Annotated in this window: 59 protein-coding genes, 1 tRNA gene and 1 pseudogene (2 of these 61 only partly in view); 24 read left to right on the forward strand and 37 right to left on the reverse strand. The window is 68.5% G+C overall.

What is annotated here, in order from left to right:
• The 8 genes from ABS361_04025 to ABS361_04060 all read right to left on the reverse strand — a co-directional run.
• Positions 1 to 91: the beginning of a DUF1203 domain-containing protein gene (locus tag ABS361_04025; GenBank protein ID XBY45462.1), read on the reverse strand. 215 nt of this gene lie to the left of the window's left edge; the window shows 91 of its 306 coding nt (coding positions 1-91); it begins with the start codon at positions 89 to 91; its stop codon lies off the left edge, out of view.
• The gene (locus ABS361_04030; GenBank protein ID XBY45463.1) at positions 88 to 288 is read right to left on the reverse strand and encodes a hypothetical protein; all 201 of its coding nucleotides are present in this window, start codon (positions 286 to 288) and stop codon (positions 88 to 90) included. Before ABS361_04030 ends, ABS361_04025 begins: the two co-directional genes overlap by 4 nt.
• A 344-nt stretch (positions 289 to 632) precedes the next feature.
• Positions 633 to 1,238, reverse strand: a complete 606-nt coding sequence (locus tag ABS361_04035) for a CVNH domain-containing protein (protein ID XBY45464.1) — start codon at positions 1,236 to 1,238, stop codon at positions 633 to 635.
• 165 nt (positions 1,239 to 1,403) lie between these two features.
• Entirely contained in the window at positions 1,404 to 1,697 is a 294-nt protein-coding gene (locus tag ABS361_04040) for a hypothetical protein (protein XBY45465.1), read from the reverse strand.
• A gap of 336 nt (positions 1,698 to 2,033) precedes the next feature.
• Complete coding sequence (locus tag ABS361_04045; protein XBY45466.1) at positions 2,034 to 2,774, reverse strand: peptidase; 741 nt, start codon at positions 2,772 to 2,774, stop codon at positions 2,034 to 2,036.
• Between the two features lie 267 nt (positions 2,775 to 3,041).
• Positions 3,042 to 3,860, reverse strand: coding sequence for a transglutaminase family protein (locus tag ABS361_04050; protein ID XBY45467.1), 819 nt, complete (start codon positions 3,858 to 3,860; stop codon positions 3,042 to 3,044).
• A 12-nt stretch (positions 3,861 to 3,872) separates the two neighbouring features.
• Entirely contained in the window at positions 3,873 to 4,811 is a 939-nt protein-coding gene (locus tag ABS361_04055) for an alpha-E domain-containing protein (protein ID XBY45468.1), read from the reverse strand.
• A gap of 58 nt (positions 4,812 to 4,869) precedes the next feature.
• Entirely contained in the window at positions 4,870 to 6,390 is a 1,521-nt protein-coding gene (locus ABS361_04060; protein XBY45469.1) for a circularly permuted type 2 ATP-grasp protein, read from the reverse strand.
• 434 nt (positions 6,391 to 6,824) lie between these two features.
• Here ABS361_04060 and ABS361_04065 point away from each other — a divergent pair, with 434 nt between their 5' ends.
• Positions 6,825 to 7,970: a GGDEF domain-containing protein gene (locus ABS361_04065; protein ID XBY45470.1), complete on the forward strand. Its 1,146-nt coding sequence runs from the start codon at positions 6,825 to 6,827 to the stop codon at positions 7,968 to 7,970.
• Positions 7,971 to 8,034: 64 nt separating this feature from the next.
• On the opposite strand, the gene ABS361_04070 is transcribed toward ABS361_04065, so the two are convergent.
• Positions 8,035 to 8,937, reverse strand: a complete 903-nt coding sequence (locus ABS361_04070; protein ID XBY45471.1) for an alpha/beta hydrolase — start codon at positions 8,935 to 8,937, stop codon at positions 8,035 to 8,037.
• 179 nt (positions 8,938 to 9,116) lie between these two features.
• Here ABS361_04070 and ABS361_04075 point away from each other — a divergent pair, with 179 nt between their 5' ends.
• The gene (locus ABS361_04075; GenBank protein ID XBY45472.1) at positions 9,117 to 10,064 is read left to right on the forward strand and encodes a helix-turn-helix domain-containing protein; all 948 of its coding nucleotides are present in this window, start codon (positions 9,117 to 9,119) and stop codon (positions 10,062 to 10,064) included.
• Positions 10,065 to 10,112: 48 nt separating this feature from the next.
• Here the strand turns inward: ABS361_04075 and radC are convergent, their stop codons facing one another.
• The 7 genes and pseudogenes from radC to ABS361_04110 form a co-directional block, all read right to left on the reverse strand.
• A complete protein-coding gene (gene radC / locus ABS361_04080) occupies positions 10,113 to 10,808 on the reverse strand; it encodes a DNA repair protein RadC (GenBank protein XBY45473.1) in 696 nt (231 codons plus the stop codon).
• A gap of 166 nt (positions 10,809 to 10,974) precedes the next feature.
• On the reverse strand, positions 10,975 to 11,802 hold the full coding sequence (gene map, locus ABS361_04085; protein XBY45474.1) for a type I methionyl aminopeptidase: 828 nt from the start codon (positions 11,800 to 11,802) through the stop codon (positions 10,975 to 10,977).
• Positions 11,803 to 11,939: 137 nt separating this feature from the next.
• Positions 11,940 to 12,638, reverse strand: coding sequence for a DNA/RNA nuclease SfsA (sfsA, locus tag ABS361_04090; GenBank protein XBY45475.1), 699 nt, complete (start codon positions 12,636 to 12,638; stop codon positions 11,940 to 11,942).
• A gap of 10 nt (positions 12,639 to 12,648) precedes the next feature.
• The gene (locus ABS361_04095) at positions 12,649 to 13,116 is read right to left on the reverse strand and encodes a hypothetical protein (GenBank protein XBY47005.1); all 468 of its coding nucleotides are present in this window, start codon (positions 13,114 to 13,116) and stop codon (positions 12,649 to 12,651) included.
• A complete protein-coding gene (locus ABS361_04100; protein XBY45476.1) occupies positions 13,110 to 13,772 on the reverse strand; it encodes a glycosyltransferase family 39 protein in 663 nt (220 codons plus the stop codon). The genes ABS361_04095 and ABS361_04100 overlap by 7 nt, the downstream gene beginning before the upstream one ends.
• A gap of 4 nt (positions 13,773 to 13,776) precedes the next feature.
• Positions 13,777 to 13,992, reverse strand: a pseudogene (locus tag ABS361_04105) (glycosyltransferase family 39 protein).
• A 227-nt stretch (positions 13,993 to 14,219) separates the two neighbouring features.
• The gene (locus ABS361_04110) at positions 14,220 to 14,552 is read right to left on the reverse strand and encodes a rhodanese-like domain-containing protein (protein XBY45477.1); all 333 of its coding nucleotides are present in this window, start codon (positions 14,550 to 14,552) and stop codon (positions 14,220 to 14,222) included.
• 433 nt (positions 14,553 to 14,985) lie between these two features.
• Here ABS361_04110 and ABS361_04115 point away from each other — a divergent pair, with 433 nt between their 5' ends.
• Together ABS361_04115 and ABS361_04120 are read left to right on the forward strand one after the other, a co-directional pair.
• Positions 14,986 to 15,198 carry a cold-shock protein gene (locus tag ABS361_04115; protein XBY45478.1) on the forward strand — a complete coding sequence of 71 codons (213 nt, stop codon included), beginning with the start codon at positions 14,986 to 14,988 and terminating at the stop codon, positions 15,196 to 15,198.
• 804 nt (positions 15,199 to 16,002) lie between these two features.
• On the forward strand, positions 16,003 to 18,021 hold the full coding sequence (locus tag ABS361_04120; GenBank protein XBY45479.1) for a bifunctional diguanylate cyclase/phosphodiesterase: 2,019 nt from the start codon (positions 16,003 to 16,005) through the stop codon (positions 18,019 to 18,021).
• Positions 18,022 to 18,100: 79 nt separating this feature from the next.
• Here ABS361_04120 and ABS361_04125 read toward each other — a convergent pair.
• Positions 18,101 to 18,186 (reverse strand) — tRNA-Leu (locus ABS361_04125).
• Positions 18,187 to 18,300: 114 nt separating this feature from the next.
• A complete protein-coding gene (locus ABS361_04130) occupies positions 18,301 to 18,822 on the reverse strand; it encodes a GGDEF domain-containing protein (protein ID XBY45480.1) in 522 nt (173 codons plus the stop codon).
• Between the two features lie 374 nt (positions 18,823 to 19,196).
• On the opposite strand from ABS361_04130, the gene ABS361_04135 reads away from it, so the two are divergent.
• On the forward strand, positions 19,197 to 20,360 hold the full coding sequence (locus ABS361_04135; GenBank protein XBY45481.1) for a vWA domain-containing protein: 1,164 nt from the start codon (positions 19,197 to 19,199) through the stop codon (positions 20,358 to 20,360).
• 142 nt (positions 20,361 to 20,502) lie between these two features.
• On the opposite strand, the gene ABS361_04140 is transcribed toward ABS361_04135, so the two are convergent.
• From ABS361_04140 to ABS361_04160, 5 genes are all read right to left on the reverse strand, one after another.
• A complete protein-coding gene (locus tag ABS361_04140; protein ID XBY45482.1) occupies positions 20,503 to 20,844 on the reverse strand; it encodes a hypothetical protein in 342 nt (113 codons plus the stop codon).
• A gap of 55 nt (positions 20,845 to 20,899) precedes the next feature.
• A complete protein-coding gene (gene gpt / locus ABS361_04145; GenBank protein ID XBY45483.1) occupies positions 20,900 to 21,406 on the reverse strand; it encodes a xanthine phosphoribosyltransferase in 507 nt (168 codons plus the stop codon).
• A 55-nt stretch (positions 21,407 to 21,461) separates the two neighbouring features.
• Entirely contained in the window at positions 21,462 to 22,250 is a 789-nt protein-coding gene (locus ABS361_04150) for a molybdopterin-binding protein (protein ID XBY45484.1), read from the reverse strand.
• Between the two features lie 228 nt (positions 22,251 to 22,478).
• A complete protein-coding gene (locus ABS361_04155; protein ID XBY45485.1) occupies positions 22,479 to 23,723 on the reverse strand; it encodes an FAD-dependent monooxygenase in 1,245 nt (414 codons plus the stop codon).
• Between the two features lie 243 nt (positions 23,724 to 23,966).
• The gene (locus ABS361_04160; GenBank protein XBY45486.1) at positions 23,967 to 24,218 is read right to left on the reverse strand and encodes a zinc-finger domain-containing protein; all 252 of its coding nucleotides are present in this window, start codon (positions 24,216 to 24,218) and stop codon (positions 23,967 to 23,969) included.
• A 173-nt stretch (positions 24,219 to 24,391) separates the two neighbouring features.
• Between ABS361_04160 and ABS361_04165 the strand changes: the two genes are divergently transcribed.
• From ABS361_04165 to ABS361_04180, 4 genes are all read left to right on the forward strand, one after another.
• On the forward strand, positions 24,392 to 24,889 hold the full coding sequence (locus tag ABS361_04165) for a GNAT family N-acetyltransferase (GenBank protein XBY45487.1): 498 nt from the start codon (positions 24,392 to 24,394) through the stop codon (positions 24,887 to 24,889).
• A 183-nt stretch (positions 24,890 to 25,072) separates the two neighbouring features.
• Positions 25,073 to 25,618: a GNAT family N-acetyltransferase gene (locus ABS361_04170; protein ID XBY45488.1), complete on the forward strand. Its 546-nt coding sequence runs from the start codon at positions 25,073 to 25,075 to the stop codon at positions 25,616 to 25,618.
• A gap of 50 nt (positions 25,619 to 25,668) precedes the next feature.
• Positions 25,669 to 26,430 (forward strand): alpha/beta hydrolase, encoded by a 762-nt coding sequence (locus ABS361_04175; GenBank protein ID XBY45489.1) that lies wholly within the window; start codon positions 25,669 to 25,671, stop codon positions 26,428 to 26,430.
• The gene (locus ABS361_04180; protein XBY45490.1) at positions 26,427 to 27,323 is read left to right on the forward strand and encodes an alpha/beta hydrolase; all 897 of its coding nucleotides are present in this window, start codon (positions 26,427 to 26,429) and stop codon (positions 27,321 to 27,323) included. The genes ABS361_04175 and ABS361_04180 overlap by 4 nt, the downstream gene beginning before the upstream one ends.
• 236 nt (positions 27,324 to 27,559) lie before the next feature.
• Here ABS361_04180 and ABS361_04185 read toward each other — a convergent pair whose 3' ends face one another.
• Positions 27,560 to 28,375, reverse strand: a complete 816-nt coding sequence (locus ABS361_04185; protein ID XBY45491.1) for an enoyl-CoA hydratase — start codon at positions 28,373 to 28,375, stop codon at positions 27,560 to 27,562.
• Between the two features lie 189 nt (positions 28,376 to 28,564).
• Here ABS361_04185 and cysE point away from each other — a divergent pair, with 189 nt between their 5' ends.
• Complete coding sequence (gene cysE, locus ABS361_04190) at positions 28,565 to 29,395, forward strand: serine O-acetyltransferase (GenBank protein ID XBY45492.1); 831 nt, start codon at positions 28,565 to 28,567, stop codon at positions 29,393 to 29,395.
• 342 nt (positions 29,396 to 29,737) lie between these two features.
• Positions 29,738 to 29,950 carry a DUF3126 family protein gene (locus ABS361_04195; protein ID XBY45493.1) on the forward strand — a complete coding sequence of 71 codons (213 nt, stop codon included), beginning with the start codon at positions 29,738 to 29,740 and terminating at the stop codon, positions 29,948 to 29,950.
• 105 nt (positions 29,951 to 30,055) lie between these two features.
• Here the strand turns inward: ABS361_04195 and ABS361_04200 are convergent, their stop codons facing one another.
• A complete protein-coding gene (locus tag ABS361_04200) occupies positions 30,056 to 30,769 on the reverse strand; it encodes a hypothetical protein (GenBank protein XBY45494.1) in 714 nt (237 codons plus the stop codon).
• Between the two features lie 161 nt (positions 30,770 to 30,930).
• On the opposite strand from ABS361_04200, the gene ABS361_04205 reads away from it, so the two are divergent.
• Both ABS361_04205 and ABS361_04210 read left to right on the forward strand, forming a co-directional pair.
• A complete protein-coding gene (locus tag ABS361_04205; protein ID XBY45495.1) occupies positions 30,931 to 31,260 on the forward strand; it encodes a hypothetical protein in 330 nt (109 codons plus the stop codon).
• A gap of 194 nt (positions 31,261 to 31,454) precedes the next feature.
• On the forward strand, positions 31,455 to 31,985 hold the full coding sequence (locus ABS361_04210; GenBank protein ID XBY45496.1) for a gamma carbonic anhydrase family protein: 531 nt from the start codon (positions 31,455 to 31,457) through the stop codon (positions 31,983 to 31,985).
• A 613-nt stretch (positions 31,986 to 32,598) separates the two neighbouring features.
• On the opposite strand, the gene ABS361_04215 is transcribed toward ABS361_04210, so the two are convergent.
• Positions 32,599 to 33,222 (reverse strand): PilZ domain-containing protein, encoded by a 624-nt coding sequence (locus tag ABS361_04215; protein XBY45497.1) that lies wholly within the window; start codon positions 33,220 to 33,222, stop codon positions 32,599 to 32,601.
• Between the two features lie 138 nt (positions 33,223 to 33,360).
• On the reverse strand, positions 33,361 to 34,002 hold the full coding sequence (locus ABS361_04220) for a PAS domain-containing protein (protein ID XBY45498.1): 642 nt from the start codon (positions 34,000 to 34,002) through the stop codon (positions 33,361 to 33,363).
• A gap of 547 nt (positions 34,003 to 34,549) precedes the next feature.
• Between ABS361_04220 and ABS361_04225 the strand changes: the two genes are divergently transcribed.
• Both ABS361_04225 and ABS361_04230 read left to right on the forward strand, forming a co-directional pair.
• Positions 34,550 to 35,386, forward strand: coding sequence for a rhomboid family intramembrane serine protease (locus tag ABS361_04225; protein ID XBY45499.1), 837 nt, complete (start codon positions 34,550 to 34,552; stop codon positions 35,384 to 35,386).
• A 286-nt stretch (positions 35,387 to 35,672) separates the two neighbouring features.
• Entirely contained in the window at positions 35,673 to 36,104 is a 432-nt protein-coding gene (locus ABS361_04230; GenBank protein XBY45500.1) for a CBS domain-containing protein, read from the forward strand.
• Positions 36,105 to 36,202: 98 nt separating this feature from the next.
• On the opposite strand, the gene hisI is transcribed toward ABS361_04230, so the two are convergent.
• Complete coding sequence (gene hisI, locus ABS361_04235) at positions 36,203 to 36,733, reverse strand: phosphoribosyl-AMP cyclohydrolase (GenBank protein ID XBY46803.1); 531 nt, start codon at positions 36,731 to 36,733, stop codon at positions 36,203 to 36,205.
• Between the two features lie 245 nt (positions 36,734 to 36,978).
• Positions 36,979 to 37,614 (reverse strand): GTP cyclohydrolase I FolE, encoded by a 636-nt coding sequence (gene folE / locus ABS361_04240; GenBank protein ID XBY45501.1) that lies wholly within the window; start codon positions 37,612 to 37,614, stop codon positions 36,979 to 36,981.
• A gap of 172 nt (positions 37,615 to 37,786) precedes the next feature.
• Here folE and ABS361_04245 point away from each other — a divergent pair, with 172 nt between their 5' ends.
• The gene (locus ABS361_04245; GenBank protein ID XBY45502.1) at positions 37,787 to 38,230 is read left to right on the forward strand and encodes an iron-sulfur cluster assembly scaffold protein; all 444 of its coding nucleotides are present in this window, start codon (positions 37,787 to 37,789) and stop codon (positions 38,228 to 38,230) included.
• A gap of 311 nt (positions 38,231 to 38,541) precedes the next feature.
• Here ABS361_04245 and ABS361_04250 read toward each other — a convergent pair whose 3' ends face one another.
• Positions 38,542 to 39,132 carry an HD domain-containing protein gene (locus tag ABS361_04250; protein XBY45503.1) on the reverse strand — a complete coding sequence of 197 codons (591 nt, stop codon included), beginning with the start codon at positions 39,130 to 39,132 and terminating at the stop codon, positions 38,542 to 38,544.
• 296 nt (positions 39,133 to 39,428) lie between these two features.
• Here ABS361_04250 and yidD point away from each other — a divergent pair, with 296 nt between their 5' ends.
• From yidD to ABS361_04265, 3 genes are all read left to right on the forward strand, one after another.
• The gene (gene yidD / locus ABS361_04255; GenBank protein XBY46804.1) at positions 39,429 to 39,707 is read left to right on the forward strand and encodes a membrane protein insertion efficiency factor YidD; all 279 of its coding nucleotides are present in this window, start codon (positions 39,429 to 39,431) and stop codon (positions 39,705 to 39,707) included.
• A gap of 79 nt (positions 39,708 to 39,786) precedes the next feature.
• Positions 39,787 to 41,757, forward strand: a complete 1,971-nt coding sequence (gene thrS, locus ABS361_04260) for a threonine--tRNA ligase (protein XBY45504.1) — start codon at positions 39,787 to 39,789, stop codon at positions 41,755 to 41,757.
• Between the two features lie 197 nt (positions 41,758 to 41,954).
• On the forward strand, positions 41,955 to 42,689 hold the full coding sequence (locus tag ABS361_04265; GenBank protein ID XBY45505.1) for an alpha/beta hydrolase: 735 nt from the start codon (positions 41,955 to 41,957) through the stop codon (positions 42,687 to 42,689).
• Between the two features lie 33 nt (positions 42,690 to 42,722).
• Here ABS361_04265 and cutA read toward each other — a convergent pair whose 3' ends face one another.
• Complete coding sequence (gene cutA / locus ABS361_04270; protein ID XBY45506.1) at positions 42,723 to 43,091, reverse strand: divalent-cation tolerance protein CutA; 369 nt, start codon at positions 43,089 to 43,091, stop codon at positions 42,723 to 42,725.
• Positions 43,092 to 43,193: 102 nt separating this feature from the next.
• On the opposite strand from cutA, the gene ABS361_04275 reads away from it, so the two are divergent.
• Together ABS361_04275 and ABS361_04280 are read left to right on the forward strand one after the other, a co-directional pair.
• Positions 43,194 to 43,976, forward strand: coding sequence for an NAD kinase (locus ABS361_04275; protein XBY45507.1), 783 nt, complete (start codon positions 43,194 to 43,196; stop codon positions 43,974 to 43,976).
• A gap of 243 nt (positions 43,977 to 44,219) precedes the next feature.
• Entirely contained in the window at positions 44,220 to 44,777 is a 558-nt protein-coding gene (locus ABS361_04280; GenBank protein ID XBY45508.1) for an Hpt domain-containing protein, read from the forward strand.
• Positions 44,778 to 45,027: 250 nt separating this feature from the next.
• Here the strand turns inward: ABS361_04280 and ABS361_04285 are convergent, their stop codons facing one another.
• The 3 genes from ABS361_04285 to ABS361_04295 are packed head-to-tail and all read right to left on the reverse strand — an operon-like array spanning position 45,028 to position 48,696.
• Positions 45,028 to 46,740 (reverse strand): DUF2336 domain-containing protein, encoded by a 1,713-nt coding sequence (locus ABS361_04285; protein XBY45509.1) that lies wholly within the window; start codon positions 46,738 to 46,740, stop codon positions 45,028 to 45,030.
• The gene (locus tag ABS361_04290) at positions 46,733 to 47,434 is read right to left on the reverse strand and encodes a hypothetical protein (protein XBY45510.1); all 702 of its coding nucleotides are present in this window, start codon (positions 47,432 to 47,434) and stop codon (positions 46,733 to 46,735) included. Before ABS361_04290 ends, ABS361_04285 begins: the two co-directional genes overlap by 8 nt.
• The gene (locus tag ABS361_04295) at positions 47,350 to 48,696 is read right to left on the reverse strand and encodes a hypothetical protein (protein ID XBY45511.1); all 1,347 of its coding nucleotides are present in this window, start codon (positions 48,694 to 48,696) and stop codon (positions 47,350 to 47,352) included. Before ABS361_04295 ends, ABS361_04290 begins: the two co-directional genes overlap by 85 nt.
• Before the next feature lie 117 nt (positions 48,697 to 48,813).
• Between ABS361_04295 and ABS361_04300 the strand changes: the two genes are divergently transcribed.
• On the forward strand, positions 48,814 to 49,281 hold the full coding sequence (locus tag ABS361_04300; protein ID XBY45512.1) for a MaoC family dehydratase: 468 nt from the start codon (positions 48,814 to 48,816) through the stop codon (positions 49,279 to 49,281).
• Positions 49,282 to 49,316: 35 nt separating this feature from the next.
• A complete protein-coding gene (locus ABS361_04305) occupies positions 49,317 to 50,198 on the forward strand; it encodes a CoA ester lyase (protein XBY45513.1) in 882 nt (293 codons plus the stop codon).
• Positions 50,199 to 50,238: 40 nt separating this feature from the next.
• On the opposite strand, the gene ABS361_04310 is transcribed toward ABS361_04305, so the two are convergent.
• Together ABS361_04310 and ABS361_04315 are read right to left on the reverse strand one after the other, a co-directional pair.
• Positions 50,239 to 50,838 (reverse strand): flavin reductase family protein, encoded by a 600-nt coding sequence (locus ABS361_04310; protein XBY45514.1) that lies wholly within the window; start codon positions 50,836 to 50,838, stop codon positions 50,239 to 50,241.
• A gap of 11 nt (positions 50,839 to 50,849) precedes the next feature.
• Positions 50,850 to 51,428 carry a nitroreductase gene (locus ABS361_04315; GenBank protein ID XBY45515.1) on the reverse strand — a complete coding sequence of 193 codons (579 nt, stop codon included), beginning with the start codon at positions 51,426 to 51,428 and terminating at the stop codon, positions 50,850 to 50,852.
• Positions 51,429 to 51,883: 455 nt separating this feature from the next.
• Here ABS361_04315 and ABS361_04320 point away from each other — a divergent pair, with 455 nt between their 5' ends.
• A complete protein-coding gene (locus ABS361_04320; GenBank protein XBY45516.1) occupies positions 51,884 to 52,972 on the forward strand; it encodes a hypothetical protein in 1,089 nt (362 codons plus the stop codon).
• A 143-nt stretch (positions 52,973 to 53,115) separates the two neighbouring features.
• On the opposite strand, the gene ABS361_04325 is transcribed toward ABS361_04320, so the two are convergent.
• A protein-coding gene (locus ABS361_04325) for an MFS transporter (protein ID XBY45517.1) crosses the window boundary here: on the reverse strand, positions 53,116 to 53,813 show its 3' portion. Its footprint extends 634 nt past the window's final position; 698 of the gene's 1,332 nt are visible here — the last part of the coding sequence; its start codon lies beyond the right edge, outside the window; it ends in the stop codon at positions 53,116 to 53,118.

The raw sequence follows: 53,813 nt of genomic DNA on the forward strand, positions 1-53,813 counted from the left end.
TGGCCTGCCGGTCGAGCGCGGCGCGGCGGACGAAGACCGGTCCCGAGGCTGCATAGGGCGATGCGACGGCGTGATGGGCGAAGGTCGTCAAACGAGCTCCTCGCCCGGCTCGGCGTCTTCCAGGCTGACACGGCAGGGGAAGGCGTGCGGCGCGTCGGCGGTCCGGCGCACCGCTCCACGCGCGGCGAGCGCGGCATCATCCAGCGCGAACAGCGGCCGGAACGGGGCGGGCGCGAGGGCTTCGATGCGGAAGGTCTCGATTTGAGAGGCGATGGTGCTGAAGGTCATGGGGCGGGCTCCGGTGTCGGTCTCGCCGCGGCCCCGCTGATGCGGGTGGCGGCGCGGACGAGACCGTGCCCGCGACCGGCCGTCGGCGGCCACCCGATTTCGGACAGGTCCGGTTCGCCGATCTGATCGGGGCTGGAGCGGCATCCGATCAGATTGGATCGGATGCCGCCCCAGCCTACTTGTAAACGCAAGCCTTTTCCGATCGGAGTGAATCACTCCGATCGGGCCTTGCTCTACACGGTTTCGGAGCAGGCGGCGCTGGAGCCGGCCCTTGCAGGTATCCAGACAAGAAGACGGCCCGGAGCGGGGCTCCGGGCCGTCTTTGCGTTGGGGGAGCGCCTCGCTCAGCGCGAGCAGTTCAGGCGGCCGTCCTGGTTGCCGATATCGCCGCGGCACTGGCGGACGTCGATCCGCGACCGCGCCATCTCGCCGTCGGTGTCGCGGCAGCGCGCGGTCAGGATCACGCCGTCGAAGGACTCGACGCGGCAGGTGCGCAGGTAGGAGCCGCCGGGCGCCTGCGGGCCGCCCCAGTTGTGCTCGCGAACCGGCGGCTGGCGGCGCTGCTGGCCGCCCCAGTCGTCCTCGTAGCCATTGTTGCGGCGCGGGCGATCGCCCTGCCAGCCATTGTCGGACCGGCCGTTGTCCCAGCCGTTGCCGCGCGGCGGCTGCCGCATCTCGCGGCCGGCGACCGTGCCGCCGCCACGGCCGGCGCAGACCAGCCGGCCGTAGTCGTTGTTGACCTCGGCACGCGGCGCGCAGGCGCGCGTGTCGAGCACGGTCGTGACGGCATTGCCATTCGGGGCACGGCAGGTCGCCATCAGGTTGGCGCCATCGAAGCTGATGTCACGGCAGGTGCGCAGATAGCTGCCGCCGGGCTGATACTGCGCGGAGGCGGTGCCGGTCGAGGCAACGAAGGCGACGAGAAGCGTCGCGAGACCGAATCTAATCATTGAAGTCAAATTCCTTTCTCCCGGCCGCGTCCGTTCCGCGCGGTTCGGCGGAACTATGGTCGTAAGCCACATGAAATGTGTAGAGGGATTTTTGAGGCGAACCGATGGCCGAACCGGCCTTGTCGGGCTGGTTCGGCTTCGCGCCTTCGCAGAAGACGGTCCCTCTCACTTGCAGGCCCAGACCTCGACGGTCTGCTGGCCGCAGGCGTAGAAGCCGTTCACCTCGCAATTGGGGCCCGAGGCGCCCGAACCGCCGGCGCGGCAGGCGCTCTTCGCCCGATCGAGGGCGTCGCCTTCATTCGTGCTGGTCCCCGAATAGGACTTGCCGAACTTGTTGTACTTGCACGTCCAGTTCGACCCCTTCACCTGCTGGGTCACGATGGTCGGGCGCTTGCCGCCGGTGCAGACCGGGCGCGGCCCGGTCGGGGCCGCCGATGCCGGCGTGGCGCAGACGGACACGGAAAACGAAAGGACAGCGAACAATGCAATGAAAGAGTGTTTCATAAGATCAAGTCCTCCGGAAATAGAAGTGTCTGCATCGTGTTGCCGACAGATGTCGTTCGGCAAAATATTCCAGCCGCCGCAAGTCTGATCATATCTGCGACTGACTGTGGGAATTCATCATGGGCATCGCGTCAGGGGGTGTCAAACGCTCGGTCGCGGCCACCGCCGTGCGGCGGGGGGGCGGCGCGAGTGTCACCGTGCCGCAGCGCGGCCAGTTGACGTTCAGCAGCGCTGAACCATCGCAGCCCGCGCTCGTCGAGGCGCTTGCGACCGGGGAGAGGACGGCCGCGCTCAGATCCCGTAGGGCGGTCGCGGGATGTTTTGATGCGCCTGCCGCAGCGCCGCCGACCAGCGTTCGCGCAGATCGTGAAAGTAGGGCTCGCCCGGCTCGATGCGGTGGACGAGTTCGGCATCGATCTTGTCCCGCGGGATGACCGCGAGATCGATCGGCATGCCGACGCCGAGGTTCGAGCGCATGGTCGAATCCATCGAGATCAGGCCGATCTTCAGCGCGTCCTGCAGGTCGGTGTCGAACTTGATCGCTCGGTCGAGGATCGGCTTGCCGTACTTGTGCTCGCCGATCTGCAGATAGGGCGTATCGGCGGTCGCCTCGATGAAGTTGCCGGCGGAGTAGATCATGAACAGCCGGAGCCGACCGCCCTTGATCTGGCCTGCGAGCAGCATGGTGCAGTCGAAGGCGAGGTTCTTCTGCTCGAGCATGCGGCCGTCGAGCCGGTAGACCTCGCGCACCGCCCGGCCGAGCAACTGGGCGGCCTTGAACATCGACGGTGTGTTCTCGAAGGTCTCGATCTCGCCGGTCTCGGGATTTTCGAGGCCCTCGGTCACCTGCGATACGATGCTCTGGCTGATCGCCAGATTGCCGGCGGTGGCGACCGCGATGACGCGCTCGCCGGGGCGATTGATGACGTTGAGCTTGCGGAAGGTCGCGATATTGTCGAGACCGGCGTTCGTGCGCGTGTCCGCGATCATGACGAGGCCCTCGCGGACCAGGATCCCGACGCAATAGGTCATCTCGTTCCCCTCGAGGCGCCGCCGCCCGCGCTCGCGAGCCGGCGGCGTCTGCCTGTTCCATCCATCCGCCGACCGGCCGCGACGGCTACGGTCGCGGTTCTCGTATACGTGCAGGTCCCGCCGAGGCAAGCCCGCGCCGCGTCGCAGGGCTCGATCTTTCGTCGTGCCTGTTCATTGGGCGCCGAACCCGCGGCGCCGCCCTCGGGGGCGGCGAGCATGAGATCGATCGGAGCCGGGCTCGCAGCGATCCCGGCCCCGCACGGACCGTCAGGGCCGATCGAGCCGGGTGATCGCCACCTTCACCTTCATCGATTCGCCGGTCCCGCCATAGCGGGTTCCGCGAATCGGCGCCGCGTCGAGATAGTCGAGCCCGCTTGCGATTCGCACATGGCGGTCGGTCGGGCAGACCTCGTGGGTCGGGTCGAAGCCGATCCAGCCGATGCCGGCGACGAAGCCCTCGACCCAGGCATGGCCGGCCTCGTGAGTCTCTGTCGTGCCGGGATCGAACACGTAGCCGCCGACGTAGCGGGCCGGGATATCGAGCGCGCGGGCGGCGGCGATGAACAGATGCGCGAAGTCCTGGCAGACGCCGTGGCGCTGCTCGAACACCTTCGCAGCGCTCGTGCTCGGGTCGGTCGCCTCCTTGTCGTAGGTCCACTCGGCGTGGATCCGGCGCATCAGGGCGTGCAGGGTGGCGAGCGGGTCGCCGCCCTCGCCGCAGGAGATCGAGCGGGCGAATTCGCGGATGTCCGGGTCGGGCCGGGTCAGCTCGGTGTCGCGCAGGAACAGGGACAGCGGAAACCGTTCCTTGGTGCCGCGCACGATGCCTTCCGAATACTCGGTCAGCACCTCGCCGGTCGCGGTGATCACCAACTCCTCGATCGGGCCATCGATCGAGAAGGAGTGGGTCAGGTTGCCGAACGGGTCTTCGACCGGCGACAGGCGGCAGTCCTGAGAGACGTCGATGCGCCACTCCTGCACGAACTGCTGGGCGGAATTGCGCGGGGTCAGCCTCAGCGTCTGGATCGCGTAGGAGGCCGGCGTCTCATAGGAATAGGTCGTCTCGTGGGTGATCGACAGGCGCATGGGGAGGGGGCCTCAGACCAGATACTGATCGGTGATCAGGGCGCCGAGCTTGTTGTTGTCGGCGATGAACTCGCTCAGGAACTCGTGCAAGCCGGACTGGAAGACCTCGTCGATGTTGGCGTTGGAGAGCCGCGAGAAGGTCGCGCGGGCGAGCCGCTGGCTCGGGCCCTGGCGGCCGTGGGCGCGGGCGAGCAGGTCGAGGTAGCGGGCGATGTTCTCGTAGCAGCTGGCGACCGAGCGCGGCATCTGGGCGTTGAGGATCATCAGGTCGGCGACCAGCCAGGGCTTCAGGTTCTGCCGGTAGACCCAATGATAGGAGGTCAGCGCCGAGACCGAGCGCAGGATCGACGACCACTGGAAATAGTCGAGGCTGCCGCCGACCGGGGCACCGGGCGGCAGGAGCACATGGTACTTCACGTCGAGGATGCGGGCGGTCGCGTCGGCGCGCTCGAGGTAGACGCCGAGGCGCGTGAAGAAATAGGCCTCGCTCCTCAGCATGGTGCGGTACGCCGAGCCGTCGTAGGCGAGCGAGGTCTGCTTCACGAAGCGCAGGAAGTCGGAGATCCGGCCCGGATCGACGTCGGTCGGGTTGAACTGCCGCAGCTCCAGCCAGGCCGAGTTGATCGTCTCCCACATCTCGGCCGTCAGCGCGGTGCGGACCGCGCGGGCGTTCTGGCGGGCGATCTCCAGGCAGTTGCGGATGCTCGACGGGTTCGAGGCCGAGAAGGCGAGATACTCGATCACCTTCTCCTCGGTCGCCTCGCCGTGGCGCTCCGTGAAGGCGGTCAGAGAACCGGTCGCCAGCAGGGCGGATTCCCATTCGTTGGTCGAGCCGTAGCCCTGGGGCAGGGCGGCGAGGCGGGCGGCGGCATCGATGATGCGCGCGGTGTTCTCGGCGCGTTCGATATAGCGCGAGAGCCAGTAGAGACTGTCGGCGGTCCGGCTGAGCATGGGGCGGGTCTCGTCGGCGTGCGCGGAAGCCCGGCCGGCCTCCGCGCGGGAAGAAGGATCAGGGCGCGCGGGCGGCCGTGGGGCGGGACTGGGTCTGCGATTGGCTCTGACTGCCTCCCGCGCCCGATTGCGTCTGGCTCTGCGCCTGGCCGGCGCGCGGCGGATCGACCACCCAGGTGTCCTTGGTGCCGCCGCCCTGGCTGGAGTTGACCACCAGCGAGCCCTCCTTGAGCGCGACGCGGGTCAAGCCGCCCGGCACGCAGCGGATGCCGTCGGCGCCGGTCAGCACGTAGGGACGCAGGTCGACGTGGCGGGGCGCCACGCCTTCGCCGACGAAGGTCGGACAGGTCGACAAGGCCAGCGTCGGCTGGGCGATGAACTTGGCCGGGTCGTGCTTCAGCTTCTGCCGGAACGCCTCGATCGTGGCCTTGTCGGCCTTCGGGCCGACCAGCATGCCGTAGCCGCCGGAGCCGTCGACCTCCTTGACGACCAGGTCGCCGAGGTTGTCGAGCACGTATTTGAGCGCCTCGGGTTCGCGGCAGCGCCAGGTCGGCACGTTGTTGAGGATCGGCTCCTCGCCGGTGAAGAACTTGATGATCTCCGGCATGTAGCTGTAGACGGCCTTGTCGTCGGCGACGCCGGTGCCGACCGCGTTCGCCAGCGTGATGTTGCCGGCCCGGTAGGCCGCCATCAGGCCGGGCACGCCGAGCACCGAATCGGGCCGGAAGGCGAGGGGATCGAGGAAGTCGTCGTCGAGGCGGCGATAGATCACGTCGACCCGCTTCGGCCCCTCGGTCGTGCGCATGAACACGGTGTTCTCGCGCACATAGAGATCGCGGCCCTCGACCAGTTCGACGCCGAGCTTGTCGGCCAGGAACGAGTGCTCGTAGTAGGCCGAGTTGAACGGGCCCGGCGTCAGGATCGCGACCGTCGGGTCGCCGGGCGCGGAGAGCGGCGCGACCGACTTCAGCGTCGCCAGCAACTCGTCGGTATAGTTGTCGACCGGCTGGATGCGGTGCCGGGCGCACAGGTCCGGGAACAGCCGCATCATCACCTCGCGGTTCTCCAGCATGTAGGAGACGCCGGAGGGGGTGCGCGCGTTGTCTTCCAGGACGTAGAACGTGTCCGCGTCGACGCGGACGATGTCGATGCCACCGATCATCACGTAGATGTCGTGCGGCAGCTGCATGCCCTGCATCTCGGGCCGGTAATAGGGATTGCGGTAGACCAGTTCCTCCGGCACCACGCCGGCGCGGATCGCCTCGCCGCGGCCGTAGACGTCCTTGAGGAACATGTTCAGCGCGGTCACGCGCTGGCGAAGGCCCTTGGCCAGCTTGTCCCATTCGGTGGTGGTGAGAATGCGCGGCACGATGTCGAACGGGATCAGCCGTTCCTCGCCGGCGGCGTCGCCGTAGACCGCGAAGGTGATGCCGATCCGTCGGAACAGCAATTCGGCTTCGCGTTGCCGCTGTCTGAGCATTTCGGGGGGCGTGCTGGCGAGCCAGCTCTTCACGATCTCATACCCGGCTCGGCAATCGTCGCCGAGGGCTGTCATCTCGTCGTAGGCTGGTTTGGCCATCGCCTCTCTCTTCGCCCTTGAAACGTCTTCGCCCTTGAACGCGTCCCGCCGGCGCATCGTTGCGCCGTCGACCGGCTTCGGAGGCTGGAACCGCCGTTCGTCCGTCCTCCCGACGGCCGGACGCTCGCCTCGGCTCCCGCGTCTCCACTGTGAACCCGATCGCGCGGGAATGCGATCCTCTTTCCGTAGGATCTTCCGCAAAGGCCGTGCCACAGGGCAAGAGGGCCGAAAAGGCAGATTGCCCGCAAAAGCGGCGATCGGATCTGCATCGAATCCGATCAACTGCACATTGTGTAGCCGGAATCGCGCCGATGCAGCAGGCCGTCTGACGCCGTTACGGAAGCTTGGCGTATGGTCGAGCTCAAGCTTCGTTGTTTCCCTGTTAACCGAAATGGAATATCAGCGGCGCGTCGCACCTCGGAGCACCGCCGCTCATGGTCCTCGGCATGGATCTGCCGCTCGATTTCGCCACCGTCTTGTCCCTGTACAAGACATCGCTGATCGTGGGCACGGTCTGCTTTCTCTACCTGAGGGCGACCAGCACCGGGCCGGACGGCTCGGGCTTCCTCGCGGCCGCCTTCTTCTGCCATGTGATCGGCTCGAGCCTCGCGAGCCTCGGCCTGTTCCGGCGCATCTCGCCGGAGGCGTCGCAACTGCCGAGCCTGCTGCTCGGCATCCTGGGCCTGTCGCTGTTCTGGATCGGCATCTGCGAGCTCAGCACGCGGCGGATCGAACGCCGGCAATACCTGATCCTCATGGCACCGGTGATCGCCCTGGTCGCCAGCGACCTCACGGGGCTTCATCGCGATCAGGACATGTCGATGGCGACGCTCGACGGCTTCATGGTCGTGGTGCTGACCGGCTCGGTGATCCGGTTGCTGCTGGACCGCGCGGCGGAGCCGCTGCTCGCGCGCTCGCTGCTCGCCGCCGTCATCACATTCCAGGCGATCGCCCTGTGGTTCGCCACGCTCAGTCATCTCGGCCGGTCGACCTTCTTCTTCGCGCCGGAAAAGATCTATTACGCCTCGATCGTCGGCAATTTCGGCGTCGCGCTCTACGCGGTGCTGATCGTGCGCGAGCGCGCGGAGAAGGCGCTGCAGCGCATCGCGCATGTCGATGCGTTGACGGGCGTGTCCAATCGCCGGCACTTCTTCGAAGTCGTGCCGGCGCGGCTCAGGGCTGGCGATGCGGTGATCCTGCTCGACGTCGATCACTTCAAGACCATCAACGACCGGTTCGGCCATGCCACCGGCGACCGGGTGCTGACCGTGATCGCCGGGCGGATGCAGGCGGTGCTCGACGACGGGCAGGTGCTGGCGCGATTCGGGGGCGAGGAATTCGCCGTGTTCGCGCCGGGCCTCGGTGATCGGGCGACCGCGCTGGCGGAGCGGCTGCGCTCCGCGATCTGCGCAACGGCCGTGCCGGTCGACGACGAGCGTGAGGTGAATGCGACGATCAGCATCGGCGTCGCGGTCGCGGCCGTCGAGGGTGCCCTGCTCGAGCTGCTGCTCGGCCATGCCGACCGCGCGCTCTATCAGGCCAAGGATCAGGGCCGCGACCAGGTCAGGCTCGCGGCCTGAAACGTTGCGGGACCGACCGCGGATGGGCGCGATGCGGCTGCGCCCACCCGCGACCATCGACAGGTCAGTCCAGGCCCAGATGGCGCTTGAACCAGGCCGTCGCCGGGCCGGCGGAGGCTTCGAAGTCCTTCACATAGGCATCGAAGTGGCCGCCCGGGAGCGTGACGAGATGCTTGGGTTCGAGCGCGCGCTCGTAGGCTTCGAGGGCGAGGTCGGCGACGGTCAGCACGTCGCCGAGCGCCACGATCATCATCAGCGGGGTCGGGCTGACGAAGCTCACGTAGCTGCCGGGCTCGTATTCGGTGAACATCTCGACCGAGCGCAGCGTGACCTCGTTCTTCCAGGACGGGGCGCGGGTGCGGCCCGTCTCGGTGAACCAGGCCCAGCTGTCCGGCGTCGGCAGCGCCGACGGTGCCGCCGGGTCTTCAGCGACGACCGGGATCATCGCGGGCGGAGCGCCGGCGAGCCGGGCACGGCGGTCGTCATCGAAGGCCTTCTGGACCCCCGCCAGATAATCGGCGCGGATCAGGCGGCGGGCGTTGCGGTGGCCGCTGGCGAGCGGCACCTGCGAGACGACGCATTTGATCCGGCGATCGATGGCGCCGAGCACGAGCACATGGCCGCCGCTGTAGCTCGAACCCCAGACCCCGATCCGGTCGGCGTCGACTTCGGGCAGGCTCTGGGCATGGGTGATGGCATCGCGATAGTCGCGGACCTGTTGCCAGGGATCGATCTCCTGGCGCAGATCGCCATCGCTGGCGCCGAAGTTGCGGTTGTCGAACACGATCGCGCCGAGGCCGGCGGCCGCGAAGGCCTCGGCGAAACGGTCGAGATACATTTCCTTCACGGCCGAGAAGCCGTGCGCCATGACGATGGTCGGCACGCTGCCGCTGCGCCGCTCGGGCAGGTAGTGCCAGCCGCGCAGCGTCACCCCGTCTTCGGTCTTGAACTCGATGTCCTTGCGCATGCGCCGATGATCCTCCCATAGTCTCGTTGTTGGGCGGTCCGAGCGACCGAACCGCGCAACGATCCTGGGATGCCGGGCCGGAGCCGTCTTGTTCGCCACTGCGCGGCGACTTGACCATCCGTGCATGAAGCCGCCCGCAGAGGCGGTTCCCGCAGCATTCCGATCTCGGGGAGGGCACCATGTCGGTCCGGCATTGGGCGACCAGCGCGCATCCCGCCTCCGGGCGGTTCGAAGCGTGGCGGCAGGCGCTCGACGACAGTCACCTGGAATGGGAACTCGATGCGGTGTCGGACGCGGATTTTCAGGCGCGCATCCGGGAGCGGCGGGTCGACGATCTACGGCTCGTCGAATGCCGCTGCGATCCGTGCCAGGGCCAGCGCGGTCGCGCGGAGATCGGCCGCAGCGACGAGGCCTATTTCGGCATCCTGTTCGAGCTGAGCGGTCGCGAGACGACCCGGCAGGGCGACACCGAAGCGCTGCTCGGTCCGGGCGACTTCGTCATGTGGGACAGCGAGCGGGCGATGGAGTTCCGCGTCCATGACCGGCTGCACAAGTTCACGCTGCTGGTGCCGAAGCCGCGCATGGACGCCGTGCTCCACGGCGCGCATGGCTATGCCGGCACCGTCGTGCGCGGCGCCGACCGCAATGGCGCGATCGCCTCGAGCGCGCTCGCCCGGCTCGCGCGCGATTTCCATGGTCTCGGCGAGACGGAGCTGTCGGCGCTGACCGATCCGATCCTCGGGCTGGTCGCCGCCGCCATGACGGCGAACCGCCCGAGCGACCGCATCGGCGCGCATGAGGGCGATTTCCGGCGCTTCTGCCGGTATGCCGAGCGCCATCTCGGCGATGGATCCCTCGATCCGGCGCGCATCGCCGCGGCGCATGCGGTGTCAGTGCGCTATCTGCATCTGGTCTTCGCCGAGCAGGGGACGACGGTCGGGCGCTGGATCCGCGAGCGGCGCCTGGCCAATTGTCGACGCGATCTCGTCCGCGCGGGGGCCGGCGTCACGATCACCGAGATCGCGTTTCGGTGGGGCTTCAACGACATGGCGCACTTCAGCCGGCTGTTCAAAGCCCGCTTCGGCGTTTCGGCGCGCGCGGTGGTGCGGTCCGGCAGGTTGCTGTGAGTGGCGCCGGCCCCATGAAACCGCCCGCGGCGGTCCCCGTCGCCCCGGTCACATCAGGCGCAGGCCCTTCAGGCTGACGTGGCCGTCGCGGCCGATGATGATGTGGTCGTGCACGACGATGCCGAGCGGCTTGGCGACATCGGCGATCTGCTTGGTCATGGCGATGTCGGCCTGACTCGGCGTCGGATCACCCGACGGGTGATTGTGCACCAGGATCACGGCGCTCGCGGAGAGTTTCAGTGCCCGCGCGACCACCTCGCGCGGGTAGACCGGCGTGTGATCGACCGTGCCGACCTGCTGCACCTCGTCGGCGATCAGCGCGTTCTTCTTGTCGAGGAACAGGATGCGAAACTGCTCGCGCCGCTCGTAGGCCATGGCGGTGCGGCAGTAGTCGATCACCTCCGACCACGAGCCAAGCGCGATCTTCTTGCGCAGCGCCGCCTTGGCGATGCGCTGGGCGCTCGCATGGATCAGCTTGAAGTCGGTGACGACGGCCGGGCCGACGCCGTCGATCTCGAGCAGCCGGTCCTCCGGCGCGCCGAGCACGTCGCCGAACGAGCCGAACTTGGCGATCAGCTCCTTGGCGAGCGCCTTGACGTCCCGGCGGGGGATGGTCCGGAACAGGACCAGCTCCAGGAGCTCGTAGTCCGGCAGCGCGTCCGCGCCGCCGTCGCGGAACCGCGCCTTCAGCCGTTCGCGGTGGCCGTGCCAGTGGGGGGCGGACGCATCTTCGAAGCCGGACATCGGTTTTCTCTGGGGTTTTCCCTTAAACCTCGATCCGAGCCGCACGAATCGCCCGTCGCCGCTCGTCCCGGTTCGCGCGAGCCTACACCGTCCACAACCTCGTCCGGAACCCGGCGTTACACAGGGTCAAGGCGTTCGCCCGGCCGCAAGGCCGGGCAGACGTCGATCAGACCGCGTAGGGCGGCTTGTCGAGACCAGCCGGCGACAGCGTGAACACCTCGCAGCCGGTGTCCGTGACGCCGACGGCGTGTTCGAACTGCGCCGAGAGCGACCGGTCGCGCGTGACCGCGGTCCAGCCGTCGGAGAGCACCTTCACATGCGGCCGGCCGAGGTTCACCATCGGCTCGATGGTGAAGATCATGCCGGGCTTCAGCTCGACGCCTTCGCCGCGGCGGCCGTAGTGCAGGATGTTCGGCGCGTCGTGGAACAGGAGCCCGAGGCCGTGGCCGCAGAAGTCGCGGACGACCGAGCAGCGCTCGGCCTCGACATAGGTCTGTATCGCGTAGCCGATGTCGCCGGTGGTCGCGCCGGGACGCACCGCCGCGATGCCGCGCATCAGCGATTCGTAGGTGACATCGAGCAGGCGCTCGGCCGCGCGCTTCAGCTCGCCGACCGCATACATGCGCGAGGAATCGCCATGCCAGCCGTCGAGGATCACGGTCACGTCGATATTGACGATGTCGCCGTCGCGCAGCGGCTTGTCATTCGGAATGCCGTGGCAGACGACGTGGTTGATCGAGGTGCAGACGCTCTTCGTATAGCCGCGATAGTTCAGCGTCGCCGGCAGGGCGCCGTGATCGAGCGCAAAACGGTAGACGAAGGCGTCGATTTCGTCGGTGGTGACGCCCGGCTTCACGACGGCGCAGAGCGCGTCGAGACACTCGGCGACGAGCCGGCCGGCCTTGCGCATGCCGGTGAAGCCTTCTTCGCCGTAGAGCCGGATGGCGCCGGTGTTCTTCAGCGGCGCCGTCGCCGCGTCGACGTAGGTGATCATGGTGCGTGCTTTCAGCGGGCCGGTCCGGACTCGCGCTTCGTTGCGTTTGAGGCGTCTTTCGCTGTCCGACAGCATATAGGACTTTCGTGCGTCGATTTCAGCCGAAACATCGTCGCGTGCGCAAGTCGTCGTCGGGCTCAGCCGACCAGCGGGATGCGCCGATCGACGACGATTTCTTGCGGGTTGATGCGGCAGGCGTAGGCGACGGCTTCGACGCCGGCGCGAAGCGCCTTGTCGAAGGCATGCCCGTAGGCCGGATCGATATCGCGGGCGAGCGTCATCTCGGTCGCGTCGGTGCGCTGGACCAGGAACACCATCATCGCCCGATGGCCGCGTTCGACCTCGGCGGCGAGCTCGCCGAGGTGTTTCGTCCCGCGCGCGGTCACCGAGTCCGGGAACTCGGCCAACCCCTGCCGACGCGACAGGTGGACGTTCTTGACCTCGACGAACAGGCGTCCGCGCGCATCGTCCTCGAGCAGGATGTCGACGCGCGAATTCACGCCGTATTTCACCTCGCGCCGTAGGCTCGCGTAGCCGGCCGCCTCGGCGATCGTGCCGTCGCGGATCGCCTCGGCGACGAGCGCGTTCGGGTGGCCGGTGTCGATGCCGACCAGGGCCGTGCCGATCTCCACGATCAGCCAGGAGTGGGCGAGCTTGCGTTTGGGATCGTCGGAGCGCGACAGCCAGACGCGCGCGCCGGGCGGCGCGACGCCGAGCATCGAACCGGAATTGGCGCAATGCGCGGTGACGATCTCGCCGGTATCGAGTTCGACGTCGGCGAGGAAGCGCTTGTAGCGCTGGATCAGGCGGCCGGTGACGAGCGGTGGCAGGCGCATCGCGCGGGCCTCACGGGTAGGGAGACGGGTAGGGCGCCTTCAGGCCGCGGGCGAGCGCGACGTCGAGCTCGAACAGCGGCGCGCCGAGCACGACGATCGGGACCCGGTCCTGCGGTTCGATGCTCGCGAACAGCGGCGCGGCGGCGGCGAGCGTCTTCGCGGTCGCGTGCGGTCTGGTCACGATCAACGCGTCGCGGCCGACGAGCGCGGTCTGATCGGTCAGGAAGGCGAAGCCGCGCGGATCGGGATCGAAGACCGCAACCGGCACGCCGCCGAGCGCCTCGGCGATGCGGCCGGCGTCGATCCAGCGCGACGAGACGACGAAGCGGCCGGGCTCGAGGAGACCGCGTGCGGCGAGGCCCGGCTTCAGGCCGCGCCAGGCGAAGCTCTCTTCCGCGAAACCAGCGATGCCGAGCCAGGAGACCGCCCCTTGCGGCAGGCCGATCAGCATCAGCGCGCCAGCGGCTCCAATCACCATCGCCCAGAGCGCGACGGTGCCGGTGGCGACCCGTGTCGGCCAGCGCCGGCCGGCGGCGGTCGCCCTGTCGAGGAGAACGCCGAGCAGGGGAAGGCGAACAGCCAGCCGGGCATCTGCCAGTGCGGCAGGCCGCGGCCGGCCCAGAGCGGCAGGATCGTGAAGAGCACGATCGGCGGCAGCGCCAGCGCGGCGAGGAAGCGCGTCCGCTCGCTCGCGCGATGGCCGACACAGGCGAGGGCGAGCGCGACGGCGAGACCGACCATGGTCCAGGGCAGCAGATAGCCGGCCTGACCGCCGAGCGCCTGCAAGACCGGCACGATCGCGATGTGGGTCCCGGCCGAACCGCGGCCGGCCTGGAACAGGAACGACACGAAGCCGTGCTCGGCGTTCCAGACGAAAACGGGCGCGGCGACGAGGCCGGCGACGACGACCGCGAACCAGGGCCAGGGCGTCAGCAGGTGCCGGCGGTGGCGGGTCGCGAGCACGAAGCCGAAGGCGCCGAGCGCAAAGAAGGCGGCGTGATACTTCGACAGGCCGGCGAGGCCGAGCCAGAGCCCGGCCGTGAGCCAGGCGCGCGCGCGCGTTGCCGCCGGCCTCGAACAGGGCGATGGCGAGCGAGCGGGCGGCGAGCGCCAGGAACAGCACCAGCGGCCCATCCGGCACCAGCCAGGATCCGGCCGACAGCAGAAAGAACGGCGACAGCGTCAGGGCGACCGCGGCCCAGAGCCCGGCGCGCGCGTCGAACAAACGGCGGGTCAGGTCGTAGAGCGCCCAGGTCGTCGCTGTGAAGGCGAGGACGAACGGCAGCCGCAACACGATGTTCGGCGCATCGGCGCCGAACAGCCAGCGCATCGCGCCGACGATCCAGAACGCCATCGGCGGATGGTCGAAATAGGACAGGTCGAAGCGGGCGCCGATCGCCCGCGCGTAAGCCTCATCGACGCCGAGGTCGAGCAATGCCGCGAGGCCGAGCCGCACCAGCGTGCTCGCCAGCAGCAGGACGGCAATGCTCCGCGCCGCCTCGCGGTCCGGAGAGGGGTGCTCCCGGTGACCGCAGCGGTGGTCGGCCGCACGAAGGTGGCCGTCACGAGTGGGCGCCTTGGTCACCGCTCGATCGGCAGGCCGGCCTGCGCCCAGGCCGTGATGCCGCCGCCGACATGGGTGTCGACCGCGATGCCGAGCGACTGGACCAACGCGACCGCCTTGGCCGACCGGCCGCCGGCCATGCAGTAGAACACTACCGGCTTGTCGGTCGGGAGGTTGGCGGCGTCGGCGGCGAGCGTCGAGAGCGGGCTCAGCACCGCGCCGGGAATGCGCGCCTGCGCCCATTCGTTCGCCTCGCGGACATCGACGAGCGCGATCTCGCCGGCGTCGAATTTCGCGGCCGCCTCGGCGGGCGTCAGCGTCACGAGCGGCAGGTTCACAGGATTGGCCATGCGAGATCTCCGGGGGTGAACAGAGTGCCGAGCCGATAGGGTGGCTCGGACGGCCGGGCCCTATCGTCGGCGAGCCGCATCGATGTCGGCTCGGGCTCCGATGGTCAAGTCCATATGATGTCGGCGGCCGAGCGTTCACGGCGGGACGGCCCGATCGCAGGGGTCGACGGCTACCGTAACGGGCACTGATTTCGGGACACTGTTTTTCACCGAAACGGGGGTTGCCGTCGTCCGGGGCTGTTCCTAACTCAGGAAAATCGAGTTTCGGCCGGACGACTTGGCCTGCATCCCGATCCCGTCGGCATGGTCGCGACCGTGGCGCGGATCGCTCGCGATGCCCGCCGACTACCCCTCTCCTGAAAATCGATCGAAATAGCGCTCGCGGGCCGCCCGCGGGCCGAGTGTCTACCCGAGACCAGGAAAGGGTCGTCGCATGACTACGGGCACCGTCAAGTGGTTCAACGCGCAGAAGGGCTTCGGCTTCATCCAGCCGGACGACGGCGGCAAGGACGTGTTCGTCCACATCAGCGCCGTCGAGCGGGCCGGCCTCGCCTCGCTCTTCGAAGGCCAGAAGGTCGCCTTCGAGATCGTCGCCGACCGTCGGACCGGCCGATCGGCCGCCGGCAATCTCCAGGCGGCCGAGTGATAGCGGGCGGCGGGATCTTTTTCGAAAAAGATCGTTCGCTGCCTCGATCTCGCCGCAATGGGCGTCCATATAAACAACCGAGGCGCAAGAGATTGTGCTTCGATCGGCGAACGGAAGCGCGATGATATCCGCGCATCCGTCCTTCCCGATCCGGACTTCGACAGTGGCCTTGCGCCGTCGCCACCGACCACGGATGTACTGGCGGGGTGATCGAGATCCGGGGAACGGGAGATCATGAGGGGTCGGGCCTGAGAGGGCTTCGGCCCCTTCGTCGTTTCTGGAGCTCCGTCGTTTCCAGGGCGCCGTCGTTCGTGGGGCGCCGTCGTTTGCGGGGCGCCGATCCTGCGACGCGAAATGCGAACGCCGGTCGCGCGCGGTGCCCGAAGACTGTTTTTCTGTCGACCGCGATGGACGCTGCCCTCACGCGAAGGTCAGGCTGGCCAGTACAAGTCTTTTTTCTGTCTGGTCAAAATCGTCTTGCGCCCGACGCGCTCTCCGTCGCGAGCGCCACGATGCTCGACCTCGGCGCCAACTTCAAACAGGGCAATCGAGATCGGAATTTCTTGGTGAATTTTACTAAAATTTTTGATAAAATCTATATATCTCGTTCGGTCACAGCGTCATTCGGAAGAGGATTGGATGAATAGGGTGTGCGTCTTTGGCGGGCTACTGAGTGTCAGCTCTGTCTCTATTTTGTAATCATCACGATTGGACTCGTGAAATTTCGAGGCTACTCGTCGCGGATAGGGATTTCTTAATCCGCGCATGGCTCAAGTGGCCAGCGAACACGAGCAGAGTGACGCCATGACGGCAGCCTACCTCAACGGCGCCATCGTTCTCGACCAGCTGCGCGCGGTCCGAAAGACCGTGGCGATCTCGCTTCCGGTCAACATGGCCCTGGGCCTGGCCGCGCTGCTCGTTGCCTGGAATTCGGGCCGGGGCGGGGACGGCGCCGTCTGGTTCGGCGTCTCGGCCATCGTCAACGGGCTGCGTCTGCTGCTCTGCCGGTTTCCGATCCGCGAGGCCGGCGAAGCGCTGCCGCGCACATCCTTCGCGCTCGGCACCGAGCAGCATCTGCGCGCCCACTGGGTTCTCGCGCTCGCCTCCGGTCTGGTCTGGGCGGCGGTGCCGCTGCTGTGCGACGGCTATACCTCGCCGCAGACGCTGTTCTACCTCACCGTCGTGTGCGGCATCACCGCCGGAGCCGTCACCCACGGCTTCGCCTACGCGATCATCCCGCTGTGCTTCATCACGCCACCGCTCCTGTCGGTGGTCGGTTGTCTGGTCTGGGCGGGCGGCTTCGATCGCTACTGTCTGGCCGCGACGGTGCTGCTCTATCTGACCGCGCTCGCGCGCGCGTCGCGCGTCGGCGATGCGCTGGTGCGCAACGAGAGCCAGCTGAAGCACGAGGCGACCGCGCTGTCGCGCTCGCTCGAACTGGCCAACGATCGCGTGCTGCGCTTCGCCGACGTCATGCAGCAGCGCTCGATCCACGATGACCTGACCGGTCTCCTGAACCGGCGCGGCTTCACCGAGGCGGTCGAGGCACATGCGCCGGGCCGCTCCGACGTCTGCCTGATGCTGCTCGATCTCGACGGGTTCAAGACCGTCAACGACGCCTTCGGCCACAAGGCCGGCGATCGGGTTCTGGCGGAGGTCGCGCGCCGGCTCCGCGACGCGCTGCCGGCGGGCGCGGTCGCGGCGCGGATCGGCGGCGACGAGTTCGCGGTCTTCTTCGCGCTCGACGGGGCTGCACCGGATGATGCGGCGTCCGACGGCGGCCTGGATGGCACGACGCAAGACCCTGCCACGCTCGCCACCCATCTCATCGCTGCAATCACGATCCCGTTCGGCAAGTTCGATGCGGGGCGGATCGGCGTCGGCATCGGACTCTACACCGGGCGTCACGCCGACATGGACGACATGCTCGCCTCCGCCGACGCCGCGCTCTATGCGGCCAAGGCGAGCGGGCGCAACCGCTTCCGCCAGTTCGACGAGACGCTCAGGCGCGACGTCCAGATGAAGCGCGACATCGAGCGCGATCTCGCGGTCGCGCTGGCCGACGGCGCGCTCGAGGTCTGGTATCAGCCGATCCTCGCGGACGGCGGTCGGCGTCCCGACACGCTCGAGGCGTTGCTGCGCTGGTGGCATCCGCGCCACGGCTGGGTGTCGCCAGAGGCGATCGTCTCGGAGGCGGCGACGGCGGGCCTGTCGGAACAGTTGATGACCTTCATCCTCGGCCAGGTCGCCGGCATGATCCGGCGGCTCGACGCGATGGGGCTCGGCAGCGTCATGGTGGCGATGAACGTCTCGCCGCGCGAGATGGCGCAGATCCCGGTCGACGATCTGATCCTCGGCACGCTCGCCCGCATGGAGGTCGCGCCGACCCGCCTAGAGATCGAGATCACTGAGGAGATTGCCGTCGACCCGCGCGCCGTACAGGGCAAGCTCGCCGTGCTCGCCCAGGCCGGCGTCCGCATCGCCATCGACGATTTCGGCACCGGCTATTCCTCGCTCGGCTCGCTGCAACAGTTGCGGGCGGGGCGGGTCAAGATCGACCGCTCGTTCGTCTCGGGGATCGCCGAGTCGGCCTCGTGCCGGTCGCTGGTCGACGCCGTGCTGCGCGTGTCGCAGTCGTTTGGCTTCGAAGTCGTCGCCGAAGGCGTCGAGACCGCCGAGGATGTCGAGACGCTGCGCCGGCTCGGCTGCTCGATCATGCAGGGCTATTACTTCGCCCGGCCGATGCCGGCGATCGCCGCGACCGACTGGCTCGACGAACTCGCCGCCGCCGGCGACGGCCGCTCCGGTCGCAGAGGCGTGTGAGGGCTGCGCGTCGTGGCTGTCGCCGCGACGGAAAAGTCATGGGTCGGCCGGCCGCCAGTTCGCCGACATCATGGGTTTCTGGTGGCCGCTGTGGGGATCGAACCCACATGGGCGTAGCCCGAGGCATTTTAAGTGCCTTGTGTCTACCAGTTTCACCAAGCGGCCGCACGGCGCGGGCCGGGATCGTCGGGTGATCCGCGCGCCGTCCCGCAGGGGTATCGGCGCCGCGCGCGGATGGCAAGGCCCGCGTGCGGGGCTGCCGCCGGGTGTGCCCGTGTCTCAGGCGAACACGAGATCGTCGATGACGGTGCGGTTCACGCCGTGCTCCTGGGCGATCTGCAGCGCGGCCTCGCCGCGCCGGATCGCGCGGACCGCATCCGGCTCACCCTCGCCGACGTCGGCAAGGCCGATCGAGACGGTCAGGTCGGTCGCGATCACGCTCGTCGACGTGACGGCGTAGCGGAGATCCTCGCAGACGCGCTCGGCCGAATCGAGATCGCAATAGGAGAGCACGGCGACGAAGGCGCCGGGGCCGTGGACCGCGAGCGCATCGTGCGGGCGCAGGGCGCCGGCGATCGCGGTGGTCGCCGCGCGCAGCATGCGATCGACCGTGGCCGGACCATAGCGGCGGGCCAGCGACGGGAAGTCGTCGATCGCGATCACCGCGACATAGACTTCGCGGCCGGCGCCGATCGAATTACCGATCTGGCGTGCGCTGAGGCGCTGAAGATCGCGCATGGAGAGGGTGGTCTTCGCGGTGTAGGGAATGTTGTCGGAAATGGCGTCGATCAGCTTGAGCATGGACGATTTCCCCCTTTGTTTTGAGTGACGCAAGGGTACGGTGTCCGATTTGCAATGATGCTAACGAAATCGATAGGATTTTATCGATATGGCGCTGGAATATTACACTTTGGTTGAAGGGGCCGGCTAACCCCTTTGTCGGATCTGACTTTTTTCCGCTGGAAAAATTTATCTGCCGGCCTGACGAATTCGCCCGCGCGGCGCGTCCGTTACCGCATCGGTCGGATTTATCGCCAATTTGCCGCAATCGGGCTCGCGACGCCGAAATTCCGCCGCGCCGGGAACCAAGGGAAATCGCGTTCGAAGCGTGAGCTGGTCTTCGGGACCGTACCGCCCTTCGGGAGAAGGGGCGCCGGGCCGGGGAGATATTGCTCATGAACAGATTCATCCTGATCGCCGGCCTGATCGCGGCCGGCTTTGCCGCAGCAAGTGCCCGCGCCGAGACGCCGGCGCCAGGGGCCAACGTCTCGGAGGTCGAGGCTCTGGCGAAGGCTCGTCCGGCGCCGGGCCTGCCGAACCGCATCGAGGTCGCCTTCGTGCTCGACACGACCGGCTCGATGGGCGGCCTGATCGACGGCGCCAAGCGCAAGATCTGGGCGATCGCCGACGAGATCCGCAAGCAGAATCCCAATGCCGAGATCCGCATCGGCCTGGTCGCCTATCGCGATCGCGGCGACGTCTACGTGACCGACAAGACCGACCTGACCTCCGACATCAGCGCGGTCTACGGCAAGCTGATCCAGGTACAGGCCGTCGGCGGCGGCGACTGGCCGGAATCGGTCAACGAGGCGCTGGCGGTGGCGGTGAACCGGCTCGGCTGGAACAAGGGGGCGGACACGCGCCGGATTGTATTCCTAGTCGGGGATGCGCCACCGCACATGGACTATGCGCAGGACGTGCCGTTCACCGACACGCTGAAGATCGCCGAGCGCGAGGGCATCGTCGTCAATGCCGTGCAGGCGGGCAATGCCAAGGATACCGAGCTGATCTGGCGCACGATCGCCGATCTCGGCCACGGCCGCTATCTGCCGATCCCGCAGACCGGCGGCGTGGTGGTGATCGAGACGCCCTACGATCAGCAGATCCTGAAGCTTCAAATCGAGTTGCAGCGGACCGTCATTCCCTACGGCTCGCTGAAGCAGCAGTCGATGGTCCGGGAAAAGGTCGGGGTGGCGGCGGCCGCGCCGGCGCCGGCAGCCTCCGACATGGCGAGCTATTCGGTGCGCACGGCCAAGCCGGCCGAGCGCAAGGTCGTGACCGGGGAGGGCGATCTGGTCGCCGATGTCGCGGCGGGTCGGGCCAAGGTCGAGGAGATCAAGACCGAGGATCTGCCGCCCGAACTGAAGGCGCTCGCGCCGGCGGCGCGCCAGGCCGAGATCGACAAGCACCTCGCCACCCGCAAGGCCCTGCAGGGGGACCTCGAAAAGCTGGTCGCACAGCGCGACGGCTTCATCGCCGAGGCGCGGGCCAAGCAGCCGCGCGGCACCGACGGTTTCGACCGGGTGGTCGAGGCGGTGATCCGCGATCAGATCCGCTGAGCGCGCGGATCGCGCCATGCCCCAAAAAAGCGCGTGAGGCCGCCCGGCGATCCGGGCGGCCTCACGGTGATTTTCGATATTGCGGCGGGGCCGCGCGCCGGTTGAGCCGTTCCGGGTCGCCGTCGGCCGCGCGCGCCGACGATCAGTCGTCGTTCGCGGCCTCGAGGCTGGTCTTCACCTCTTCGAGGAACTGGTCGGCGTTCTTCTTGGCGTCGCGGACGGCGTCGCCGAAATCCTTGGCGAAGCGGTCGAGCTCCATGCGCAGGCCCTGCACCGAGGGCTTCTCGACCGACATCGCGTATCCCGACATGGTGATCGACAGCGCGAGGTCGAGCATCGTGTAGACGACGGTCGCCTCGTCGACATCGTTGTCGTCGAGATACTCGAGGACCATTTCGCGGATTTCCTCCGCGTGTTCCTCCTGCTCGGCCGCGTAGGCCTCGTCGTCCTTGTCTTCGTCGAACGTGTCGTCCGGACCGGCCATGGGTTGGCCTCCTCTTCTCGGGTCTTCCGAATCGCGGGCTCGCCCTGCGAGGTGCTCAGGCGGCACCGTCGCGGATCGGGGGCTGAAACGTCAACCCCATGTCCCAGGGGAAATAGATCCAGGTATCCTGCGAAACCTCGGTGATGAAGGTGTCGACCAGCGGTCGGCCCATCGGCTTGGCGTAGACGGTCGCCATATGCGCCTTCGGCATCATCTCGCGGACGACCTTGGCGGTCTTGCCGGTGTCGACCAGGTCGTCGACGATCAGCACGCCGGCGCCTTCGCCGCCGCCGAGCTTGATCACGTCCTCCGACACGCCCTTCATCACCTTGAGTTCGCCCTGGCTCTTGTAGTCGTGGTAGCTCGCGACGCAGACCGTCTCGATCAGCCGGATGTCGAGCTCGCGCGCGACGATCGCCGCCGGCACGAGGCCGCCGCGGGTGATCGCCACGATCGCGTCCCAATGGCCCTGACCGGCGAGGCGCCAAGCCAGCGCGCGGGCGTCGCGATGGAACTGGTCCCAGGAAACGGGGAAGGCCTTCGGTTGGTTCGGCTGCGACATGCGGATCCTCGGGAATGGGCGACTTCGATTGGCGGCGATTGCGAAACGGGCGGGATCAGGAGGCGGCGCGCATCGCCTCGACAAGCTCGGCGACCTCGGCGGCGACCAGGGCGAGGCGCTCGGGATCGCGGGCGCGCACGACGATGTTGGTGCCGAAGCGGCCGTCCAGATTGTAGGGATAGCTGCCGATGATCGTGTCGGGATTGGCCTTCTGGATCGCGCCGAGCGGCGTCGCGATCCGGCCCTCGCCGAACGGAGCGTCGACGCTCTCGGACAAGAGCCGCGTGCCGGTCTGCAATGTCGGCAGGATCTCGTCCATCATCGCCTGCAGCACCGACGGCACGCCGGCCATGACGTGGACGTTGCCGATCCGGAAGCCCGGCGCGCCGGAGACCTTGTTCAGGATCAGGTCGGCGCCGAAGGGGATGCGCGCCATCCTGAGCCGCGCCTCGTTGAGCTCGACCCGGCCGGCATAATGCGTCTTCAGGATCTCGATCGCGCGCGGATCGTGGTCAATGCCGACGCCGAAGGCTTTTGCGATCGAATCGGCCGTGATGTCGTCGTGGGTCGGGCCGATGCCGCCGGAGGTGAACACGTAGGTGAAGCGCGCCCGGAGCGCGTTCACCGCCTCGACGATGGCATCCTCGTCGTCGGAGACGATCCGGACTTCCTTCAGATCGATGCCGACCGCGGTCAGGCAGTCGGCGACGAAGCCGACGTTGCGGTCCTTGGTACGGCCGCTCAGGATCTCGTCGCCGATCACGACCATGCCGGCGGTCACGATCGCGGCGGCGGCAGCGCTGGAATGCCCGGACCCATGGCCCGGCGAAGCGTCGGACGGCATCGCGACCACCACCTCAACAAGGGAATGGTTCGAGTTCACGAAACGGGCGGAGCCGCGCGTTTCGATCGAACCACCGGAATGATGGAAATTGGTTAGCGCAAGGGCCGGGGCGCCTCAAGGGCAGGCGCGCGGCCGGGACGGGTTCATGCGGCGCCCCGGGGCGGTCGCGCGGCGTTTTCCACCGCCGGTTTGCGGGCGGCTCGCTCGGGCGGTGACTTGCCGTCGCCGTCAGCCGCTGCGGCGCAGGCCGCCGGCGGACTTGGCGCCCCCGGACTTGCTCAGGGTCTCGGCCGGCGGGCGCCAGCGCCAGATCCAGTCCTGCCGGGCGGCGAGCCGGTCGGCACCGGCGATGCGCATGCCGGCATCGCGCAGGAAGGCGAGCGCGTCGGGCAGGTGATAGATGCGGCCGTTGGTGCGCGCCAGTTCGACCACGGCCTTGGCGCGCGGCTTGCGCTCGGCCTCGTAGGCCGCGAGCGCCATGGCGATGTCGGCGGCCGGATCGGCGAGATGGGCGGCGAGCACCGCGGCATCCTCGATCGCCATGGCCCCCCCCTGCGCCGCGAAGGGCAGCATGGCATGGGCAGCGTCGCCGAGCACGGCGACATGGCCGCCGACCCAGGCGAAGTCCGGATCGACGCCGCAGAGTGCCCACTTGGTCCAGTCCTGCGGAAGGGCCAGCAGGTCGCGCGCGGCCTGCGGCCAGGACGCGAAGGCATCGAGCACCTCGCGGCGGGTCGCGGGCACCGACCAGCCGTCGTCCTCCCAGTCGCTCTCGATCACCGCGACCAGATTGAAGGTCTCGCCGCCGTGCAGCGGATAGTGCACGAGATGGCCGTGCGGCCCCATCCACAGGCCGGTCGACCGCCGGTGCTCGGCCGGGATCTGGCCGATCGGCACGACGGCCCGATAGGCGGTGCGGCCGGAATAGCGGGCGAGGGGACCGCCGAGAACGTGGGTGCGCACGCGCGAGCGAACGCCGTCGGCGCCGATCAGGGCGGCGGCCTCGATCGTGGCCGGGCCGGTGGGCGTGCGAGCCTCGATCGAGATGCGGCCGGGCGCGGCTTCGGCGCGGCGCAGGCGCGTACCGAGCCGGATCTCGACGTTGCGGTCGGTCTGCGCGGCGGTGGCGAGCGCATCGAGCAGGTCGGCGCGGTGGATCACGCGGTAGGGCGCGCCGTAGCGCTGCTCGATGCCCCGGCCGAGCGGCATGCGCAGCACTTCGCCGCCGGCACGGACCGAATGGACCTTCAGCCAATCGGGCGTCACGGCATGGCGATCGAGCGCGAGCCCGAGATCGAGCGCGTCAAGGATGCGCGAGGCGTTGGGCGAGAGCTGGATGCCGGCGCCGACTTCAGCGAGCCGGTCGGCCTGTTCGAGCACGATCGTGCGCCGGCCGGCACGGGAGAGGGCGAGGGCGGCGGTCAATCCGCCGATGCCGGCCCCCGCGATGACGAGGGGAAGTGCGTCCGCCATGGGGACGTCCTTCATGAACGCGACGGAGTTCGGAACGAGGGGCCCCGGCGGTCGCTCGGCCGGCGCCGATCAAGCCTTGCGCGGGCGCTTTCGGATGAGATGAAGCCGAAAGCGCAATCGCGCGCCTGTCTGGATAGACCCTGCGCCGTGCCGCGGCGAGCCGTGCTTTAGACGGAGCCCGGTCCGGTTGCCGGCCGAGGCGCTGCCCGTGACGGGCGACGGGTCATAAGACCCGGTCGCGGCTCACTCGGCGGCGAGGGCCGGTTCGTAGACGCAGGCCGCCGGATCGGCCGCATGCGCATCGAGGCTCGCGTCGTAGACATAGAGCGTCGAGCAATAGGGGCAGATCTTCTCGTTCTCGTCGCCCATGTCGAGGAACACGTGCGGATGATCGAACGGCGGCCTGGCGCCGATGCACATGAATTCGCGGGCGCCGATGCGCACGCGGGCGATGCCGAGATCGTTGGTGAAGTGCGGGACGACGGCGCCGGCCATGGGGATTCCCTCGGGCTGATCCAATCGGCGCGCACCATAGTGCCGGTGCGGCGGGATGGGTAGAGGGGAAATGCGGCGGTTGCGAAGACGTCCGCAATGGCCTTGGGTCCGCGGTTGCGAGCCGCTATCGTGGCGGTCGACAAGGGGATCATCGCGGCAAGGAGGGGGCCAAGATGGACGTGCCGGTGCTCGAGACCGAGAGACTGATCATGCGCGGCCATCGGCCGGAGGATCTCGCCGAATCCTGCGCCATGTGGGCCGATCCGGGCGTGGTCCGCTACATCGGCGGGCGGCCGCTCGGCGAGGAGGACGTCTGGCTCCGGCTCCTGCGCTATGCCGGCAACTGGGCGCTGCTCGGCTACGGCTTCTGGCGTTGCGAGGACAAGGCGACGGGCGCCTTCGTCGGCGAGGTCGGCTTTCACGAGCTGAAGCGCGATACGCAGCCGAGCTTTGTCGGCGTGCCCGAAATCGGCTGGGGTCTCGTCCCGGCCTGGCACGGCCGCGGGCTCGCCTCCGAGGCGGTCGCGGCGGCGCTCGCCTGGGGCGACCGGTCGATCGCGTCGGATCGGGTCGTCTGCATCATCCATCCCGACAACGCCGTCTCGATCCGTCTGGCTCAGGCGCAAGGGTTCGTTCGCATCGCCGATACCGTCTACAAGGGGGGGCGATGACGATCTTCGACCGGGTGCGGAGGCCGGCATAGTCTCGCTCGCAAGTCTTCGTGCGGGCAGGCCGCGCGTACCGGGCGGTCCTGCCGCCCATGGCACGCGCGGCTCGCCCGCGGTCGCAGTGGTTCCGGCGCCGGGCGGCTGCGCTTATGGTGCGGCCCGGTTTGGTCGCTACCCGGAAACTCCATGACCTTCGGCGTTCCTGTCCCCGTGATCGAGACCGAGCGTTTGCGGTTGCGCGCGCTCGGGGCGGACGATCTCGATAATCTCATGACGATGTGGAACGACCCCGCCGTGCTCACCCATCTCGGCGGCGGCTCGCGCAGCCGCGAGGAAATATGGATGCGCATCCTGCGCTATGCCGGATGCTGGTCGGTGGTCGGCTATGGCGCCTGGCTGGTCGAGGCGCGCGCGACCGGCGCCTATATCGGCGAGGTCGGCTTCCGCGAGCTGAAGCGCGACAGCGAGCCGTCCTTCGCCGGCACGCCCGAGATCGGCTGGGCGATCCTGCCGGCCTGGCACGGCCGCGGTGTCGCCTCCGAGGCGGTCGCCGCCGCGCTCGCCTGGGGCGATGCCCATATCGACGCGGCCGAGACCGTCTGCATCATCGCGCCGACCAACGCGCCGTCGCTTCGCCTCGCCGCGCGTTTCGGTTATGAGCGAAAGAGCGATCTCACCTATCGCGGCCATCCGCAGGTGCTGCTCGGCCGGCGCCGCCCGCTGCCGGCCTGAGTCGCGTCGCCATGGTCCGCCTGCCATCCTTCTCCGGAGCCTCCCGTCCCATGCCCGATTTCTCCTCCGACGGTTATCGCATCGCCTATCTCGACGAGGGGCCGCGCGAGGGTGAGCCGATCGTGCTCGTCCACGGCTTCGGCTCGAATGCGGACGTCAACTGGGTCTACACCGGCTGGGTCGACCTGCTGGTCAAGGACGGCCGGCGCGTGGTGGCGATCGACAACCGCGGCCATGGTCGCTCGGAGGGGCGCTACGACCCGGCGCTCTACAACTCGAAGACCTTCATGGCCGAGGACGTGCGCCGGCTGATGGATCATCTCGGCATCGCGCGCGCCGACATCATGGGCTACTCGATGGGGGCCTGGATCTCCGCGCACTTCGCCATCGCCCATCCGATCCGGGCGCGATCGGTGATCTTCGGCGGCCTCGCCATGGCGATGGTCAACGGCCTCGCGGGCCAGGAGACGATCGCCAAGGGCCTCGAGGCCGACAGCGACGACGCGGTGACGAGCCCGAAGGCGCGCGCCTACCGGCAGTTCGGCAAGCAGACCAAATCGGACCTGAAGGCGCTCGCCGCCTGCATGCGCGGCTCGCGCCAGCCGGTCGCGGAGGCGGATATCGGGCGGCTCGACATGCCGGTGCTGATCGCGGTCGGCACGAAGGACGACGTCGCCGGCTCGCCGGAGGAGCTCGCGGCGCTCATTCCGCATGCGGAGATCCTGCCGATCCCGGATCGCGACCACATGGTCGCGGTCGGCGACAAGGTCTACAAGCAGGGCGTGCTGGCGTTCCTCGGGAGGCGGCCGTGAGCGGGGTCGAGACGATCGAGTTCATTGGGGCGGAAGGCAATTATCTGGTCGGCGACCTGCACCGGGCGAGCGCCCCGGCCGAGCGGGCGGCCTTGCGTGGGCCGGCGCTCCTGCTGCATGGCGGCGGGCAGACGCGGCACGCATGGGAGGAGACCGCGACCCGGCTCGCCGCGCACGGCCTCGACGCGATCGTGCTCGATCAGCGCGGCCATGGCGCGAGCGCCTGGTCGAAGAACGGGCATTACGCATTCGAGGATTTCGCCGCGGACGTCATCCAGGTCGCCGATGCGATCACCGGACGGTTCGGCCGGCGGCCGATCGCGGTCGGCGCCTCGCTCGGCGGCATCGCGGCGCTGATGGCCGAAGGCGAGGTCGGACGGCCGCTCTTCGACGGGCTCGTGCTGGTCGACATCACGCAGCGCATGGACGCCGACGGCGTCGCCAGGATCGTCGGCTTCATGCGCGCCCGTGTGCAGGAGGGGTTTGCGACCGTCGAGGAGGCGGCCGACGCGGTCGCCGCCTATCTGCCGCACCGGCCGCGGCCGAAGAGCCTCGACGGCCTGAAGAAGAACCTGCGCCTGTCGCCGGACGGTCGCTGGCGCTGGCATTGGGATCCGCGCTTCATGGACGGGCCGCGCGCGGTTGACACCGACGGCCACCTGCTGACCGACCGGCTCAGCGCGGCGGCGCGGCGGCTGGCGATCCCGACGCTGCTCGTGCGCGGGCAGCGCTCGGAGCTGATCTCGAAAGAACACGTCGAGGAGTTCATGCGGCTGGTGCCGCACGCCCGGACGGTCGACGTCCGCGGCGCCGGTCACATGGTCGCCGGCGACCGCAACGACGTGTTCGCGACCGCGGTGATCGAGTTCCTGGAAGAGCAGGGCGTGTTCTGAGGTGCGGCGCGCGGCGCACCCTTCCGAGGTCGTCCCGCGTCGCTTCAGACTTCGATTCGGGTGGCGCCGAAAGCCGTGATCACAGAATCACTTGGGGGGCGCCGTTATCAATCCGATTCCGCCTCTGTTTGCGCGCTTCTGCAGGCATCGCCCTGCGCGATCGATGCCTGGTCGGCCGCGCAGGGCGGATTCGAGCACTCTCTGAACAGGCCGGGCGAGACTGCTGTTTTGCGTGATCAAACGCCCCGGAACACCGGTTCGCGCTTCTCCAGGAACGCGCCGCGGCCCTCGGCGAAATCGGCGCTGTCGAAACAGGCGTCGGTGAGCTCTCCGAGTGCCGCCATGTTGAGTTCGGCCGGGTCGCCGGCGACCGCGTCGATCGCGGCCTTGGCGGCGCGGATGGTCAGCGGCGCGTTGCGGCCGATCTCGTTCGCGAGGCGGCGGGTCTCGGCCTCCAGATCGGCGACCGGGTGGACTGCGGCGACGAGGCCGATCGCGGCCGCGCGCGCCGCGTCGATGCGGCGGGCGGTGAAGAACAGCTCCTTGGCGCGCATCGGCCCGACCGCGTTGACGACGTCGCGAATGCACTCGGGCGGGTAGCCGACGCCGAGCCGGGCGGCCGGGATGCCGAACACGGCATCGTCCGCCGCGATGCGCAGATCGGTCGCGACCGCGACGCCCATGCCGCCGCCGAGACAGAAGCCGCGGATCATCGCGATGGTCGGCTTCTTCGCCTCGCGGATGCTGGCGAAGGCGCGGGCGTTGGCCGCCTCGTAGGCGCGGGCGCTTTCGGCGTCCCGGCGCACGGTGGCGAATTCGGAGATATCGGCGCCGGAGACGAAGGCGAGGTCGCCGGCACCACGGATCACGATCACGCGGACGTCCTCGGCCGCATCGAGCGCGGCGATGGCGTCGGGAATCGCGCGCCACATGTCGAGTGCGATCGCGTTGCGGCGTTCGGGATTGTCGATGACGAGGAAGCCGATCGGCGCCTCGACCTCGACGCGGATCCGGCGATCGCCGGTCTCAAGGGGGCGGGCGGCTGCGGTCATCGGCGTTTCTCCTCTCGTCGCGCAACGCTTCTTAACGGAAGCGCCCACTTATGGGTAAGCGCGACTTCCGGCCGAGTATCGGGCGATCGAGTATTGGGCGATCGCGTATGCCGGTGGCGGGGTCGTTTCGTCGCAGTCGCTATGGTAGGATCGCGCAACCGCGGTCTTGACCCGCGCGAGGAGTTCGACATGCAACAGCAGGGCAAAGTCCTTCAGGCCGCGCAGCTCACCGCTGTAGACCCGATCTGGCAGCGGGTCCGGTCCGAGGCCGAGGCGGTGGTGGCGCGCGAGCCGGCGCTCGCCAGCTTCATCTGGGAAACGGTGCTCAACCAGTCCTCGCTCGAAGAGGCGGTCGTGCACCGGCTCGCCGAGCGGCTCGCCCATGCCGACGTCAAGGCGACGCTGATCCGCCAGACCTACATGGAAGCGCTGGGCGACGAGCCGCAGATCGGCTCGATGGTGCGCGCCGACATCCAGGCGGTGTTCGATCGCGATCCGGCCTGCTCGCGCTTCATCGAGCCGATCCTCTATTTCAAGGGCTTCCACGCCATCCAGACCCACCGCCTCGCCAACTGGCTGTGGCGGCAGGGCCGCGAGGACTTCGCGCTCTATCTGCAGAGCCGGGCCTCGGAAGTGTTCCAGGTCGATACCCATCCGGCGGTGCCGATGGGCCGGGGCGTGTTCTTCGACCACGGCACCGGCATCGTGATCGGCGCCACCGCCGTGATCGAGGACGACGTCTCGATCCTGCAGGGCGTCACGCTCGGCGGCACGGGCAAGGAGACCGGCGACCGGCATCCGAAGATCCGCCGCGGTGTGCTGATCGGCGCGGGCGCCAACATCCTCGGCAACATCGAGGTCGGCCATTGCGCGCGCGTCGCAGCCGGCTCGGTGGTGCTGAAGCCGGTGCCGCCGCGCAAGACGGTCGCCGGCGTTCCGGCCAAGGTCGTCGGCGAGGCGCCGTGCAGCGAGCCGTCGCGGGCGATGGACCAGATCCTCGGCAGCGACACCTCGGCGTGATCCGGGGCGTCGGGGCGGGCTGGGCGTCAGGGCTGACTCCGGGTCTCCTGCTCCCGGTTCCCGATCGGCGGCGACCTCGGCGCGCGCTTGTCCCCAAGGGGCTCGGCCTTCGGCTTTGACGGGCCGCACGGCCCGTGCCACAAGCGGCCGGAGACGGCGGATAGGTTCCGTGGCGGCGCGAGCCGGCGCGGGCGGTATCCGGTCCGAGGCGGTCGTCAGCCGATCCCGAGCGAACGGTTCGACGACGCCGACGTTTCCCCGCGGAGTGTCCAGAGCGTCGGCAGGCGGGATCGCCGGCCGGCGGGCGGACCTCCGATCCAAAACCCCCACCGGAGCGGCCCCGTGGACAAGCAGGAAATCACCAAGGTGCAGGCCTACCTGCGCCGCAAGTTCAACCTTCCGACGATCCGCATCGAGGCGCGCCCGCGCAAGAAGGACTCGGCCGAGGTCTTCATCGGCGACGAGTTCATCGGCGTGCTGTTCCGCGACGACGAGGACGGCGAGGTCTCCTGGAATTTCCAGATGGCCATTCTCGAGATGGACATCGACGGCTGATCCGCCGTTTCGGTCCCCGACAGGTCGGATCCTGGCCGGCTTCGACGCGATCGGTCGAAGCCCTCCGGGGCGCGAGGGGTTCAAGGCCCTCCGGGGCTGTCGCCGTCAGGGCGACCCCGCCTTGGTGAGGAGACGGTCCGAGACCGTCTCCGCCGCCTGCCGGAGCGCGTGCCACTCCGGCAGCAGGGTGCGCGGGAAGCGCATCGACAGATTGAGCCCCCGCCCGATGTTGAGGTCGGTCAGGCAGGTGCCGATCGGCCCCTTGCGCTCGAGCGGGAAGCAGCGCGCCACGAAGGGGCGCACCGCGCCCGGCTCGAAATAGAGCTCCTCATCCTCATAGCCCGATCCGGCCGCGAGTTTTCGGCCGCTCAATCCGTCCGGCGCGTCGAGCGCATCGGGCAGGATGAAGCGCGCGTAGACCGTGCCGAGCCGTCCAGCCATGTCGAGTTCGGTCGGCCGCGGTTCGATGGCGAAGACCAGCACCGGCTTTGCCAGACCCGCTTCCGCCGCGGCGGCCGCGTCGGCAGAGCTCGGCGCGGCGGCCGGAGTGGTGCCCGATGCGGGCTTTTCCGATCCCGGCCGGGGCTCCGGTTGGAGATCGGGCCAGGTCAGGCCGAGGTCGAGCCGGCTGGCGGCGCCGGAGCGGCGCTGCGATCCGAAGCGGATCCAGTCGGGCGGGACGACCAGCGGCTCGCCGGCGATCGTGACCGTCAGCGGTCCGCCCGCGACGGCGGGTTCATGGGATCGCGAGGCGACGAGATAGAGCGCGCCGCCGATCGCCGCCGCCGCCACCGTCGCGATCAGGAACCGCCGTTTCATCGCTGCTCCCAAACCCTTTCCAGGGGCGCCTGCCGGTCGGTCCGGGCCGGCCGCGGATTAACCATCCCAACAAGACGGCGGGTGTGTCGAACGCTCGCCCGGAGACAGACCGAGCGGAGCGTGCTATCGGTAAATAAAGTGTTAACGTAATGAGTTGAACGATGCGCTCCGACCTCGTCCTGGCAATCTACTGCATGGCGTCCGGCTTCGTCGCCGCCGGCGTGCTCGCGTCGTTCTACCAGCTCGTCACCGACAATCCGCCGCGGTTCTCCGTCCATCTCGATACGCTCTGGAACGGCTTCCTGTCGCTGGCGCTCTGCGCCTTCGCCGGCCCCTTCATCATCATGCGCAACGCGATCCGCGGCCGCCTGATCGAAGGCCGCCCGGTCGGCTGGCTGGTGGCGAGCGCGGCGATCGCGACCGGCTGGAGCCTGTGCTCGGGCATTGTCGTCGTGCGTTTTGCCGTGGACGTTTCGCATCTGATCGCCTGATTGCGCTCCCGTTTTCGGGAGTAGGGGAGGAAGGGGCGGTGCCGGCAACGGCGCCGCCCCTTCTTTTTTGCCCGTATGCATCGGCCAAGACCCGGCCCCTGCTTTTGTCGCAGGCTTCGCCGTGATCGCCCGGCTTGCGGCGCGCGCGGCTTCGCCTTACGCCCATCAGGACACGACAAGCCGAGGGAAACGCCATGCCGATCTATGAACTCGACGGAATTCGCCCCGAGCTGCCCGCGAATGGCGACTACTGGATCGCGCCGACCGCTGTGGTGATCGGCGCGGTGCGGCTGAAGCCGGGCGCGTCGGTCTGGTTCGGCGCCGTGATCCGCGGCGACAACGAGTGGATCGAGATCGGCGAGAACAGCAATATCCAGGACATGGCGATGCTGCACACCGACCGCGGCTACCCGATGACGATCGGCCGCGACTGCACGATCGGCCACAAGGCGATCCTGCACGGCTGCACCGTGGGTGCGCAGAGCCTGATCGGCATGGGGGCGACGGTGCTGAACGGCGCCGCCATCGCCGAGACCTCGCTGGTCGGCGCCAACGCGCTCGTCACCGAGGGCAAGAGCTTTGCGCCGGCCTCGCTGATCGTCGGCTCGCCGGCGAAGGCGATCCGCACGCTCGACGAGGCGGCGATCCTGCGGCTGAAGGGGTCGGCCGACGGCTACGTCGCCAATTCCCGGCGGTTCCGGGCCGGTCTGGTCGAGATCGGCTGATCGACTGGTCGGCGGACGTCGGACGTCGGGCGAGGCCATCGCCCGGCGCGATCGGAAGGCTCGTTCCAAAATGCGACCGGGTCGGCGCCTTTCGGCGCCGACCCGGCTTTAGCGGACCCAGTCTTGTGGGGACGGGGAGGGTGGGGACGCGACCGGGCCCGCGAAACGGAGCTCGAGTTCCTCCCTCGTGTCGGGCTTCGAGCCCGACCCCGCGGACCCGCTTCGCAGCGGACCGGCCGATGGTTCAAGTCCCTCCATCTGCAGCGGCGACGTCTCCGTCACCGATCAGGACACCTCACAGGGAACATCTTTCAGGGGGTAAGATGTTCCGCGTCGGAGATGTCTCTCTTCTACGCGAGGGCTTCTTATTTCGAGATAATTCGACCGTGAAAGTTTGAATCCAGCACGATTAAAACTGAAACGACCGACGCGGCCGGGCGCACCGCCCGAAAGGGGCGGGCAGAAACTTATTGGAAATCAGTGGCTTGTGTGCGCCTCGTGGCGTCTGCCGTTACGATATCACGCTCGGGCACGTGCAGGGACGCGTGATGTCGAGGTGAAGAAACCGTCAATCGGAACGGGTATCGGCGCCGGTCCATGCGCCGGGCACGCGTCAGGACAGGTTGCGGTCGAGGCCGTCGGGCGTCTGGACCACCGAGAACTCGATCGCGACGCCCTCGTCGAAGCGGCGCACGACGCGGCCGCGCAGCTGGCCGATACGGACGGCGACGCCGAGCGGCGGCTTGCGCTCGACCTGAACGGCGACGCCGGACAGCGAGGCGTCGATGATCTTGGCGCGCTGCTCGTGACCGGTCTCGTCGACCAGGGTGGTGTAGGGGGTGCGCGGCACGAAGCGGTCGTGGCGGCGATCTTCCGGCAGGTTGAGCACGTGCCGGTTCGCGAGCCAGGTCAGCTGGGCGGCGAGCTTGTCGCGCTTGCGGGCGGTCGTCTCGACCGACATGGCGAAGCCGCCGTCGAGCAGGCGCGTGCAGCGGCCCTCGATCCGGCCGATGTGATCGATATAGGCGACGACCCGTTCGCCGACGCTGCCGGTCACGGGGGCGACCAGACGAGCGCCGCCCGGCGACATGTCGACGACCTGGCAGGGGTATTCGCGCTTGTCCTCGAGCATGTAACGGCCGAGGAGGTTCACGCGGACGCGCTGGAAACGCCGCCGATCGGTCTTGGCCGATTGGAAGGGAGCCGCTTTGGCGGCGGCCGTGCGGGCGTCGTCCATGGCATCCTCGGCTGGAAACACCGGGTACGCGACCAGCGCGTGCCGCGTCCCTGACCGAGGATGCTAGAGGCTGTTGGTTAAGGCGCCGTTGCCTTGCAGTCGGCTCGAACGCCCGGGAGCGGGCGAGCCGATCAAAGTTCAGTGTTCCTTGCCGCCCTCATAGACGGTCAGGTGACCGACACGGCGATGACCATCGGCCACGCCGCGGCTCATGGCCGGCTGGAACATCGGCGTCTCGGGGATCTCATCCGCGAGATCGGCGCCGCGTAGCAGGAACGACGGCTTCTCGTCCGGCCAGATGAGGCGCAGGCTGGTGATCTGCTGCTTCATGATCGGATGCAGACCGATCCAGTAGGGATCGTCCATCGGGGCCAGCGTGCCGATCACGCGATTGTAGCCTTCGCCCTTCTGGCGGACCGGCAGGCACAACAGCTCGAAGGCCAGATCGCGGCCATGCGCGGCGTGGCCCTGCACGCCGATCACCGCGGCGGCGGCATCCTCGCTGATGGCGCTGAACAGGGTCGCCATGGTCTCCCGGTCCTTGCCGGTCCAGAAGTCCATGAAGTTCTTCCCCTTCATCTCGCGCCCGAAGGCGGCGCAGACGCGGGTGCCGGCGAGGCGGAAGCGGTATTCGAACGGGGCGGCGACTTCGAGAATGAACGTGTCGCCGAGAATGCGGCGAATGTCGGAGGGCTCGATTTCGCTGCGGTCCGGGGCCGGGCGGCCGCGCCGCACGCGTTGCCAATAGCCATAAAGCTCTCGGCTCGCTGCATGTTTCATATCGGATGCCCCCTTGATCGTCTCAAATCCGGCCCCGTCGCGGGCGGTGGCCGGGTATCGTCGCGTTAATCGATGTGTCCCGATTTGGGCCTTTTGGATCGTCTCGCCACATGAGTTGCAGGGGGCGTGCCGCCGCGGTGGTCCCGATGTGGGACGGGGTGCTTAACGCCGTTCATTCGACGGTTAGGGTTAAGACGGGCCGGCTCTTGCGCGCGTGTCGAGATTGCGGCACTTTCCCGACGTCGCGAGGGGAGAGCCGCCAAGGCCATGTCGCGACGACAACCGTCGAACACACGACGGGGAAGATGCAGGGACGCGACCACACCGCCCGGCTGCGCGATGCGCGCGCCGGGCGGTTTCATTTCGGGATTCCGGCGAGGCCGGCAGGTCGGGATTCCGGGAGGTCGGCTGGTCGGGATTCCGGCGAGGCCGGTCGGGCGTGCCGAACCGGCAATCCGGACGTGGGACCGGGTTTCGTCGTCTGCCGTCTTTCCTCAGCGTCCCGGCTGCCCGATATGAGACGGGTCGACCCGATACGAGGAGCCGCATGTCCGACGCCGATCCGACCCTGCCCGTCGCCGCCGAGCCGGTTCCCGAGGCGCTGCCGCCGCGCTCCGAGCCGGTGTTCAACCTGCCCGGCTCGGTGATCGCGCTCGCGGCCGTGCTGGCGGCGGTCCAGGCGGTCCGTTCGCTGCTGACGCCCGAGCTCGACATCTGGACGCTCGCCTATTTCGCCTTCATTCCGGAGCGGTTCATCGCGATGGAGGCGATCGGCCAGCCTTATCCGGGCGGGTTCGCAGCGGAGGTCTGGACCTTCGTCACCTACGCCTTCCTGCATGGCGACTGGACGCACCTGATCATGAACGGTGCCTTCCTGCTTGCGTTCGGGGCGCCGGTCGCGCGCCGGTTCGGGGGCTTGCGCTTCTTCGTGCTGTTCGCGGTCGCCTCGGCCGCGGGGGCGCTCGCCCATCTCGTGATGCATTTCGGCGACGACACGCCGGTGGTCGGTGCCTCGGCCGCGGTCGCGGGCTTCATGGGCGCTGCGTTGCGCTTCATGTTCGTCGCGCGGGGGCCGATGGGGCCGGCGCGCTGGTTCGGGCCCGAGGCGGTCGATGCGGCCTGGCGCGTGCCGGCGCCGCCGCTCGTCACGGTGCTCGCGGATCGGCGGGTGATCGGCTTCTTCGCCGTCTGGGCGCTGTTCAATGTCGCGGTCGGCTTCGGGGCGGGCGCGCTTCTCGGCATGGGCGACGTCAGTGTCGCGTGGGAGGCGCATTTCGGCGGCTTCGTCGCCGGTTTCTTCGGCTTCGGCCTGCTCGATCCGGTTGCGCCGGAGCCGCCGCGCGCCGATGCGCCGGTCGCAGGCGACGACGCCGGCCCGACCTGACGCAGCGCCTGCGCGGCTTACCGGTGGATGACAGGGCGAATGGTCGCGGCAGTGTCATACCACCCTTGCGCCGATGAGCACTCGTGCCCATCATCCATATTGAGGCCTGCGTCCGCGGGCGACGGGCCCGGAGGCTTTGTCGCACCCGTGGACCGTCCCGGTTCGAGACGATCCCGGGGATCTTGGTCGACATCCTCCAGGTGAATGTCGTGTGCTTCGCTGCCCTGCGGCGCCGAGCACGCGCAAACGGGACCGGAAAACCGGACCAGATGGGAGGATCGAAATCATGACCGTTGCAGCCATTCTCCAGGACAAGGGTCGTCACGTGGTGACGATGAGCCCGAAGCAGTCGCTGACCGACGTCTGCGAGGTTCTGGCCGCCAACAAGATCGGTGCGGTCGTGCTGACCGAGCCGGACGGGCGTATCGCGGGCATCCTGTCGGAGCGCGACATCGTGCGCGCGTTGTCGCAGGAGGGGCCGGGCGTGTTGCAGACGCTCGCCGAAGCGCACATGTCGCGCAAGGTCGTGACCGCGACCGAGCATGAGACGGCGCTCGAGGTGCTGCATCGCATGAGCGACGGTCGCTTTCGCCACATGCCGATCACGCGCGAAAATCGCCTGATCGGCGTCATTTCGATCGGCGACGTGGTTCAGTACCGGCTGCAGCTGATCGAGCGCGAGGCCGCGCAGATGCGCGAGTACATCACCGCGGGCTGATGCGTTGCGCGGACGGGCGTCGCGGCGCCCGTCCGGATCGCGCCCGTCCGGATCGCGGCTGTCTGGATCGCGGCGGGCCGGATCGGTGTGGCCTGGTTTCAGTCGTGGCTGTGCCCGTCCGTGCCGTGCCCGGCTGCGTCATGGCTATGGCCATGTCCGTGGGCATTGCTGCCATAGACGGCGTCGGGATCGAACATCGGGGCCGGTTCGGCGAAGGCGAGCGTCGCCGTCGCGGCCCGGGCGCCGATCGGCACCGCGCGGTAGAAGCAGGACCGGTAGCCGCGGTGGCACGATGCGCCATGGCCGTCGACCCGGACCTTGAGCAGGACCGCGTCCTGATCGCAATCGACGCGGATCTCGGCGACGCGCTGCAGGTTGCCGCTCGTCTCGCCCTTGATCCAGAGCTTGGCCCGCGACCGGCTCCAGTAATGTGCGACGCCGGTCTCGATCGTCTTGGCGAGCGCCTCGGCGTTCATATGGGCGAGCATCAGCACCGCGCCGTCGTCGGCATCGACGACCACGGCCGTCACCAGCCCGTGGGCGTCGAAACGCGGCGTCAGGCGATCGCCGAGCTCGAGCTCGTCATGGGAGCCCGGCTGGGCGAAGGGGGCATTCGGCGCGTCGGTCATGGTGGTCATGGGTCTCGTCCGCTCGATGGTTGCCGCATCGGATAGGCGCGGCACGGGCCGCGGTCAATGCCGGGGGCGTTGCTCGTGCTGCACCAGGGGCGGAGCGCGGCACGAACGCCCTCTGATCGGGGGGCACGGCACGGGGCAGGGACTCGCGCCCCAGACGGAAAAAGCCGCCTGGCGGCGGCTTCCCGATCATCTGACGATTTCCGGTTCGGCGAACGCGTGATGCGCCCGCGGGCGCCTCAGCGGGCGCCGCGCACCAGCATCATGAAGCGCGCCTGTTCGGCCGGGTCCTCGCGGAACACGCCGGTGAACTGGGTGGTGATCGTGCTGACGCCCGACTTCTGCACGCCGCGCATCGACATGCACATGTGCTCGGCCTCGATCAGCAGTGCGACACCGCGCGGCTTCAGATATTCGTCGATCGCGGTGGCGATCTGCGCCGAGAGGCTCTCCTGCGTCTGCATGCGACGGGCGAAGACATCGACCACGCGCGCCAGCTTCGACAGGCCGACCACACCGCCGCTCGGATAGTAGGCGATATGGGCCTTGCCGACGAAGGGCACCATGTGGTGCTCGCAATGGGAGAAGAACGGGATGTCGCGCACGACGACGATGTCGCCGTAGCCCTCGACCTCTTCGAACACGCGGTCGAGCACCTCGCCGGCATCTTCGTTGTAGCCGCTGTAGAGCTGCTCATAGGCCTTCACGACGCGCTTCGGCGTATCGACCAGGCCTTCGCGGTCCGGATCGTCGCCGGTCCAGCGGATCAGCGTGCGCACGGCCGCCTCGGCTTCCTCGCGCGTCGGTCGACGGGCGACATCCGCCGTGTCGGTCGCGGGCCGATCCTTGCGATAGAGATTCACGATGGCGTCCATGGGATACATCTCCGGGCTGTCCAGCCTTTTTCTCACTGTACGGCTCCGAGCGCTGGTCGGACCACATATCCCAGCGTCTCAGCGTACCTGCTGTCGTGGCCCCGTCATCCCTATATAGTCGATCGCGACGCGCGCGTCAGGCTCCAAGCGGTCGCAAGTTCGAGGGTCGGTTATGATCGACGACATCTACAACAAGAAGATCCTGGAATTCGCCGGCAACATCCCGCGGCTCGGCCGGCTCGCGGAGCCGGACGCGAGCGCGACCGCGCATTCAAAACTCTGTGGGTCGACCGTGACCATCGACCTGAAGCTCGACGGCGACGTGGTGTCGGACTTCGCCCACGACGTGAAGGCCTGCGCGCTCGGACAGGCCTCGTCGTCGATCATGGCGCGCCATGTCGTCGGCGCGACCGCGGCCGAGCTCCGAGCGGTACGCGAGGCGATGCGCCGCATGCTCAAGGAGAACGGCGCGCCGCCCGAGGGGCGCTTCGAGGATCTGAAGTTCTTGGAGCCGGTGCGCGACTACAAGGCGCGGCACGCCTCGACCATGCTGACCTTCGACGCGGTCTGCGCGGCGCTCGATCAGATCGAAGCCAAGCGCGGTGCGGCGGCTTGAGAAGGGCGCGCGCCGCCCGGAACGGTTGAGGGCGGTGGCGGTTTTTGGTAATATCCTGGCTAGGAGGGGACCTTGCGGCCCCCTCCTGCCGGACTTACCGGCGGATGGAGATCGTCACTCTCCACCTGCCGAGCCGGAAAGTGATCGTCAGTCGCATGACGCTCGCTTCCCTGCCGAAGGGTGTCGGCTTGCACACCGGTGCCTTTACACCGGCAAGTCACTCTGGCGCGAAAGCCGCGCGTCTGCCTAGTGCAGATGCGCGGCTTTTCAATTTTGGCGTGTTTCCGGGTTGCGCTGGTGCCGCGCCGGGGTCAGGCCGCGGGCGCGTCGGTCTGTGGCGGCGGCGAGGCGATGTCTCGGGCCGCGAAATGCGCGTCGGCCTCCTGGGCCACCCGGTCGAACGCGGCCTCGAGCTTCGGATCGGCGCCGCGGATGCGCTCGACGACGGCTCTCGCCCACTCGACATAGTCACGCAGGCGCTGTTCGCTCCAGTCCTTCGGCGGGGCATGGATGACCGAACGCACGTTCGAGGTCTTGTCGGCGAACTTGATGCGGCGGGCCGCATGCGACAGATGCGGCGCATGCTCGATTTGCAGACGCTTGCGCTCGTCCTTCGGCAGGCTCTTGTCGTCGCTGACCTCGCGCACCAGATCGGCGACGCGGGTGCCGAACAGGGCCGCGAGCTCCTCGTGGGTCGTGCCGGTATCCTCGATCGTGTCATGCAGGTAGCCGGCGGCGATCAGTTCGCTGTCGGCGCCGGCATCGGCGAGCAGCTCCGCGACCTCGGCCAGGTGGTTGACATAAGGAGCGAAATCCTCGCCCTTTCGGTGCTGGTCCTTGTGGCGGACCGCCGCGAAATGGACGGCACGGGTCACGAGGGCGAGGTCGGCGGACTGGGTCATGGGCTCATGTGATCCGGAAACGATGCGTGCGGAAGCGGTGCAGGCGGAAGCGATACGGGAGCGGGCGGAGCCGATCATGCCGGCGTGTCCTTCCCATGACGGCGAACCAGCGGCCGGAACGGACCCGTGATGATCCAGGCGGGTTTCGACCACGGCAAACGAGAGGCTGAACGATCGTGTGCTCCGGCTGTTCCGATCGCAAGGGGCAAATGCCGTCCGCCGACGGGCCGCGACCGTCGGCGCCGCGCCGAATCGTCGACGATCTCGGCCGACCGCACGTCCTCGTCGCGCGCCTGATGGTGCGGTTCTATCGATACACGCTGTCCGCCTTCATCGGCCGGACCTGCCGCTATCTGCCGACTTGCTCGGAGTATACCGAAGAGGCGATCACGCGGCACGGCCTGTGGGCCGGCGGCTGGATGGGGCTCAGGCGGATCCTCTCCTGCCACCCTTGGGGCGGCTCGGGCTATGACCCCGTGCCGGACGAATTGCCTCGCCATGCCTGCTGGTATATGCCGTGGCGCTATCGCGGGCCCGCAACGGACCCGGGTCCCGGCGCCGACGCTCGCCGCTGACCGGCTTTCTCCAACGCCCGCGACATCAACCGACCCGCTTACCCGGTCTCGTATCCGGGAGTGAGCAACGGAGGCCGTCTTGTCGATTTCCCTGACCTTTCCCGATGGTGCCCAGCGCGTGTACGAGGCCGGCGTGACCGGGCTCGACGTCGCCGAATCGATCGCAAAATCCCTTGCCAAGCGCACGATCGCGATGACGGTCGACGGCGTGCTGGCGGACCTGACCGATCCGATCACGCGCGACGCCAACATCCGCTTCGTCACCCGCGACGACCCGGAAGCGCTCGAGCTGATCCGGCACGACGCCGCGCATGTGATGGCTGAGGCGGTGCAGGAGCTCTATCCCGGCACGCAGGTCACGATCGGACCGGTCATCGAGAACGGCTTCTATTACGATTTCCATCGCAACGAGCCCTTCACCCTCGAGGACCTGCCGAAAATCGAGGCGAAGATGCGCGAGATCATCGCGCGCAATCAGAAGTTCTCGAAGGAGATCTGGACGCGCGATCAGGCCAAGCAGGTGTTCGCCGACAAGGGCGAGCGCTTCAAGGTCGAACTCGTCGATGCGATCCCCGAGGACCAGACCATCCGCATCTATAAGCAGGGTGACTGGTTCGACCTCTGCCGCGGACCGCACATGGTCTCGACCGGTCAGATCGGCGGGGCCTTCAAGCTGATGAAGGTCGCCGGCGCCTATTGGCGCGGCGACGCCAACAACCCGATGCTGTCCCGCATCTACGGCACGGCCTGGACCAGCGACAAGGATCTCGCCGCCTATCTCCACATGCTGGAGGAGGCCGAGAAGCGCGACCATCGCAAGCTCGGCCGCGAGATGGACCTGTTCCATTTCCAGGAGGAGGGGCCCGGTGTCGTGTTCTGGCACGGCAAGGGCTGGACCATGTTCCAGGAGCTGGTCTCCTACATGCGCCGGCGCCTCAAGGGCGACTATCAGGAGGTCAACGCGCCGCAGGTGCTCGACAAGAGCCTGTGGGAGACCTCCGGTCACTGGGGCTGGTACAAGGAGAACATGTTCGCGGTGCAGTCCGCCGGCGACGAGGCCGAGGACAAGCGCATTTTCGCGCTGAAGCCGATGAACTGTCCGGGTCACGTCCAGATCTTCAAGCATGGCTTGAAGTCCTACCGCGAACTACCGATGCGCCTTGCCGAATTCGGTATCGTGCACCGCTATGAGGCCTCGGGCGCCATGCATGGTCTGATGCGCGTGCGCGGCTTCACGCAGGACGACGCGCACGTGTTCTGCACCGACGATCAGATGGCGGCCGAGTGCCTGAAGATCAACGATCTGATCCTGTCGACCTATGCCGACTTCGGCTTCGACAGCATCGTCGTGAAGCTGTCGACCCGGCCGGAGAAGCGCGTCGGTTCGGACGAGCTCTGGGATCGCGCCGAGAGCGTGATGACCAAGGTGCTCGAGCAGATCGCGGCCGAATCCGGCGGGCGCATCAAGACCGGCATCAATCCGGGCGAGGGCGCCTTCTACGGGCCGAAGTTCGAATACACGCTGAAGGACGCGATCGGCCGCGACTGGCAGTGCGGCACCACGCAGGTCGACTTCAACCTGCCGGAGCGGTTCGGCGCCTTCTTCGTCGATGCCGACGGCGCCAAAAAGACGCCGGTGATGATCCATCGCGCCATCTGCGGCTCGATGGAGCGCTTCCTCGGCATCCTGATCGAGAACTTCGCCGGCCATTTCCCGCTCTGGATCGCGCCGACACAGGTGGTGGTCGCCACCATCACCTCGGAGGCCGACGACTATGCCGAGAGCGTGCGGGCGAAGCTCGTCCGCGCCGGCCTGCGCGTCGAGAGCGACGTCCGCAACGAGAAGATCAACTACAAGGTCCGCGAGCACTCGCTCGCCAAGGTCCCGGTGATCCTCGTCGTCGGCAAGCGCGAGGCGGAAGAGGAGAAGGTCGCGATGCGCCGGCTCGGCAGCCAGGAGAATCGCGTCCTGACCCTCGACGAGGCGATCGCCGCGCTCGTCGACGAGGCGACGCCGCCCGATATCCGCCGGGCCAAGTCGGCCAACTGACTGGGCAGTAGCTGACGGCAGACATGCAGCAGGCCGGGTGTCATGCGCCCGGCCTTTTGCTGTCGGCACGACGGACGCCGGCCAGCGCCGCGCGCGCCGACCCCCAAATGGGGCTTGCCCCCACGTGCGCTGGGGCACAGGCTGAGCGGCAAGGCGGCGACAGGAAAAGCAGCCGCCGCGGTTCCGGGAGGGGCGTGATGCGGGCAGGTTCGTCTTCGACCACAATCGTTCGCGGTGCCGTCTGCACGGCGGTCTTTGCGGCGGCGCTCGTCGCCGGCTCAGCGGGCGCGCGCGCCGACGAGAGCGTCGATCTGGGCGGCGGCAAGGGCGTTCTGATCCGGCCGGCGGGCAAGCCGCGCGCCAGCCTGATCCTGATGCCCGGCGGCGACGGACGCGTCAATGTCGGGGCGGGCGGCAGCTTTTCCGGCACGCTCGGCAATCAGTTGACCCGCACGCGGCAGGCCTATGTCGCGGCCGGTTTCGCGGTGCTGCTGGTCGATGCGGATGCGGATCTCGCGAAGGCCGTCGCGACCATGGCGGCGATCAAGCGGCCGGTCACGGTGGTCGGCACCAGCCGCGGCACGCAGCGTGCGGCGCGCGGCATTGCGGCCGGCGCGCGGCCGGACGGTCTGGTGTTGACCTCCGGTTTCCTGTCCGACGCCTCGGGCGACAGCGACAATGTGATGAACATCCTCGGCTCGCCGGCGGCGCTGCCGAGGACGCTGGTCGTGCATCACCGGCAGGACGCCTGCAAGAAGACCTTGCCGGCCGGCGTCGAGCCGTTCCAGAAATGGGCGGGCTCGAAGGCCCGCGTGGTCTGGCTCTCCGGCGGCGTGAGCGACGGCAATCCGTGCGAGGCGCGCGCGCATCACGGGTTCAACGGGATCGACGGTCAGGTCGTCTCGGCGGTCTCGGGTTTTGCGGGACGCTGATCGCGCGGGGCCTGAGGGGCGCTTGTCCCCCGCTCAATCTTCCGGCGGTTCCTCGACCGGCGGCGGGGGCGGGAAGGGCGCCCCGGTCTCGAAGCGGATCCAGTCGGCGTAGTTCTCCGGCGCGGCGACGACCGGCAGCGCGACCATGCCCGGCACGTCATAGGGGTGCAGGCGGATGATTTCGGCCATCAGGGCGTCGACCTGGACGGTGCGCGTCTTGAAGATCGCGACGGTCTCGTCGGCGTCGTGGACCTCGCCCTCCCAGGCGTAGATCGAAAAGGCCATCGGCAGGATGTTGACGCAGGCCGCGAGGCGGGCCTCGACCGCGGCGCGGCCGACCTCGCGCGCCAAGTCCTTGTCGGGAAAGGTGGCGTAGACCACGACGAGATCCTGAACGGTCATGCGTACTCCTGGTTTGGTCGGTCGGCGGCGCCGGCGGCGGCCGTTCCTTGTCGCCCTCGTCCGGGCATGCTAACCCGACCCACGGGTCAGGTGGGGCGGGCCATGGAAATCGAGCGTCCGAAGATCGACAACATCGCCTTCGTCGCCAGCGCGACCGAGGAGGCCGAGGCCGCCCGCCGGCGGCTCAGCCACCTCTATGGCTCGTCGCCGCCCGATATCGCCGATGTGATCGTCGCCCTCGGCGGCGACGGCTTCATACTCCAGACGCTGCGCCGCTTCATGAACACCGGCAAGCCGATCTACGGCATGCACCGGGGCACCGTCGGCTTCCTGATGAACGAGTTCAAGGTCGAGGGGTTGCTCGACCGGCTCGCGGTCGCGGAAGTGACCTCGATCCGGCCGCTTCTGATGAAGGCGGTCGACGTGCAGGGCGTCGAGCACGAGGCGCGCGCCTTCAACGAGGTGTCGCTGTGGCGGCGGACCTACCAGGCCGCCAAGCTGAAGCTCAGCATCGACGGCGTCGAGCGGCTCGACGATCTGGTCTGCGACGGCGTCATCGTCGCGACGCCGGCCGGCTCGACCGCCTACAATCTCTCCGCCCACGGACCGATCATCCCCTTGAACGCGCCGCTGCTCGCGCTGACGCCGATCAGCCCGTTCCGGCCGCGGCGCTGGCGCGGGGCGCTGGTGCCCGACCGCGCGCTGATCCGCATCGACGTGATGGACACGCAGAAGCGGCCGGTCAGCGCCGCTGCCGACCACACCGAGATCAAGAACGTCAAATCGGTCACGGTGCGGCAGGATCGGCAGTCGGAGAGCTTTTTGATGTTCGATCCCGAACACAATTGGGAAGAGCGGATTCTGGCCGAACAGTTCCAGTACTGAGCGAGCGAGCGACCCCACGCGGCGCTTGCAGGCGCGCGGCCGGCCCTCCCATGTCGGTCGGCCTACGCGGTTCGACGGTCGATCGCGCGATTTGCGCACTCCGGGTTCAGCTAATCTTAAACGCCTCGGGGCGATGATTTCGGCCGAGGGGTGCCGGTCGGATCGCAGGATCCGGGACCGACGCGCCCACGGTCGACCGGCCCGGCGAGGCAGGTGACCCGCGGCTTTCCGGAGACCGAGCCCATGTCCGCAGCCCAGCGCGCCGAAGCCCGGCCGCTCGAAGATGACGAAGACGACTTCGACGTCCTGTCGGGGGAGTACGAGATCATCCCGGCGAAGCAGGAGCTGAAGAAGAAGGCCCAGTCGACCCGTCGCAAGAAGAGCGAGGCGGACGTCGATCCGGTCGCGGCCGCCGAGGCCGCGCTCGAGAAGATGGCGCAGAACTTCGTGCCCTGGATGGCCTCGGAGACCGAGACGCTGCTCGCGGCCTGGCAGGCGGCCGAGGAGCACGGTTTCGACGATGACAGCCGTGAGGTGCTCTATCGCGCCGCGCACGACATCAAGGGCCAGGCGGCGACGCTCGGCTTCCCGCTGGTCGGTCACGTCGCCAAGAGCCTCTGCCATCTGCTCGACCACGTGCCGGAGACCGAGCGCCTGCCGACCAGCCTCGTCGCCCAGCATGTCCAGGCGATCCGCGCCATGGTCGCGGAGAACGCCCGCGAGACCGACCATGCGGTCGGCCGGGCGCTGCACTCCAGGCTCTCGGAAGTCACCGACGAGTTCATCGCCAGTCTGAACTGACCGCGTGCAGCCGATCATGCGTCGGCACCGCCCGGTAGGGCGTTGCCGATCCCGGCGCGCATCCGCGCAGCTTCTCCCGAGGAGAGCGCGATTGTCGCATCACAGAACGAGTTGGGCGGAGGCGATCAGCAAGGCGCCGCAGCGGCGCGGGTCGCTCGCGACCGGGCGTCCGACGAATTGTCGGGACGCGACAAATCAGGACGTCGAACATCGCGCGACGCGCGGCCGCGTCGCGTCCGGGGCAGGGCGATCAGGCCGCGAAGGCGGCCTGATGCAGGGTGGCGAGGGCGGCGCGCCGGCGCTCGACATTGGCGCGGACGACTTCGCCCAGCGAGACCTCGAGGATCGCTTCGACGTCGGTCGGCAGCGCGATGGCAGCCTCGACATCGAGATGCGTGCCATGGCCGGCGAAGCCACGCAGCAGCGCTTCCTCGATCGCATCCCAAGCTTTGTTGTGTTCTTCCATGGACGTCGGCTCCATGTGTTCCGCAATGATGACGTTAGACGATTCGTCGTCATTTCGAGCGGGAATATTGCCCCGGCCGAAGAATTGTTCGGCGTCGCCACGCAGCTCGGCCATGGACTCGAAGAAGACGGCGACCGCATTGGGGCGCGGCAGTAGCGTCATCTCGGCCTGGCCCTCACGTTGACGGGCGAGCGCCCGGACATGACGACGAGCGGCATCGACTTCGAAGCGACGCAACAGCGCGACGAGATCCTCGACCTCGGCCTGTTCGAAGCTCGAATAGTGTGTGAGGACACGCTCGATCATGCGGCGGGCGAAGCGCGACTGATCGGAGGGCGCGCCATCGTGCTGGCCGGCCTCGATCACCAGATCGCGGTAGACGTCGACGGCCGCGCGGAAGGCCGGATAGGCGCGGTCGGCGAGACCGGCGCGACGATAGAGCGCCAGGAACGAGCTCTCGCGGTTCTCGGCGATCAGCGCGAACACCCGCTCGGTCGGCACGCCGGCGAGCTGGGCGACGGCCTCTTCGAAGAAGCGGATGTTGCCGGCGCAGGTCGCGCGCAGCACGAGGCTGGTGGTGAGCTGGCCGCTCTGACGCAGATGCGCGATCAGTGCCGGCACTTCGCGTGCGGTCGCCTCCGCGGCGAGCGCAACGGTCGCCTTGTCCTTGGCATCGCGCAGCGCGGTGATGCGCCGTGCTTCCGGCAGGGCGGAATGCAGCACGATCAGGTTGTCGACCACGGCGGCGAGGCGTTCCAGGATCTGGTGGCGCAGCTCGACCGGCACGTCGGGGCGGCCGAGCAGGTGTTCGCGGATCTCGCGATCCTCGCCGAAGCGCTCGACGATGCGCTGCAGGCTGAAGGGCTGGATCTGGGTGGCGCCGGGGTTGCCGAGCAGCCGGCGCACCGCCTCGATGTCACCGACCTCGGCCAGCGCGGCGGCGACGCCGATGCCGACCCGAGCACGACCGGCGACCGCGAACTGGATCTCGGCCGAGCCGCGGCCGATCAGATCGACCAGTTCGGCATCGATCAGCACCGGGCTGCGCTCGACCACCGGGCAGGCGATCTCGGCATGGTCGCCGGCGAGCATCAACACCACGTAGCGCGGGGCGAACCGGCAGTCGGCGATCGCTTCGGCAAAGGCGATCCGCACGCAGGGATCGTCATCCTCGGCGAGCACGGTCATCGCGACCTCGAGCGCTTCGCGCGCTTCGGCATTGAGCGTGGGGTTGGCCCACGCCTGCAGAAGAACTCCGGGCGCGCCGGCGCGGGCGTTCGCGTCGGCATTGGAAAACCAGGCGAAGAACTGCTCGACGTTCATGATACGCACGACTCCGGGCACCGACTGACCGGGTCGCAACGGAACGCCACGACCCATCCTCGAGCCCGAGCGTGGCACGCGCTTCCTTAATGTTCGGTTCACCATAAACCGGCTTGCGCGGTCGGCGATGCATTTTTGCCGCGCCGCCGCTGCGTCAGGGCGCCGCTCAAACATCGGACGACTTCCGCATGAAGCGGGTGAGATCGAGCGGCCGACCGATCGGTGCCGCGCGGGCGCCGTTGAGCGGCTTGGCCGCGGCGGTCTCAGGTGCTGCGGCCGGCGCCGCCGTAGGAGACGTCGCTGCCGGGGACGATGGCGTGGCGGCGTTCGACACGGCGGCGGGTGCCGGCGTGGTCGAGCGCGTCGGCGCGGTGTGGTTCGAGGCCGATGTGGTCCCGCGTGATGTGGCGGTTGCCGGACCGGCCGGCGCTGCGGCGCGGGCACCGATCTCGGGGCCGAGCGGCAGGCCGGTCGCGGAGGCGAAGGGCGCAGAGAGGCCCGGCGGCAACTCGCCGGGCAGCGGCGGCAGCGCCGGCATGCCGGGCGCCATCATGCGCTGCGTCGACGCGGCGGTGCCGGTCGCGGTCGTCCGGGCCTGTTCGAGCGCGCGGGCGGCGCGCGGGCTCGCCGCATCGAGGCTCGGCATGCCGGTGCGCCCGTTGCGGCCGCCGATCACGCTCGGATCGAGCGAGGCATAGCGGCTCGGGCGGCTGCCCGTTGCACTCGGCGCGGCGCCCGTCGCGGCAGGCTGCGACGGCGCGCTGTGCGAGCCGTAGGCCGAGTTCAGCACGCGGCTCGGCCGGGCGATCGGCACGGTCTGGGCGGTCGCGGCGGCGTCGGTCGCCGACGGGGCGCTGGCTGGCGGCACGACGGTCTCGGCGCCGGCGATCGCGGCGCCCGCCGCAAGCCCCCCGCGGCGAGCGAGGCGGTCCGGACCGGCGCCGGCGCGGGGGTACTGACCGGCGGCAGCAGCGGAGCGCGGGTCGGACCGGTGTCGCCCGGAATGAGGCGGATCGGCTCGTCCGGCGAAAGACCGGTCGATGCCGCGTTGGTCGCCGCAGCGCCGCCGGTCGAACCGGTCGAGACGGTGGCCGTCGTCGCCACGGGCACCTCGGTGGGGGAGAGCCTGATCGGCGGCGGTTCCGTCGGCTGCGCGATCTCTCCGTAACCCAGGATGCCGGTCGGCTTCGGCTTCGGCGCGTGATCGGAGGCCTCGTCGTTGCGCATCAGCGCGCTGAACGCGTCCGTCGGCGTGTGAGCGCGCCAGCCGTCGAGGCGACCGGCCGGCGATACGCCGGGGTCGGCATCGGTGGCGGTTGCTGTCGAGGCGACGGCGGTGGAGGCGCTGGCGCTCGCCACCTGACGGCCGAGACGCGCCGGGTCGGTCCGGGCGCCCTCGGCATTCGACCGCTCGGCGGCGGCGCGGACGGCGTCGGCCACGGCCTTGGTGTCGCCGGCGCTGGTCTCGCCGAATACCGTGTGGCCCGACAGGATGCGGCCGCTGCCGATGTCGGCGGCGTCGATGCGGGTCGTCGCGAGCCGGGCGGCGAGCTCCTTGACGGTCTTCGGCTTGCCGGCCGCGTCGTAGAACAGCGCCTTGTTGGCCTCGGCGGCCTTCGGGAAGGCCTGCGCGGCGGTCGAGTTCGGGTCGGAGGCGGCGAGGCGCACCAGCTTCACCGCGCCGCTGGCGCCGAGCACATGGGCGATGTGCAATTCGCCCTCGGTCGGCGCCCGGCCGAGGGCGGTGCCGAGACGCTCGGCATTGAGCTGCGTCAGCTTGCCCGCCATCACGGACGAGACGAGCGGATCGTGCCGCAGCGCCAGGATCTTCGCCTTGGCAGCGGGATCGGCGACCGTATAGGTGCCGCTGGAATCCTGCTTGATCGCGTTCGCCTGTTGATCCAGGCCGACCGAGGCGCCGGTGGTCTTGACGACTTCGAGCCAGGTCTGTTCGGTGAACTGGAAGAGACCGCGGGCCGAAGAGGTGTTCGAGGCTTTTGATGGATCGAGGCTCGACTCCCGGTGCGCGGCGTCGAGCAGAAACGAGAACGACGTTCCCGTGGCTTCGCCGGCGGTGCGGAAGGCCTGTTCGATCCTGTCGTTGACCGACTGGTTGACGTCGATCTGCATGGGCGGCCCCGAAGCCACGATGGTTAATGTCGGTTAACGTCGCGCGACAGGGTAAACAAAGGGTTAATTCATCACGGCGCCAACATTTGGCTATAATGAGCGCGGCGGGAGGAACCAATGTCGGGATTGTATTACGACGAATTTGTCGTCGGTCATGTGTTTCGACACGCCATCACGCGAAGTGTGACGGAAATGGACAACGTCCTGTTTTCCAGTCTCACTTACAATCCACAGCCGCTGCATATCGATTTCGACTTCGCCGCCAAGAGTGAATGGGGGCGACCGCTGGTGAACTCGCTGTTCACGCTCGGGTTGATGATTGGAATATCAGTGCACGAGACCACGCTCGGCACCACGATCGCCAATCTCGGCATGACCGACGTCCGGTTTCCCGCGCCTGTGTTCCATGGCGATACGATCCGGGTCGAGACCGAGGTGATGGCGAAGCGCGAATCGCGCTCGCGTTCCGATGCCGGAATCGTCGATCTTCACCATCGGGCCTATAATCAGGACGGCGTCCTGGTCGCAGAATGCCGGCGGCAGGCTTTCATGCGGCGGTTGCCGGCCGCTGCCCACGACGTCTGATCCCGCCTTTCCCGTCTTCCCTCATCGAGGTGCCGATGCGCTCGCTCCTGTTCGTCCCTGCCGACAGCCCGCGCAAACTCGAGAAGGCGCTCGCGAGCGGCGCCGACGTGCTGATCGTCGATCTCGAGGACTCCGTCGCTGCCGGCGCCAAGGCGGCGGCGCGTGCGAGCGCGGCGGCCTTCCTGCGCGAGGTCGCGGCGACGACCGAGCGTCCGAAGCTCTATGTGCGGATCAATGCCTTCGTCACCGGGCTCGTCGATGCCGATCTCGATGCGGTGCTCGGGGCGGGGGCGGAGGGCATCATGCTGCCCAAGGCCGGCGGCGGGCAGGATGTGACGCGGCTCGATGCGAAGATCGCCGTGCATGAGGCGATCCACGGGCTCGGCGACGGCGCGATCCGGGTGATCGCGATTGCGACCGAGATGGCCTCGGCGCTGTTCCAGATGGGCAGCTATCGCGGTGCCTCGCGACGGCTCGCGGGTCTGGCCTGGGGCGCGGAGGATCTCGCCGCCGACATCGGCGTGCCCGCCAACCGCGATGCAACGGGCGCCTTCCTCGATCCGTTCCGGCTGGCGCGCACGCTGGCGCTGCTCGGCGCGGTCGGCGCCGAGGTGGTGCCGATCGACGGCGTCTATACCGCGTTCCGCGACCTCGACGGGCTGCGCCGGGAATGCGCGGAGGCGGTGCGCGACGGGTTCACCGCCAAGATGGCGATCCATCCCGATCAGGTCGCGGTGATCAACGACGCGTTCACGCCCTCCGTGGACGCGGTCGAACGGGCACGGCGCGTCGTCGAGGCCTTCGCCGCGGCGGGCGACGCCGGCGTGATCGGTCTCGACGGCGCGATGCTCGACCGGCCGCACCTGCGCCAGGCCGAGCGTCTGCTCGCCCGCGCCGCTTCGGCCGGGGTCGCCTGATCCGAGCCCGGATCAGGCGCTGGTGATCAGTGGATGGTGATCAGGCGGTCGGGCGCGTGATCGAGAACAGGCTGTCGACGACCGCGTAGTCCATGTAGCCGCAGCGCGCGATGGTGCGGGCCTTGGTCATGTCGAACATGCCGTCGGTCAGGTAGGCGTCGTCGATGTGCACCGCGACGACCTCGCCGATCACCATGAAGTTGGTCGATTTGGTGCCGGCGAGCGTGGTCGGGTTGACGATCTCGAGCACCTTGCATTCGAGCGCGGCCGGGGCGGCGGCGACGCGCGGCGGCTTGACGATCTGCGACGGCGCCTTCTCCAGCCCCGCGTGGACGAATTCGTCGACGCCACGCGGCAGCGGCGCGGATGTCTGGTTCATCGCGAAGCGCAGGTCCCAGGTCGCGAGGTTGGCGACGAACTCGCCGGTCTCGGCGATGTTGGAGACGCTGTCCTTCATGCCGTCGGAGGAGAAGATCACCATCGGCGGACGGTTGGCGATCGCGTTGAAGTAGCTGTAGGGCGCCAGATTGACCGAGCCGTCCTTGCCCATCGACGAGATCCAGCCGATCGGGCGCGGGGCGACGATCGCCTTGAACGGGTCGTGGGGCAGGCCGTGGCCGTTCTTCACTTCATAGAACATCGTGCGATCCTTCAGGCCTGCCACTCGGTGACGACATCGTCATAGGCCGGCCGCGGCCGGTCGACGGGCGGGGTGGTCGGCGTGCCGACCGTGACGAAGCCGGCGAATTTCTCGCCGTCCTTGAGGCCGAGCAGGGCGCCGGCCTCGGCGTCGTAGGCGATCCACTCGGTCAGCCATTGCGCGGCGAAGCCGAGCGCGTGGGCGGCGAGCACGAGGTTCATGGTCGCGGCGCCGGCCGAGAGCACCTGTTCCCATTCCGGGATCTTCACATGCGGGCCGGCCTTCGACACGACCGCGATGGTCAGCGGCACGCGGGTGAAGCGGTTGCGCTCGAAGGCGAGGCGATCCTCGGGCGTCGCGGGATCGCGCGCGGCAAGCAGGTGGGCGAGCTTTTCGCCGGCAGCGGCGGAGGCCGCGCCGCGGAACAGGATGAAGCGCCAGGGCGCGAGCTTGCCGTGATCGGGCACGCGCGAGGCGATCCGGATCAGCGTGCGGATCTGATCGTCGGTCGGGCCGGGGTTGGTCAGCGCGACGGTCGAGATCGTGCGGCGTGTTTCAAGGAGGGTGAGAGCGTCGGGCGTGTCGGACATGGGGAACCGGGCTTCGGGAGGGCGACGAGGGGCGGGAAGGGCGCTTGAGACCTGCGAAGCTGCCGGCGGGTCGCTTCGCGTCGGTGGGCGTGAGGCTCGTTAGATAGGCCGAGCCGGGACGCGCGGGAAGGAACGAATTCGTGCCGCTCCGGCGACGGCGTGTCAACGCGGACCCGCCGCAGGGCGGTGCAGCGTTGACGGTAGGGGTCGGGGGCGGTCCCCGGATCTCGAGGGCAGCGATCCCGTGTTCGGAACGTGGGGTTCCGATCTTGTCTGGCGACTTGAAATCGCCATGCTTGTCTTCCGAAAGTGTCGCGCATCAGCGGCGGCAGATTCGGTTCGCAGTCCGATCCTCGCCGATCGGCCGCGCGCCGTGCCATATGTCGTCCGCATCCATTCCGTTCGGGAGGTTTCCGCAGCCGATGGCCTCGCGCCGTGTTTCGAGATCGCCCCTGATGCCGCGTCGGCCTGTCGCCGCGACGGCGGTCGCGATGCTGCTGGTCGGCCTTTGCACCGGCGACGCCCTCGCGCAGCAGGGGCACGGTCCGGGCGGCGGTCCGTCGGGCGGCGCGGGCGCTGGTCCGGCGGGTGGCCCGGGTGCGGCCGGACCTGCCGTCCCTTCCGGCGGATCCGGCGGCCTCGCCGGCGCGCCGCTCGCGCTCGACAGCACGGCGAAGCCGGCGGTTCCCGACGCCGCGATCCCTTATGCGCCCAATCCGGCGCCGGCCGCGCCCGCCGCGCCGCCGGCCCCGATCGAGGCGTCCAAGCCGACCAAGCCGCTCCTGAAGCTGACCGCGCTGGTCACCGAGGACAGCGGGCCGATCCGTTCGGGTCTCGTCTGGCGCATCTACAAGGACGAGCGCGACGGCGACGACACGCGGCTGAAGCTGCTCGCCACCATGGCCGGCGGCGACGCCGAGATCCGGCTCGATCCGGGCTCCTATCTGGTGCACGCCGCCTATGGCCGGGCGGGCGCGACCACGCGCGTGACCATCGACCGGATGTCGCGGCAGGAGACGCTGATCCTCAATGCCGGCGGGCTGAAACTGACCGCCTCGGTCGCGGGCGATCTGCCGGTCAACCCGTCGCGGGTGACCTTCGACATCTATTCCAAGGACGTCGATGCGCGCGGCGAGCGCCAGGCGCTGGTGGTCGGCGCCAAGCCGGGCAAGGTCATCCGGCTCAACGCCGATACCTACCACGTGGTCAGCCACTACGGCGATCTCAACGCGGTGTCGCGCGCCGAGATCCACGTCAATCCGGGCAAGCTCACCGAAGCGACCATGTACCACAAGGCCGCGGCGGTGACGTTCAAGCTGGTCGCGGAGGGCGGTGGCGAGGCGCTCGCCAACACCAACTGGCTGGTGCTGACGCCGTCCGGCGACCAGATCACCGAGTCGGTCGGCGCCTTCCCGACCGTGGTGCTCGCCGAGGGCGAATATTCGGTCGTCGCCAAGCACAACAACGATGTCTACACCCGCACCTTCACGGTGGAATCGGGTGTCGATCGCGATATCGAAGTGCTGGCCGACAAGAAGCAGTGATTGCGACGCCCTGATCGTGTCGTGGTGATCGTCGGCCTGCCGCTTGCCGGCACCGGGGCTGGCCTCTGACAGTCTGCTCCGAAAACGAAATCGGGCCGCTTTACGCGGCCCGATCGTGTCTTCGCGGCTTGCGAAACGCCTCGTCAGACGTGCTTCTCCATCTTCGAATTGTGCTTGGTGTCCGGCAGGCGGAGATAGACGAGCAACGAGATGAAGATGCAGGCGGTGGCGTACCAGTAGAACCAGTCCTCGTGACCGGCGACGGTCTTGAAGTACTGCGCGACGCCGTCGACCGTGCCGCCGAAGATCGCGACGGTCAGGGCGTAGGGAATGCCGACCCCCATGGCGCGGACGGCGGTCGGGAACATCTCGGCCTTCACCACGGCGGTGATCGAGGTGTAGCCCGAGACGATCGCCCAGGCGGCGCAGATCAACAGGAACGCGGTCCAGGGATCCTGCGTCGCACGCAGCGTCGACAGGAGCGGGTAGGTGCCGAGCGTGCCGAGGACGCCGAAGTAGATCAGCAGCGGCTTGCGGCCGACCTTGTCGGAGATCGCGCCGAACAGCGGCTGCATCAGCACGGCGACCAGGAGCGAGCCGGCGGTCACCAGCGTCGTCTGGTCGTCGGTGAGCTTGACCGACAGCTTCAGGAACTTCTGCATGTAGGTCGTGTAGGTGTAGAAGGCCGAGGTGCCGCCGATCGTGACACCGACCACGATCAGGATCTCACGCCAGTGCCGGACCAGCTCCATCAGCGGCGCGCGGCCCTTGCGGACGGCCTGCGCCTGTTCGAAATGCGCCGTCTCGTGCATGTCGCGGCGCATGTAGAAGGTGTAGAGCG

The sequence above is a fragment of the Ancalomicrobiaceae bacterium S20 genome (assembly GCA_040269895.1).
Classification (GTDB): domain Bacteria; phylum Pseudomonadota; class Alphaproteobacteria; order Rhizobiales; family Ancalomicrobiaceae; genus Methyloraptor; species Methyloraptor flagellatus.

What these genes read in the sequence shown, in the direction of transcription:
- ABS361_04055 (XBY45468.1), bottom strand. Translation starts at nt 4,811, where the DNA reads ATGCTCAGCCGGACCGCCGACAGTCTCTACTGGCTCTCGCGCTATATC.
- ABS361_04155 (XBY45485.1), bottom strand. Translation starts at nt 23,723, where the DNA reads ATGGCGGACGCACTTCCCCTCGTCATCGCGGGGGCCGGCATCGGCGGA.
- ABS361_04225 (XBY45499.1), top strand. Translation starts at nt 34,550, where the DNA reads ATGTCCGACGCCGATCCGACCCTGCCCGTCGCCGCCGAGCCGGTTCCC.
- ABS361_04315 (XBY45515.1), bottom strand. Translation starts at nt 51,428, where the DNA reads ATGTCCGACACGCCCGACGCTCTCACCCTCCTTGAAACACGCCGCACG.
- cysE (XBY45492.1), top strand. Translation starts at nt 28,565, where the DNA reads ATGCAACAGCAGGGCAAAGTCCTTCAGGCCGCGCAGCTCACCGCTGTA.
- ABS361_04220 (XBY45498.1), bottom strand. Translation starts at nt 34,002, where the DNA reads ATGAAACATGCAGCGAGCCGAGAGCTTTATGGCTATTGGCAACGCGTG.
- ABS361_04210 (XBY45496.1), top strand. Translation starts at nt 31,455, where the DNA reads ATGCCGATCTATGAACTCGACGGAATTCGCCCCGAGCTGCCCGCGAAT.
- ABS361_04115 (XBY45478.1), top strand. Translation starts at nt 14,986, where the DNA reads ATGACTACGGGCACCGTCAAGTGGTTCAACGCGCAGAAGGGCTTCGGC.
- ABS361_04035 (XBY45464.1), bottom strand. Translation starts at nt 1,238, where the DNA reads ATGATTAGATTCGGTCTCGCGACGCTTCTCGTCGCCTTCGTTGCCTCG.
- ABS361_04275 (XBY45507.1), top strand. Translation starts at nt 43,194, where the DNA reads ATGGAAATCGAGCGTCCGAAGATCGACAACATCGCCTTCGTCGCCAGC.
- ABS361_04250 (XBY45503.1), bottom strand. Translation starts at nt 39,132, where the DNA reads ATGACCCAGTCCGCCGACCTCGCCCTCGTGACCCGTGCCGTCCATTTC.
- ABS361_04160 (XBY45486.1), bottom strand. Translation starts at nt 24,218, where the DNA reads ATGGCCGGCGCCGTCGTCCCGCACTTCACCAACGATCTCGGCATCGCC.
- ABS361_04230 (XBY45500.1), top strand. Translation starts at nt 35,673, where the DNA reads ATGACCGTTGCAGCCATTCTCCAGGACAAGGGTCGTCACGTGGTGACG.
- ABS361_04320 (XBY45516.1), top strand. Translation starts at nt 51,884, where the DNA reads ATGCCGCGTCGGCCTGTCGCCGCGACGGCGGTCGCGATGCTGCTGGTC.
- ABS361_04140 (XBY45482.1), bottom strand. Translation starts at nt 20,844, where the DNA reads ATGGCCGGTCCGGACGACACGTTCGACGAAGACAAGGACGACGAGGCC.
- ABS361_04280 (XBY45508.1), top strand. Translation starts at nt 44,220, where the DNA reads ATGTCCGCAGCCCAGCGCGCCGAAGCCCGGCCGCTCGAAGATGACGAA.
- hisI (XBY46803.1), bottom strand. Translation starts at nt 36,733, where the DNA reads ATGACCGACGCGCCGAATGCCCCCTTCGCCCAGCCGGGCTCCCATGAC.
- ABS361_04130 (XBY45480.1), bottom strand. Translation starts at nt 18,822, where the DNA reads ATGCTCAAGCTGATCGACGCCATTTCCGACAACATTCCCTACACCGCG.
- ABS361_04050 (XBY45467.1), bottom strand. Translation starts at nt 3,860, where the DNA reads ATGCGCCTGTCGATCACCCACGAGACGACCTATTCCTATGAGACGCCG.
- ABS361_04170 (XBY45488.1), top strand. Translation starts at nt 25,073, where the DNA reads ATGACCTTCGGCGTTCCTGTCCCCGTGATCGAGACCGAGCGTTTGCGG.
- map (XBY45474.1), bottom strand. Translation starts at nt 11,802, where the DNA reads ATGATCACCTACGTCGACGCGGCGACGGCGCCGCTGAAGAACACCGGC.
- yidD (XBY46804.1), top strand. Translation starts at nt 39,429, where the DNA reads ATGGTGCGGTTCTATCGATACACGCTGTCCGCCTTCATCGGCCGGACC.
- ABS361_04215 (XBY45497.1), bottom strand. Translation starts at nt 33,222, where the DNA reads ATGGACGACGCCCGCACGGCCGCCGCCAAAGCGGCTCCCTTCCAATCG.
- ABS361_04295 (XBY45511.1), bottom strand. Translation starts at nt 48,696, where the DNA reads ATGCAGATCGACGTCAACCAGTCGGTCAACGACAGGATCGAACAGGCC.
- ABS361_04075 (XBY45472.1), top strand. Translation starts at nt 9,117, where the DNA reads ATGTCGGTCCGGCATTGGGCGACCAGCGCGCATCCCGCCTCCGGGCGG.
- ABS361_04285 (XBY45509.1), bottom strand. Translation starts at nt 46,740, where the DNA reads ATGTTTGAGCGGCGCCCTGACGCAGCGGCGGCGCGGCAAAAATGCATC.
- ABS361_04245 (XBY45502.1), top strand. Translation starts at nt 37,787, where the DNA reads ATGATCGACGACATCTACAACAAGAAGATCCTGGAATTCGCCGGCAAC.
- ABS361_04095 (XBY47005.1), bottom strand. Translation starts at nt 13,116, where the DNA reads ATGGTGATTGGAGCCGCTGGCGCGCTGATGCTGATCGGCCTGCCGCAA.
- ABS361_04100 (XBY45476.1), bottom strand. Translation starts at nt 13,772, where the DNA reads ATGGGCCGCTGGTGCTGTTCCTGGCGCTCGCCGCCCGCTCGCTCGCCA.
- sfsA (XBY45475.1), bottom strand. Translation starts at nt 12,638, where the DNA reads ATGCGCCTGCCACCGCTCGTCACCGGCCGCCTGATCCAGCGCTACAAG.
- ABS361_04030 (XBY45463.1), bottom strand. Translation starts at nt 288, where the DNA reads ATGACCTTCAGCACCATCGCCTCTCAAATCGAGACCTTCCGCATCGAA.
- ABS361_04265 (XBY45505.1), top strand. Translation starts at nt 41,955, where the DNA reads ATGCGGGCAGGTTCGTCTTCGACCACAATCGTTCGCGGTGCCGTCTGC.
- folE (XBY45501.1), bottom strand. Translation starts at nt 37,614, where the DNA reads ATGGACGCCATCGTGAATCTCTATCGCAAGGATCGGCCCGCGACCGAC.
- ABS361_04110 (XBY45477.1), bottom strand. Translation starts at nt 14,552, where the DNA reads ATGGCCAATCCTGTGAACCTGCCGCTCGTGACGCTGACGCCCGCCGAG.
- gpt (XBY45483.1), bottom strand. Translation starts at nt 21,406, where the DNA reads ATGTCGCAGCCGAACCAACCGAAGGCCTTCCCCGTTTCCTGGGACCAG.
- ABS361_04175 (XBY45489.1), top strand. Translation starts at nt 25,669, where the DNA reads ATGCCCGATTTCTCCTCCGACGGTTATCGCATCGCCTATCTCGACGAG.
- radC (XBY45473.1), bottom strand. Translation starts at nt 10,808, where the DNA reads ATGTCCGGCTTCGAAGATGCGTCCGCCCCCCACTGGCACGGCCACCGC.
- ABS361_04305 (XBY45513.1), top strand. Translation starts at nt 49,317, where the DNA reads ATGCGCTCGCTCCTGTTCGTCCCTGCCGACAGCCCGCGCAAACTCGAG.
- ABS361_04150 (XBY45484.1), bottom strand. Translation starts at nt 22,250, where the DNA reads ATGCCGTCCGACGCTTCGCCGGGCCATGGGTCCGGGCATTCCAGCGCT.
- ABS361_04070 (XBY45471.1), bottom strand. Translation starts at nt 8,937, where the DNA reads ATGCGCAAGGACATCGAGTTCAAGACCGAAGACGGGGTGACGCTGCGC.
- ABS361_04200 (XBY45494.1), bottom strand. Translation starts at nt 30,769, where the DNA reads ATGAAACGGCGGTTCCTGATCGCGACGGTGGCGGCGGCGGCGATCGGC.
- ABS361_04135 (XBY45481.1), top strand. Translation starts at nt 19,197, where the DNA reads ATGAACAGATTCATCCTGATCGCCGGCCTGATCGCGGCCGGCTTTGCC.
- ABS361_04065 (XBY45470.1), top strand. Translation starts at nt 6,825, where the DNA reads ATGGTCCTCGGCATGGATCTGCCGCTCGATTTCGCCACCGTCTTGTCC.
- ABS361_04045 (XBY45466.1), bottom strand. Translation starts at nt 2,774, where the DNA reads ATGACCTATTGCGTCGGGATCCTGGTCCGCGAGGGCCTCGTCATGATC.
- ABS361_04300 (XBY45512.1), top strand. Translation starts at nt 48,814, where the DNA reads ATGTCGGGATTGTATTACGACGAATTTGTCGTCGGTCATGTGTTTCGA.
- ABS361_04205 (XBY45495.1), top strand. Translation starts at nt 30,931, where the DNA reads ATGCGCTCCGACCTCGTCCTGGCAATCTACTGCATGGCGTCCGGCTTC.
- cutA (XBY45506.1), bottom strand. Translation starts at nt 43,091, where the DNA reads ATGACCGTTCAGGATCTCGTCGTGGTCTACGCCACCTTTCCCGACAAG.
- ABS361_04120 (XBY45479.1), top strand. Translation starts at nt 16,003, where the DNA reads ATGACGGCAGCCTACCTCAACGGCGCCATCGTTCTCGACCAGCTGCGC.
- ABS361_04185 (XBY45491.1), bottom strand. Translation starts at nt 28,375, where the DNA reads ATGACCGCAGCCGCCCGCCCCCTTGAGACCGGCGATCGCCGGATCCGC.
- ABS361_04310 (XBY45514.1), bottom strand. Translation starts at nt 50,838, where the DNA reads ATGTTCTATGAAGTGAAGAACGGCCACGGCCTGCCCCACGACCCGTTC.
- ABS361_04060 (XBY45469.1), bottom strand. Translation starts at nt 6,390, where the DNA reads ATGGCCAAACCAGCCTACGACGAGATGACAGCCCTCGGCGACGATTGC.
- ABS361_04165 (XBY45487.1), top strand. Translation starts at nt 24,392, where the DNA reads ATGGACGTGCCGGTGCTCGAGACCGAGAGACTGATCATGCGCGGCCAT.